General features: G+C 63.1%; 41 protein-coding genes, 1 tRNA gene and 1 pseudogene. 19 read left to right on the top strand and 24 right to left on the bottom strand.

Going from position 1 to position 57,671, the window contains the following annotated elements; all coding sequences use genetic code 11:
* Nucleotides 1-354: 354 nt before the first annotated feature.
* Both SKA58_RS19480 and SKA58_RS09545 read left to right on the top strand, forming a co-directional pair.
* Complete coding sequence (locus SKA58_RS19480) at nt 355-942, top strand: glycosyltransferase 61 family protein (RefSeq protein WP_232209406.1); 588 nt, start codon at nt 355-357, stop codon at nt 940-942.
* A 182-nt stretch (nt 943-1,124) separates the two neighbouring features.
* Nucleotides 1,125-1,919: a heparin lyase I family protein gene (locus SKA58_RS09545; protein WP_009822207.1), complete on the top strand. Its 795-nt coding sequence runs from the start codon at nt 1,125-1,127 to the stop codon at nt 1,917-1,919.
* A 132-nt stretch (nt 1,920-2,051) separates the two neighbouring features.
* Here the strand turns inward: SKA58_RS09545 and rpoC are convergent, their stop codons facing one another.
* The 6 genes from rpoC to SKA58_RS09515 all read right to left on the bottom strand — a co-directional run bounded on the left by rpoC (nt 2,052) and on the right by SKA58_RS09515 (nt 15,901).
* A complete protein-coding gene (rpoC, locus tag SKA58_RS09540) occupies nt 2,052-6,338 on the bottom strand; it encodes a DNA-directed RNA polymerase subunit beta' (protein WP_009822206.1) in 4,287 nt (1,428 codons plus the stop codon).
* A gap of 80 nt (nt 6,339-6,418) precedes the next feature.
* The gene (gene rpoB, locus SKA58_RS09535; protein ID WP_037543319.1) at nt 6,419-10,582 is read right to left on the bottom strand and encodes a DNA-directed RNA polymerase subunit beta; all 4,164 of its coding nucleotides are present in this window, start codon (nt 10,580-10,582) and stop codon (nt 6,419-6,421) included.
* Nucleotides 10,583-10,939: 357 nt separating this feature from the next.
* Nucleotides 10,940-12,268, bottom strand: coding sequence for an aminotransferase class V-fold PLP-dependent enzyme (locus SKA58_RS09530; RefSeq protein ID WP_037543316.1), 1,329 nt, complete (start codon nt 12,266-12,268; stop codon nt 10,940-10,942).
* A 72-nt stretch (nt 12,269-12,340) separates the two neighbouring features.
* Entirely contained in the window at nt 12,341-13,669 is a 1,329-nt protein-coding gene (locus tag SKA58_RS09525) for a cell wall hydrolase (RefSeq protein ID WP_009822203.1), read from the bottom strand.
* Nucleotides 13,670-13,679: 10 nt separating this feature from the next.
* On the bottom strand, nt 13,680-14,597 hold the full coding sequence (gene cysK / locus SKA58_RS09520; RefSeq protein WP_009822202.1) for a cysteine synthase A: 918 nt from the start codon (nt 14,595-14,597) through the stop codon (nt 13,680-13,682).
* Nucleotides 14,594-15,901: an MFS transporter gene (locus tag SKA58_RS09515; RefSeq protein WP_009822201.1), complete on the bottom strand. Its 1,308-nt coding sequence runs from the start codon at nt 15,899-15,901 to the stop codon at nt 14,594-14,596. The genes cysK and SKA58_RS09515 overlap by 4 nt, the downstream gene beginning before the upstream one ends.
* Before the next feature lie 286 nt (nt 15,902-16,187).
* On the opposite strand from SKA58_RS09515, the gene SKA58_RS09510 reads away from it, so the two are divergent.
* Nucleotides 16,188-18,329, top strand: a complete 2,142-nt coding sequence (locus SKA58_RS09510; protein ID WP_037543313.1) for a TonB-dependent siderophore receptor — start codon at nt 16,188-16,190, stop codon at nt 18,327-18,329.
* A gap of 33 nt (nt 18,330-18,362) precedes the next feature.
* On the opposite strand, the gene SKA58_RS09505 is transcribed toward SKA58_RS09510, so the two are convergent.
* The 6 genes from SKA58_RS09505 to hflK all read right to left on the bottom strand — a co-directional run bounded on the left by SKA58_RS09505 (nt 18,363) and on the right by hflK (nt 25,698).
* Nucleotides 18,363-18,833, bottom strand: coding sequence for a hypothetical protein (locus tag SKA58_RS09505; RefSeq protein ID WP_156784185.1), 471 nt, complete (start codon nt 18,831-18,833; stop codon nt 18,363-18,365).
* Nucleotides 18,834-18,850: 17 nt separating this feature from the next.
* Nucleotides 18,851-20,188, bottom strand: coding sequence for a LysM peptidoglycan-binding domain-containing protein (locus SKA58_RS09500; protein ID WP_009822198.1), 1,338 nt, complete (start codon nt 20,186-20,188; stop codon nt 18,851-18,853).
* A 189-nt stretch (nt 20,189-20,377) separates the two neighbouring features.
* Entirely contained in the window at nt 20,378-21,988 is a 1,611-nt protein-coding gene (locus SKA58_RS09495; protein WP_009822197.1) for a helicase HerA-like domain-containing protein, read from the bottom strand.
* A 100-nt stretch (nt 21,989-22,088) separates the two neighbouring features.
* Nucleotides 22,089-23,588 (bottom strand): Do family serine endopeptidase, encoded by a 1,500-nt coding sequence (locus tag SKA58_RS09490; protein ID WP_009822196.1) that lies wholly within the window; start codon nt 23,586-23,588, stop codon nt 22,089-22,091.
* Nucleotides 23,589-23,722: 134 nt separating this feature from the next.
* The gene (hflC, locus tag SKA58_RS09485) at nt 23,723-24,571 is read right to left on the bottom strand and encodes a protease modulator HflC (RefSeq protein ID WP_009822195.1); all 849 of its coding nucleotides are present in this window, start codon (nt 24,569-24,571) and stop codon (nt 23,723-23,725) included.
* Entirely contained in the window at nt 24,571-25,698 is a 1,128-nt protein-coding gene (hflK, locus tag SKA58_RS09480; protein WP_198005956.1) for an FtsH protease activity modulator HflK, read from the bottom strand. Before hflK ends, hflC begins: the two co-directional genes overlap by 1 nt.
* Nucleotides 25,699-25,772: 74 nt before the next feature.
* Between hflK and SKA58_RS09475 the strand changes: the two genes are divergently transcribed.
* From SKA58_RS09475 to SKA58_RS09435, 9 genes are all read left to right on the top strand, one after another.
* A complete protein-coding gene (locus SKA58_RS09475) occupies nt 25,773-26,738 on the top strand; it encodes an Mrp/NBP35 family ATP-binding protein (protein WP_009822193.1) in 966 nt (321 codons plus the stop codon).
* A 67-nt stretch (nt 26,739-26,805) separates the two neighbouring features.
* The gene (locus SKA58_RS09470) at nt 26,806-27,240 is read left to right on the top strand and encodes a CoA-binding protein (RefSeq protein ID WP_009822192.1); all 435 of its coding nucleotides are present in this window, start codon (nt 26,806-26,808) and stop codon (nt 27,238-27,240) included.
* A 39-nt stretch (nt 27,241-27,279) separates the two neighbouring features.
* Nucleotides 27,280-29,547, top strand: a complete 2,268-nt coding sequence (locus SKA58_RS09465) for a molybdopterin cofactor-binding domain-containing protein (RefSeq protein WP_009822191.1) — start codon at nt 27,280-27,282, stop codon at nt 29,545-29,547.
* Nucleotides 29,544-30,545 carry a ferrochelatase gene (gene hemH, locus SKA58_RS09460; RefSeq protein WP_009822190.1) on the top strand — a complete coding sequence of 334 codons (1,002 nt, stop codon included), beginning with the start codon at nt 29,544-29,546 and terminating at the stop codon, nt 30,543-30,545. The genes SKA58_RS09465 and hemH overlap by 4 nt, the downstream gene beginning before the upstream one ends.
* 24 nt (nt 30,546-30,569) lie before the next feature.
* Entirely contained in the window at nt 30,570-31,292 is a 723-nt protein-coding gene (gene phbB / locus SKA58_RS09455; protein WP_009822189.1) for an acetoacetyl-CoA reductase, read from the top strand.
* Nucleotides 31,292-31,567, top strand: a complete 276-nt coding sequence (locus SKA58_RS09450) for a ribbon-helix-helix domain-containing protein (protein ID WP_009822188.1) — start codon at nt 31,292-31,294, stop codon at nt 31,565-31,567. Before phbB ends, SKA58_RS09450 begins: the two co-directional genes overlap by 1 nt.
* A gap of 70 nt (nt 31,568-31,637) precedes the next feature.
* A complete protein-coding gene (locus SKA58_RS09445; RefSeq protein WP_009822187.1) occupies nt 31,638-33,941 on the top strand; it encodes a TonB-dependent receptor in 2,304 nt (767 codons plus the stop codon).
* A 137-nt stretch (nt 33,942-34,078) separates the two neighbouring features.
* The gene (locus tag SKA58_RS09440) at nt 34,079-34,846 is read left to right on the top strand and encodes an energy transducer TonB (protein ID WP_009822186.1); all 768 of its coding nucleotides are present in this window, start codon (nt 34,079-34,081) and stop codon (nt 34,844-34,846) included.
* Between the two features lie 18 nt (nt 34,847-34,864).
* Nucleotides 34,865-35,548 carry a Fe2+-dependent dioxygenase gene (locus SKA58_RS09435; RefSeq protein WP_009822185.1) on the top strand — a complete coding sequence of 228 codons (684 nt, stop codon included), beginning with the start codon at nt 34,865-34,867 and terminating at the stop codon, nt 35,546-35,548.
* Nucleotides 35,549-35,560: 12 nt separating this feature from the next.
* Here SKA58_RS09435 and aguB read toward each other — a convergent pair whose 3' ends face one another.
* Together aguB and SKA58_RS09425 are read right to left on the bottom strand one after the other, a co-directional pair.
* The gene (gene aguB / locus SKA58_RS09430; RefSeq protein WP_009822184.1) at nt 35,561-36,409 is read right to left on the bottom strand and encodes an N-carbamoylputrescine amidase; all 849 of its coding nucleotides are present in this window, start codon (nt 36,407-36,409) and stop codon (nt 35,561-35,563) included.
* 16 nt (nt 36,410-36,425) lie between these two features.
* Nucleotides 36,426-37,412 carry an agmatine deiminase family protein gene (locus SKA58_RS09425; RefSeq protein ID WP_009822183.1) on the bottom strand — a complete coding sequence of 329 codons (987 nt, stop codon included), beginning with the start codon at nt 37,410-37,412 and terminating at the stop codon, nt 36,426-36,428.
* A 99-nt stretch (nt 37,413-37,511) separates the two neighbouring features.
* Between SKA58_RS09425 and SKA58_RS09420 the strand changes: the two genes are divergently transcribed.
* Complete coding sequence (locus SKA58_RS09420; RefSeq protein ID WP_009822182.1) at nt 37,512-37,973, top strand: DUF6265 family protein; 462 nt, start codon at nt 37,512-37,514, stop codon at nt 37,971-37,973.
* Nucleotides 37,974-37,987: 14 nt separating this feature from the next.
* Here the strand turns inward: SKA58_RS09420 and SKA58_RS09415 are convergent, their stop codons facing one another.
* On the bottom strand, nt 37,988-39,670 hold the full coding sequence (locus tag SKA58_RS09415; protein ID WP_037542913.1) for a M28 family peptidase: 1,683 nt from the start codon (nt 39,668-39,670) through the stop codon (nt 37,988-37,990).
* A gap of 133 nt (nt 39,671-39,803) precedes the next feature.
* On the opposite strand from SKA58_RS09415, the gene SKA58_RS09410 reads away from it, so the two are divergent.
* On the top strand, nt 39,804-41,783 hold the full coding sequence (locus SKA58_RS09410) for an alpha/beta hydrolase family protein (protein ID WP_009822179.1): 1,980 nt from the start codon (nt 39,804-39,806) through the stop codon (nt 41,781-41,783).
* 11 nt (nt 41,784-41,794) lie between these two features.
* On the opposite strand, the gene SKA58_RS09405 is transcribed toward SKA58_RS09410, so the two are convergent.
* The 4 genes from SKA58_RS09405 to SKA58_RS09390 all read right to left on the bottom strand — a co-directional run bounded on the left by SKA58_RS09405 (nt 41,795) and on the right by SKA58_RS09390 (nt 44,812).
* Nucleotides 41,795-42,658: an FAD:protein FMN transferase gene (locus SKA58_RS09405; RefSeq protein WP_009822178.1), complete on the bottom strand. Its 864-nt coding sequence runs from the start codon at nt 42,656-42,658 to the stop codon at nt 41,795-41,797.
* 110 nt (nt 42,659-42,768) lie between these two features.
* Nucleotides 42,769-43,599 carry a DUF4198 domain-containing protein gene (locus SKA58_RS09400; protein ID WP_037543307.1) on the bottom strand — a complete coding sequence of 277 codons (831 nt, stop codon included), beginning with the start codon at nt 43,597-43,599 and terminating at the stop codon, nt 42,769-42,771.
* 8 nt (nt 43,600-43,607) lie between these two features.
* The gene (locus SKA58_RS09395) at nt 43,608-44,138 is read right to left on the bottom strand and encodes a DUF2271 domain-containing protein (RefSeq protein ID WP_009822176.1); all 531 of its coding nucleotides are present in this window, start codon (nt 44,136-44,138) and stop codon (nt 43,608-43,610) included.
* 14 nt (nt 44,139-44,152) lie between these two features.
* The gene (locus SKA58_RS09390) at nt 44,153-44,812 is read right to left on the bottom strand and encodes a PepSY-associated TM helix domain-containing protein (protein WP_009822175.1); all 660 of its coding nucleotides are present in this window, start codon (nt 44,810-44,812) and stop codon (nt 44,153-44,155) included.
* 282 nt (nt 44,813-45,094) lie between these two features.
* On the opposite strand from SKA58_RS09390, the gene SKA58_RS09385 reads away from it, so the two are divergent.
* Nucleotides 45,095-46,033: an MlaA family lipoprotein gene (locus SKA58_RS09385; RefSeq protein ID WP_009822174.1), complete on the top strand. Its 939-nt coding sequence runs from the start codon at nt 45,095-45,097 to the stop codon at nt 46,031-46,033.
* 49 nt (nt 46,034-46,082) lie between these two features.
* Here the strand turns inward: SKA58_RS09385 and SKA58_RS09380 are convergent, their stop codons facing one another.
* Together SKA58_RS09380 and SKA58_RS09375 are read right to left on the bottom strand one after the other, a co-directional pair.
* The gene (locus tag SKA58_RS09380; protein WP_009822173.1) at nt 46,083-50,744 is read right to left on the bottom strand and encodes an NAD-glutamate dehydrogenase; all 4,662 of its coding nucleotides are present in this window, start codon (nt 50,742-50,744) and stop codon (nt 46,083-46,085) included.
* A gap of 272 nt (nt 50,745-51,016) precedes the next feature.
* Entirely contained in the window at nt 51,017-52,315 is a 1,299-nt protein-coding gene (locus tag SKA58_RS09375) for a PAS domain-containing protein (protein WP_009822172.1), read from the bottom strand.
* A gap of 156 nt (nt 52,316-52,471) precedes the next feature.
* Between SKA58_RS09375 and SKA58_RS09370 the strand changes: the two genes are divergently transcribed.
* Together SKA58_RS09370 and SKA58_RS09365 are read left to right on the top strand one after the other, a co-directional pair.
* A tRNA-Thr gene (locus SKA58_RS09370) sits at nt 52,472-52,547 on the top strand.
* Nucleotides 52,548-52,745: 198 nt separating this feature from the next.
* Nucleotides 52,746-54,011: a tyrosine-type recombinase/integrase gene (locus tag SKA58_RS09365; protein ID WP_009822171.1), complete on the top strand. Its 1,266-nt coding sequence runs from the start codon at nt 52,746-52,748 to the stop codon at nt 54,009-54,011.
* A 298-nt stretch (nt 54,012-54,309) separates the two neighbouring features.
* Here SKA58_RS09365 and SKA58_RS09360 read toward each other — a convergent pair whose 3' ends face one another.
* On the bottom strand, nt 54,310-55,152 hold the full coding sequence (locus tag SKA58_RS09360) for an oxidoreductase (RefSeq protein ID WP_009822169.1): 843 nt from the start codon (nt 55,150-55,152) through the stop codon (nt 54,310-54,312).
* A 48-nt stretch (nt 55,153-55,200) separates the two neighbouring features.
* On the opposite strand from SKA58_RS09360, the gene SKA58_RS09355 reads away from it, so the two are divergent.
* Both SKA58_RS09355 and SKA58_RS09350 read left to right on the top strand, forming a co-directional pair.
* Nucleotides 55,201-55,800: a TetR/AcrR family transcriptional regulator gene (locus SKA58_RS09355; RefSeq protein ID WP_009822168.1), complete on the top strand. Its 600-nt coding sequence runs from the start codon at nt 55,201-55,203 to the stop codon at nt 55,798-55,800.
* A 334-nt stretch (nt 55,801-56,134) separates the two neighbouring features.
* Nucleotides 56,135-56,533: a VOC family protein gene (locus SKA58_RS09350; RefSeq protein WP_037542912.1), complete on the top strand. Its 399-nt coding sequence runs from the start codon at nt 56,135-56,137 to the stop codon at nt 56,531-56,533.
* 167 nt (nt 56,534-56,700) lie between these two features.
* Here SKA58_RS09350 and SKA58_RS19475 read toward each other — a convergent pair.
* Nucleotides 56,701-56,820 (bottom strand): annotated as a pseudogene (locus tag SKA58_RS19475) (IS3 family transposase); the annotation flags it as partial.
* Between the two features lie 101 nt (nt 56,821-56,921).
* The coding region (istB, locus tag SKA58_RS09345) for an IS21-like element helper ATPase IstB (protein WP_009822166.1) at nt 56,922-57,671 on the bottom strand (750 nt) is incomplete at its 5' end.

The raw sequence follows: 57,671 nt of genomic DNA, 5'->3' as shown, positions 1-57,671 counted from the left end.
CTCAATGTGCCCAGTTTGATGGAAATTTGATGACCCAATTTACCACGATATCTGACGCTACTTTGGTTCCGGTTCGGGTTAAGAAGGACGGGCCTCCGGGAGCAATGATAGGTGGCGCGTTCGACGGAAACGGCGACTATGTGGACCAAAGTGCATTTTTTAGAGGGGACAGGCGATTTGTATATCGCCCCCGTGCGCCCACGTCGGCCGCGGATGGCACGATTGGTGAGCAAGCCATATTCGCCGGGTATCTTTATAATCACTTTGGTCATTTTCTGTTGGAATCGTTATCCCGTCTGCATGTTCTGCCGCAATGTCCGGATGCCCCCCCTGCTGTGGGTCAAGGAGCGGGAAATGAAGCCGTGGCACCAAGATATCTTTCGAATTCTAGGTGTTCAAAATCGACATATCTTCGTAACTGAACCGGCTAGGGTGCGATCTTTGGTCGTAGGAAATTGTGGATTTTCCATAGGGAACTATTTCAGGCCCTATCATGAACGATTTCTCGGCAAGGTCGAATGGCAGCCGATAAGCGGCAGGTGGATTTGGTTATCGCGCTCCAAGTTGGCGGCCGATTTGGGAGGGATAGACAACGAAACAGATATTGAAGCAGTCTTGGCTTTGAATGGTTGGACTATTTTTCATGCACAAGAACATAGCCTTGATCAGCAGGTTAAAATATTATCTGATGCGGAACGAATAGCGGGCTTCGAAGGATCTGCATTTCATCTGTTGGTTTTGCTGGATCAAATCCATGCGCGAATTGACATATTCTCGCGGGGATCATCGATAAATCGCAATTTCGATCTGATCGCGCAAGCGAAGCGGCTTGATCAAAGAGTTCATGGTGTCGCGATGGAGCAAATTTCAGGTGCGCGGTCATTTTCACGATACAGGATCGGAGATCTGGATGAGGTGGTCGCAAAGTTAGCTGCAGCTTGAATCGGGTCTCTCCGGAGCAAACAGCCTCGTGCGCCGTTATCTGAGGGAATTGCATAAGGATGAACATTTTGCACCCTCTGCTTACATGCGTCAGTGTTGTAACAGCAGGCTGGCTGGCCGCTGCAAACGCTTCCGCGCAACCCCAACAACGCCTGTCGCTCGATTTCGATCAGCAACAGGCCATGAAAGCCAAAGGTGCGACCGCCATCCTCGACCCGCGCACCAATCAGGAATTTCGCGCCACCATCGACAAGGGCACGCGCGCGGCGGAGCGGCCTCAACTCGTTTCTCAAGCCTGTCATACGCCGCCTAGCTGCCTGCGCGTTTCGCTGGATCCCAGCGCCAAGGGCGCGGCGAAAAACAAGATCATGTACAGCTTCTGGTCCCATTATAAACCGCTGCCGGGTGGTGAGCAGGGGCGGATGGTCATTGGCGACGATCGGGTGACGCGCATCCGTTTCGCCATGAAGCTGGGCGAGGATTATGACACGCCCCCGCACCAAATGATCCATTTCCAGATTTTCCAGCCCAAGGAAAAGGGGAAGGTGAACAAGGTCAAGAGCGTCAACCCCGGCGGCCCGATCCTGTCGCTGCGCATCGTCCCGCAATCCCGGCGCAAGAATAAATCGTCCGGCGTCGAGGAGTTCATCATCGTCGCCCGCAGCCCCGACGCGCAGAACCTCAAATATTATGACAAACGGGACGCGGGCGTGCTGTTCCGCGGACAGGTGCGCAAGGGGCAGTGGAATGACTATTCCTTCGTCCTGCAATCGGATGACCGGAATGGCGAGATGATCGGGCGCGTCGGCTTCTGGCTGAACGACGTCAAGAAGTTCGACCGGCCCGTCGAATGGGGCTTTGATCCCGCGCGCTACGGCGTCAGTTCCAAACTTGGATTTGAGCTTGGCAGCTATCGCAGTGCTGATCCCAGCGGCCACCAGACCGTCTATTTCGACGACATCCGGCTCGACCGCTGACACTTGACTGAGGCGCATAAGAAAAGCCCGCCGGCGCATTGCTGCATCGGCGGGCTCTTTTTGCGCCTGTGACGGCGCGGGGGCTTGGGAGCCGCACCCTAGATAGGTGCGGCCCCGGCATTTTCAAAGGGCTCAGCCCTCGTCGCTCTGCTGCAGGTAATCGCCCGCATCGGCATCGGTGCCGTGGGCTTCCCCTTCGACCATCGCCAGCGGATCATTGCCGATCGCCGCTTCAGGACCCTGCGCCAGTTCGGCGGCATGTTCCTCGGCAGCGGTCTTGGGCGCGATCAGATGCGCTTCGTTCGACACCCGCAGCGCGGCCCGCAGCGCCGCGTCACGCGACGAGGCGGCGACCCGCATCCGGTTCATGCCAGCGCCCGTGCCCGCCGGGATCAGGCGGCCGACGATGACATTCTCCTTAAGGCCCACGAGCGTGTCCTTCTTGCCCTGGACCGCCGCTTCGGTAAGGACGCGGGTGGTTTCCTGGAAGGACGCGGCCGAGATGAAGGAGCGCGTCTGCAGCGACGCCTTGGTGATGCCCAGCAGCACCGGCTTGCCTTCGGCCGGCTGCATGCCAGCGCCCAGCTTGGCGTTCACTTCGTCCATCTCCTCGCGGTCGACCTGCTCGCCCACCAGCAAGGTGGTATCGCCCGACACGGTGATCTCGACCTTTTGCAGCATCTGACGAACGATCGTCTCGATATGCTTGTCGTTGATCTTCACGCCCTGCAAGCGATAGACTTCCTGGATTTCCGCGACCAGATATTCGGCCAGCGGCTCGATGCCGAGAACTTCCAGAATGTCATGCGGGTCGGGCGAACCGCCGATCAGGTTGTCGCCACGCTTGACATAGTCGCCTTCCTGAACGTCGATCACCTTGCTCTTGGGGATCAGATACTCGACCGGCTCGCCGCCATCCTCGGGATTGATGGCGATCTTGCGCTTCGCCTTGTAATCCTTGAGGAACTGGACGCGGCCCGACACCTTGGCGATGATGGCGTTGTCCTTGGGCTTGCGCGCTTCGAACAGCTCGGCGACGCGCGGCAGACCGCCGGTGATGTCGCGGGTCTTGGCCGCTTCACGGCTGACACGCGCCAGCACGTCACCGGCCTGCACCTGCGCCCCATCGTCGACCGACAGGGTCGCGCCGATCGCCAGCATGTAGCGGGCAGCTTCCCCGGACTGGTCGTCGAGCAGGGTCAGGCGCGGACGCAGATCCTCCTTCGACCGGGCCGATCCGCGATGTTCGGTGACGACGCGCTGGGCGATGCCCGTCGCTTCGTCGGTCTGTTCGGTCAGCGTCTTGCCGTCGATCAGGTCCTGATACTTCACGATGCCCGGCTTTTCGGTGATGACCGGCATGGTGAACGGATCCCATTCGGCAATCCGGTCGCCCTTGGCCACCGCGGCGCCATTTTCGAACAGGATGGTCGCGCCATAGGGCAGGCGATGGGTCGCGCGTTCGCGGCCCTCGCTGTCGATGATCGCGATCTCGCCGTTGCGGGCGAGGCTCAGGCGACGGCCATTCTTGTCGGTGATGGTCGGCATGTCGCGCAGCTCGATCGTGCCGTCCGCCACGCTTTCCAGGTTCGACGTTTCGTTGAAGTTCGCCGCGCCGCCGATGTGGAAGGTCCGCATGGTAAGCTGCGTGCCCGGTTCACCGATGGACTGCGCCGCGATGACGCCGACCGCTTCGCCGATATTGACCGGCGTACCACGGGCCAGGTCACGGCCGTAGCACTTGGCGCACACACCCATCTTGCTTTCGCAGATCAGGGGTGAGCGGATTTTCACCGCCTGCGTGCCGATCGCCTCGATCTGCGCGATCATCGCTTCGTCCAGCAGCGTGCCGATCGGGATCACCACGCTATTGTCCTTGGTATCAACGATATCCTCGGCCGTGGTGCGGCCCAGGATGCGCTCACCCAGCGACGCGATGACGCTGCCGCCCTGGACGATCGCCTTCATCTCCAGCGCCTTTTCGGTGCCGCAATCTTCCTCGACGACGGTGCAGTCCTGGCTGACATCGACCAGACGGCGGGTCAGATAGCCCGAATTCGCCGTCTTGAGCGCGGTGTCGGCCAGACCCTTGCGGGCGCCGTGGGTGGAATTGAAATATTCAAGGACGGTGAGGCCCTCCTTGAAGTTCGAGATGATCGGCGTTTCGATGATCTCGCCCGACGGCTTGGCCATCAGGCCGCGCATGCCCGCCAGCTGCTTCATCTGCGCCTGGCTGCCACGCGCACCGGAATGCGCCATCATGTAGATCGAGTTGATCGGCGCCATCCGGCCCGTCTTGGGGTCCTTGGGCTGGGCCTTGATCTCGTCCATCATTGCGTTGGCGACCTGATCACCGCAACGCGACCAGGCGTCGATCACCTTGTTGTACTTTTCCTGCTGGGTGATCAGGCCGTCCTGATATTGCTGCTCATAATCGGCCACCAGCGCCTTGGTCTCGTCGACCATCGTCACCTTGCTGTCGGGGATGACCATGTCGTCCTTGCCGAAGCTGATGCCGGCCTGGAACGCGTGACGGAAGCCCAGCGCCATGATGGCGTCGGCGAACAGCACCGTGTCCTTCTGGCCGGTGTGACGATAGACCTGGTCGATAACGTCGCCGATTTCCTTCTTGGTGAGGAGGCGGTTGACGACGTCGAAGGGCACGCGATGCGACTTGGGCAGGCATTCGCCCAGCAGCATGCGACCGGGCGTGGTCTCATACCGCTTCATATATTGATTGCCATCCTCGTCCGTCTGCGGAACGCGGCTGATGATCTTGGAATGCAGCGTCACCGCCTTGGCGTAGAGCGCCTGGTGGACTTCCTGCATGTCAGCCAGCAGCATGCCTTCGCCCGGCTCGCCTTCACGCTCCATCGACAGATAATAGATGCCCAGCACCATGTCCTGCGAGGGAACGATGATCGGCTTGCCGTTTGCGGGCGAAAGGATGTTGTTGGTCGACATCATCAGCACGCGCGCTTCCAGCTGCGCCTCAAGGCTCAGCGGAACGTGCACGGCCATCTGGTCGCCGTCAAAGTCGGCGTTGAAGGCCGAGCAGACGAGCGGGTGAAGCTGGATCGCCTTGCCTTCGATCAGTACGGGTTCGAACGCCTGAATGCCAAGACGGTGCAGCGTAGGCGCGCGGTTCAGCATGACGGGATGCTCGCGGATCACCTCGTCCAGGATGTCCCAGACTTCCTTGCGCTCCTTCTCGACCCATTTCTTCGCCTGCTTCAGGGTCATGGACAGACCCTTGGCGTCGAGGCGGGCGTAGATGAAGGGCTTGAACAGCTCGAGCGCCATCTTCTTGGGCAGGCCGCACTGGTGCAGCTTCAGCTCGGGACCGGTCACGATGACCGAACGACCCGAATAGTCGACGCGCTTGCCGAGCAGGTTCTGGCGGAAGCGGCCCTGCTTACCCTTGAGCATGTCGGACAGCGATTTCAGCGGACGCTTGTTCGCGCCGGTGATGACGCGGCCACGGCGGCCATTGTCGAACAGAGCGTCGACCGCTTCCTGCAGCATGCGCTTTTCGTTGCGGACAATGATGTCCGGCGCGCGCAGCTCCATCAGGCGCTTGAGGCGGTTGTTACGGTTGATGACGCGGCGATACAGGTCATTGAGGTCCGACGTCGCGAAACGGCCGCCGTCCAGGGGAACCAGCGGGCGCAATTCCGGCGGAATGACCGGCACGACGTCCAGGATCATCCATTCGGGGCGGTTGCCCGATTCCAGGAAGCTCTCGACGACCTTCAAACGCTTGATGATCTTCTTGGGCTTCAGCTCCGACTTGGTCGTCGCCAGTTCCTCAAGCAGGATCTGCTTCTCGCCTTCCAGGTCGAGGTCCATCAGCATCTGCTTGACCGCTTCGGCGCCGATCCCGGCGGAGAAGGCATCTTCGCCATATTCGTCCTGCGCGTCGAGCAGCTCGTCCTCGGTCAGCAGCTGGAACTTCTCCAGCGGCGTCAGGCCCGGCTCCGTGACGATGTAGCTCTCGAAATAGAGCACGCGCTCCAGCTGCTTGAGCTGCATGTCGAGCAGCAGGCCGATGCGGCTGGGCAGCGACTTCAGGAACCAGATGTGCGCGACGGGCGCCGCCAGCTCGATATGGCCCATCCGCTCACGGCGGACCTTCGACACGGTAACTTCGACACCGCACTTTTCGCAGACGATGCCCTTATACTTCATGCGCTTATACTTGCCGCACAGGCACTCATAGTCCTTGATCGGACCGAAGATGCGCGCGCAGAACAGGCCGTCGCGCTCGGGCTTGAACGTGCGATAGTTGATCGTTTCCGGCTTCTTGATCTCGCCAAAGGACCAGCTGCGGATGCGCTCGGGCGAGGCAAGGCCGATCTGGATCTGATCGAAGGTTTCCGGCTTGGCGACCGGGTTGGCGAAGTTGGTCAGTTCGTTCATTTTTTATCAGTCCCTCTAGAGGGTAAAATTCTGTGGCGAAGCAGGAGAGGGCGCTGCGACGTGCAACGCCCCGACCAACCTTACTCCGCCGCCTGCGCCATGCCGTCGTCGTCCTCGACCTCGTCCATTGCGGCGAGTTCGACGTTGAGGCCCAGCGAGCGCATTTCCTTGACGAGCACGTTGAAGCTTTCGGGAATGCCGGCCTCGAACGTGTCGTCGCCCTTGACGATCGCCTCATAGACCTTGGTGCGGCCGACCACGTCGTCGGACTTCACCGTCAGCATTTCCTGAAGCGTGTAGGCGGCGCCATAGGCCTGGAGCGCCCACACTTCCATTTCCCCGAAGCGCTGGCCACCGAACTGCGCCTTACCGCCCAGCGGCTGCTGGGTGACGAGACTGTAGGGGCCGATCGAGCGCGCGTGGATCTTGTCGTCGACCAGGTGGTGGAGTTTCAGCATATAGATGATGCCCACCGTGACCTTGCGGTCGAACTTGTCGCCCGTGCGGCCGTCATACAGGTCCGACTGGCCCGAAGAATCCAGCCCGGCAATTTCCAGCATCCGCGACACGTCGGCTTCCCGCGCACCGTCGAACACCGGCGTCGCCATCGGCACGCCGCGGCCCAGATGTTCGGCCAGGTCGATGATCTGCCCGGCGTCGCGCCGTTCGATCTGATCGACATATTGCTCGCCATAGGCGTCGAGCAGGCGCTGCTTGACCGCGTCCGGCATCGCGCCGGCTTCCGCGTTCGGATTGGCCTCGCGCCAGTCCTCCAGCGCATGCTTGATCTGCTCGCCGAGGCCGCGCGCGGCCCAGCCCAGATGCGTCTCGAAGATCTGCCCGACATTCATGCGGCTCGGCACGCCCAGCGGGTTGAGCACGATGTCGACATGCGTGCCATCCTCCAGGAATGGCATGTCCTCGATCGGCAGGATGCGGCTGATGACGCCCTTGTTGCCATGACGGCCGGCCATCTTGTCGCCCGGCTGCAGCTTGCGCTTCACCGCGACGAACACCTTGACCATCTTGAGCACGCCCGGCGGCAGCTCGTCGCCGCGCTGCAGCTTGTCGACGCGATCCTCGAACTTCTCGACGATCAGCTTCACCGCCTCGTCATACTGCGCCTTGACGGCTTCGATGCCGGCCTGGCGCTGATCGTCCTCGACCGCAAACTTCCACCATTCGTGGCGCTCGACTTCGCCCAGCAGGGCTTCGTCGATGACCACGCCCTTCTTGACGCCCTTGGGCGCGGCGGACGCGGTCTGGCCCAGCAGCATTTCCTGCAACCGGTTGAAGGTCGCGCGGTTGAGGATGCCGCGTTCGTCCTCGCGGTCCTTGGCCAGGCGGTCGATTTCCTCCCGCTCGATGGCCATGGCGCGTTCGTCCTTGTCGATGCCGTGGCGGTTGAACACGCGCACTTCAACGACCGTACCGGCAACACCCGGCGGCAGACGCAGCGACGTGTCTCGCACGTCGCTCGCCTTTTCACCGAAGATCGCGCGGAGCAGTTTTTCTTCCGGCGTCATCGGGCTTTCGCCCTTTGGCGTGATCTTGCCGACCAGGATGTCGCCCGGCTCCACTTCGGCGCCGATATAGACGATGCCCGCTTCGTCGAGGTTGCGCAGCGCTTCCTCGCCGACGTTCGGGATGTCGCGGGTGATGTCTTCCGGGCCCAGCTTGGTGTCGCGGGCCATGACCTCGAACTCCTCGATATGGATCGAGGTGAAGACGTCATCCTTCACGATCCGCTCGGAGATCAGGATGGAGTCTTCATAGTTGTAGCCATTCCAGGGCATGAACGCGACCAGCGTATTGCGGCCCAGCGCCAGCTCGCCAAACTCGGTCGACGGACCGTCGGCGATGACGTCGCCCGCGTCGATCAGGTCGCCGACATTCACCAGCGGACGCTGGTTGATGCAGGTGTCCTGGTTGGAACGCTGGAACTTCTGGAGCGTGTAGATGTCGACGCCCGACTGGCCGGGTTCGACATCGCCGGTGGCACGGATGACGATACGGGTCGCATCGACCTGATCGACGATGCCCGCGCGCTTGGCGGTGATCGCCGCACCCGAATCCCGTGCAACCGTGCCTTCCATGCCGGTGCCCACGAAAGGCGCTTCGGCGCGGACCAGCGGCACTGCCTGGCGCTGCATGTTCGATCCCATCAACGCGCGGTTGGCGTCGTCGTTTTCCAGGAAGGGAATGAGCGAGGCCGCGACCGACACCAGCTGCTTGGGGCTGACGTCCATCAGCGTGATGTGATCACGCGGCGCCATCAGGAACTCGCCCGCTTCACGCGCCGAGATCAGGTCTTCGGCAAAGCCGCCATCCTCGGTCAGTTCCGCGTTCGCCTGGGCGATCGTGTGCTTGGCCTCTTCCATGGCGGACAGATAGACGACGTCGCCCGACACCTTGCCATCGACCACCTTGCGATAGGGGGTTTCGATGAAGCCATATTTGTTGACGCGGCTGAACGTCGCCAGACTGTTGATCAGACCGATGTTCGGGCCTTCGGGCGTTTCGATCGGGCAGATACGGCCATAATGGGTCGGGTGAACGTCGCGGACTTCGAAACCAGCGCGCTCGCGAGTCAGACCACCTGGCCCAAGCGCCGACACACGGCGCTTGTGGGTGACTTCGGACAGCGGGTTGGTCTGGTCCATGAACTGCGACAGCTGCGAAGAGCCAAAGAACTCACGCACGGCGGCCACGGCGGGCTTGGCGTTGATGAGGTCGTTGGGCATCACGGTCGACACATCGACGCTCGACATGCGCTCCTTGACCGCGCGCTCCATGCGCAGCAGGCCGACACGATACTGGTTTTCCAGCAGTTCGCCGACCGAACGGACGCGGCGGTTGCCGAGATTGTCGATATCGTCAATCTCGCCCTTGCCGTCCTTCAGGTTCACCAGCTCCTTGACCACGGCCAAGATATCCTCGGTCCGCAGCGTGGTGACGGTGTCCTCGGCGTCGAGGTCCAGGCGCATGTTCATCTTGACGCGGCCGACCGCCGACAGGTCATAGCGTTCGGGGTCGAAGAAAAGGCCGGCGAACAGTGCCTCGGCGGTTTCCTTCGTCGGTGGCTCGCCGGGGCGCATCACGCGATAAATGTCGGACAGGGCCTGGTCGCGATCCTCGGCCTTGTCGGCCTTGAGCGTATTGCGGATCCAGGGACCGGTCGACACATGGTCGATGTCCAGCAGTTCCAGGCGGTCGATGCCCGCCTTGTCCAGCTTTTCCAGGTTCTCCGGGCTAACTTCGTCACCCGCCTCGATATAGATTTCGCCGGTGCTCTCGTTGATGAGATCATAGGCGCTGTAGCGGCCATAGACTTCGTCGGTCGGGATCAGCAGCGTTTCCAACCCATCCTTCTCCGCCTTGTTGGCGGCGCGCGGGCTGATCTTCTGGCCGGCGGCGAACACGACCTCGCCCGACTTGGCATCGACGATGTCGAAGGCCGGCTTCATGCCGCGCCAGGCTTCGGCGACATAGGGGATTTGCCAGCCGCCTTCGCCGCGCAGGAACACCACCTTGTTGTAGAATTGCGCCAGGATTTCCTCGGCATTGAGGCCCAGCGCATAGAGCAGCGCCGTCACCGGCAGCTTGCGCTTGCGGTCGATACGGACGTTGACGATGTCCTTGGCGTCGAATTCGAAGTCCAGCCACGACCCGCGATAGGGAATGACGCGCGCGGCGAACAGATATTTGCCCGACGAGTGGGTCTTGCCGCGATCATGGTCGAACAGGACGCCCGGCGACCGGTGCATCTGGCTGACGATCACGCGCTCGGTGCCGTTGACGATGAAGGTGCCGTTGCCCGTCATCAGCGGCATGTCGCCCATATAGACGTCCTGCTCCTTGATATCGAGCACGGAGCGGGTTTCGGTGTCCTGATCGACTTCGAACACGATCAGGCGCAGCGTGACGCGCATCGGGGCGGCGTAGGTGATGCCGCGCTGACGGCATTCCTCGACGTCATATTTCGGGTCTTCCAGTTCGTAATGAACGAAGTCCATTTCCGCCGTGCCGGCGAAATCGCGGATCGGGAATACGCTGCGCAGCGTCTTTTCCAGGCCCGAAACATAGCCGATCTTGGGGTCCGACCGCAGGAACTGTTCGTAGCTCTCCCTCTGAACCTCGATCAGGTTCGGCATCTGCACCACTTCGTGGATGTCGCCGAACACCTTGCGGATGCGCTTCTTCGCGCCGGTGTTGCTGATGGGGGGAAGAGCCTTGGTCGCCATGCGTGTCCTGCCTGTACCTGTCTGAGCGGTCGTCTGTTCGTCGCGTTTTTCCGCATCGCAGCGAAAATTCAGCCGATCGATGGGCGGGAAGGGAGCGATTCGCCCCATTCAGCCCACGCAAAAAAGTGCGGGCCGGGACTGTCCGATCCGCACTGTAGCGTCTGAGTAACCCGATGAAACCGCCCTATTCCTGCCGCCGATCGTGCGCAACGCGACCATGGCTCCCGAGCGATCCGGGCGCGGCGTATAATGCCCATGGGCCATCACTCGCCGACTTGCGAACCGCCCATATAGTCCGGGGCAGGGGACTTGTGAAGAGGGGGAACGCGCAATCGCTTTCCAGGTTTCGTCAGCGCTTCACGCAAACAGGCCGCGCTCCGCGATAATCGCCCCCACCAGCCGGTCCAGTTCCGCGCTGCTGTTGAACAGGGCGGGCGTCACCCGCAGCACCGGCCCGCTTGCCAGCCCCGCCTTCGCCACTACGAGCAAATGATATTTGTCGAGGAACAATTTGGCGGCCTTCTTCGCGTCGTCCGGCCCCGTCATCCCCGGCAGCCGGAATGCGCTCACCGCGCCATAGCTGCCCGGCTCGTCGGGCAGCATGATCTCCAGCCCCGGAACGTCGCGCACTCGCTCCACCCAATAATCGCGCAGGCGCAGCAGGTGGCGATGCTTGGCCTCCAGGTCGATGGCGTCCTGCATCGCGATGGCGGCGGGCACGGTCAGCCGGGCGGCGAAATCGACCGTTCCCGTCGGAATCCGCGCGCGAATATCGTCGGCGTCATGGATGCGGTTGCCCAGCCACGGGTTGATGTCCTTCAACCGATCCCTGGCGATATAGATGCCACCTGTGCCCAGCGGCGCGGCCAGCCATTTGTGAAGCGAAAAACCGATAAAGTCGGCGCCGGTGTCAGCGACGGTGAAGGGGATGTGGCCCACCGCCTGCGCGCTGTCCAGGATCACATCGACGCCGCGCGCCTTGGCCATCGCGACAATCGCCTTGACAGGCGGCACCAGCCCGTTGCGGTTCGACAAATGGGTCAGCAGCAACAACTTGGCACGCGGCGTATCCCGCAATATCTTGTCATAGGCGGCAAGGATATTGGCCTTGGTCTGCGGTTCGGGCAGGTCGAACCGCACCAGCCGCGCGCCGCGGCTTTGCGCCAGATAGTCGCAGGCGAACTGCATTTCGTCATAATCGACATCGGCGTAGATCACCGCATCCCCGGCCCGCAGCGGCGCATAATTGGCGATCAGCGCGTAGAGCGCCTCCGTGCCCCCGGCCGACAGGGCGATCTCGTCGGTCGCCGCGCCCAGCATCTGCGCCACCGCCGCGCGCGACGTATCCAGTTCGGCATCGCGCAGATGGCCCGGCGATCCGCCGCGAAGGAACAGGGCATGGTTGCGGTTCACCCAGTGCGACCGCGCGCGATAGGCGGCCTCTACCGGCCGGGTCATCGCGCCATAATAGGCCGCATCGAACGTCGCGAAGTCGCGCCGCACGTCGTAGAGCGCCGCCAGTGCCCTCTGCGCGGCGTCGAAATCATCCATGTCGCCGGTAAAGCGAAAGGGCGGGTCGATCGGCCACTCCTCTGCCGCGACCGCGCTCTGCGCCACTCCCGCCGCGCCCATGGCCAGTCCAACCGCGCCGGCTGATCCCCCCAGAAAATGCCGTCTCGTGACCATCATGTCCCCGCGTTATCGTGATGCTATACCGTAACGATATGGAATGTGCGATCCGCCATCGCGATCGCCGACTTATTCCTGCCGCGACTGCGGGGCGCGCGGCGGGTTCACCGGCGCGATCGTTACTGTTTCGAAGCGCTCCTTCTTGCGCACGCCGGCAAGGCCGGCATCGGTTGGTGGGGCAGGGGGCGCCGCCGCCACCCGCCGCCGCATGCACTGCTCCTTGGGCCGGGGCGTCTGTTCGCAATTCCACAGCGCTCGCTGCAATCCGCTGCCCGCATCGTGAATATAGGCAAAGCTCATCGCGTCGAGTTGCGGGTCGGTGAGCGGCAGCTTCCCCGGCGTTGCGCCCGCCTTCCACGCCATGATCCGGCATTCCAGCCGCCCGGCGCAGAATGTGCGGGCAAGCGCGGGCCAGCCGTCGGGCGATCCGCCGCCCGGCAATTCCACCAGGAAGCTCTTGCCGTCCGGCCCCAGCACCGCCAGCTTCACGCCCGCGACCGACTTGCCCAGCATATCCGCGCCGATGCTCTTGCGCGGCTGCGTCACCAGCGCCTCCAGCCCGCCCGCCGTCACGACCGGCGCGTCCTGCGCCATCACCGGAACCTCGCCGCCCACATGCGCGGGCGACAGCCTCGCGATCTTGCCGATCAGCGGCTCGCCGCCGTCGCGCGTGAAGCGAAAGGCGGGCGGCGTTCCCCACCATCCGCGCCAGCGGAAGAAAAGATGCGTGCCGACCACCGCGATCTTGTCCAGGCTGCCGCTCCAATAGGGCACGACCCAATCGGTATGATAATGGGTGGCGTATCCCACCGGCTTGTAGACCTTGCCCGCCAGCGCTTCCCTGGCGATCTCGCGCGCCCGGTCCCAGGCCGCAGCGCCCGGGGTGCGCGCTAGCGCGCCATCGCAGGTGAAGGTGAACTGGCAGCCGGTGCGCCGCTCTTGCCCCTGAAACACCACGCCGCACACCGTCTTGGGGAAGGCGGGATGGCGCACCCGATTAAGCACGACCTGTGCCACCGCCTGCTCGCCTGTGGCATCGTCGCCCGCCTCGTAGATTTGCGCCGCCGCCAGGCAATCGACCGCCCGCGCCAGATCCTCGGGCGATCCTGCAAAGACGAAGGGCCGCGCCGCCGGATTGGCCAGTTTGGAGAAGGGCACCGCCGCGTTGAAGCGGCGCGCCTCGTCCCGTTCCAGCGCATAGACCTCCACCGGCTCGACCGGCGGCGGCGGGCTGGGCGGTTGCTCGATGCGCGCGACGCGGCCGCGCACCGGTCCAGGGCCATGCGCCACGTCACGGCCGCGCGTCTCCCATCCGGCCACCGCCATGGGCAGCCCGATCAGGATCAGCGCCCAGGCGATCCATGCGAGGGGAGAGGGGGCGTCGGCGCGCGCGGCCATGCAGGGCGGCTTATTCCGGCAGGAAATCGGGCACGGACAGATAGCGCTCGCCCGTATCATAGTTGAAGCCCAGCACCCGGCTGCCCGGCGCCATGTCCTTCAGCTTTTGCGCGATGCCCGCCAGCGTGGCGCCGGACGATATGCCCACCAGCATGCCTTCCTCACGCGCGGCCCGGCGGGCATAGTCCTTGGCATCCGCCGGATCGACCTGCACCACGCCGTCGAGCAGCTGCGTATGCAAATTCGCCGGGATGAAGCCCGCGCCGATGCCCTGAATCGGGTGCGGGCGGGGCTGGCCGCCGCTGATGACCGGAGAAAGCGTCGGTTCGACGGCAAAGACCTTCATCGCGGGCCATTGCTTTTTCAGCACCTCGGCCACCCCGGTGATATGGCCGCCCGTGCCCACGCCCGTTACCAGCGCATCGATCGGCGCGTCGGCGAAATCGGCCAGGATTTCCTGCGCGGTGGTGCGCACATGCACGTCGATATTGGCGGGATTTTCGAACTGCTGCGGCATCCAGCTGCCCGGCGTCTGCCCGACCAGCTCCAGCGCGCGCTCGATCGCGCCCTTCATCCCCTTTTCGCGCGGGGTAAGGTCAAAGCTCGCGCCATAGGCCAGCATCAGCCGTCGCCGCTCGATCGACATGCTTTCGGGCATGACCAGCACCAGTTTGTAGCCCTTGACCGCCGCCACCATGGCCAGGCCCACGCCAGTATTGCCTGATGTCGGTTCAATGATGGTGCCGCCCGGCTTCAGCTCGCCCGACGCTTCGGCCGCCTCGATCATGGCGAGCGCGATCCGGTCCTTGATCGACCCGCCGGGGTTTGACCGTTCCGACTTGATCCACACTTCCGCGTCGCCGAACAGGCGCTGCATCCGGATATGCGGCGTGTTGCCGATGGTTTCGAGTATCGTGGCTGCTTTCATGATGCCTTCTCCTGGCTGATTTCCGCGCGCCCGATGTCGGGTGGATCAAAGCTACGTGCAAGGCGCAATTCTGGAAAGAGTCGCGACCATAATAAGGTAATGATGATTGCGCCGACGCCGCCTCCGATCACCGCCGCCACCGGGCCGACCAGCGCGGCCAGAAAACCCGATTCCGCCTCGCCCAGTTCGTTGGACGCCGAAATGGTGAGCTGCGACAGGCTCGACACGCGCCCGCGCATCGCGTCGGGCGTATGCAATTGCACCAGCGACTGGCGCACGAACACCGACACCATGTCCGCGCCGCCCAGCACGACCAGCGAACCCAGGCCAACGGGCATGGCGATGTCGCGCGACAGGAAGGCGGTGGACCCGAATATGATGGTGGCGATGCCGAACAGGATCACCGCGCCCAGCATCTTCAAACCCACCTCGCTTTTCATCGGGCGGAATGAAAACCACAAAGCCGTCACCGCCGCGCCGATGCCCGGCGCTGCCGCCAGATGGCCCAGGCCCGTCGATCCCACATGCAATATGTCGCGGGCATAGACCGGCAGCAGCGCGGTCGCGCCCGCCAACAGCACCGCGAACAGGTCCAGTGTGATCGTAGCCAGCACCAGCCGGTTGCCCTTCACATAGGCAAAGCCGTCGATCATCTGCCGGACTGGGTGGCGACCCGTCTGACGCGGCGGCTGGGGCACCGGACCGATCAGCAGCATGGCGCCCAGCGCGACGGTGAACAGGCCCGCCGCCAGGGCATAGGCGCCCCAAGGTGTCGCCGCATAGGCATAGCCGCCCAGCGCCGGCCCCGCGATCATGCCCGCCTGCCACGCGACTGAGGAAATGGCGATGGCATTGGGCAGCACCGCCAGTGGCACCAGATTGGGGGCCAGCGCGCCATAGGCCGGGCCGTTGAACGCGCGCGCCGTGCCAACAATCACCGCCATGCCGAATATCAGCGGCAGGCTGACCCAGCCTTCATAGGTCGCAAAGGCCAGCAGCCCCGACGACGCCGCCAGCACCGACAATGTGATGCGGGTGATGATTCGACGGTCAAAATGGTCGGCCACCCATCCCGTGATGGGCGTCAGGAAAAAAAGCGGCAAGAACTGCGCCAGCCCGATCAGCCCCAACTGCGCCGAGGCGCCGGCGGTCGTCATCGTTTCGCGCGCGATATTATAGGCCTGCCACCCCAGCACGATCATCATGCCATATTGCGCCAGCACCGCGCAAAGCCGGCCGACCAGATAGGCGCGGAAATCGGGAAAGCGCAGCGGATGGCGGGGCGGGGCGTCAGGCACGGTCATGGCCGCGCCTTAGCCGGGACGGGGGAGGCGGGCAACGGCCACGCGCGTGGCAGATGCCACCGGCGGCTTGAGGCTGTCGCTGGCGCTTATCCCCCCGCGCTCGACAGCTTCGATCGGCAGGGACGAACTAGCTTCCCGCTATTTTGCCTGCATCCTGAGCATCCCGGCTGCATCCGTATCAGCATTGGATTGCTCCTATTCAAAAACACAGACGTAAAAGCTATTGCAAATTATTCGCATTGTGATTAGCGGGCCGCAACGAACATATATGGGGGACAATCGCACCATGACACGCACTTTCGCCTGGCTTTCCACCGCCGCCCTGTGTGCCTTCGTTGCGCCGGCTTTCGCCCAGGCGCCCGACGCTGCAAGCGCGCCTGATGAAGAGACGATCGTCGTCACCGGCACCTATACGCTGCAAAACAAGATCGACACCGCGACCGGCCTTGGCCTCACCACGCTCGAAACGCCGCAATCGGTCAGCATCATGACCGCGCAGCGTATCCTCGATCAGAATCTCATTACGGTGAAGGACGTCATCACCAACGCGGTCGGCGTATCCGCCAATGAATTTGATGATGTGCGCAACAGCTTTTTCGCGCGTGGTTTTGAAATCCGTAACACGCAGGTCGATGGCGTGCCGGCGGCCTGGACGCTGGCGGGGGGCAATGGCGAAACCAGCATCGACGTGTCCATCTATGAACGGGTGGAAATCGTCCGCGGCGCGACTGGCCTGCTCTCGGGCGCGGGCGATCCATCCGCCTCCGTCAACCTTGTGCGCAAACATGCCGACGCGACCGAATTGACCGGCTATGCCAGCGCCAGCATCGGCAGCTGGGATACCTGGCGTCTGTCCGCAGATGTCGCAGGCCCGCTGACCGCCGACGGACGCGTGCGGGCCCGCCTGGTCGGCCGGTACGAGGAAGGGGACAGCTATATCGACATTCAGCACCGCAAGAAATGGGTGCTTTATGGCGTCGTCGACGCTGACCTCACGGATACCACGCTGGTCCGCGCTGGCATCAGTCATCAGGATACCAAGCCGCGCGGCATTACCTGGGGCGCGTTGCCCACCTTCTACAGCGACGGCTCGGTGACGGACCTGCCGCGATCGCAGACCACGGCGGCGGACTGGACCTATTGGAACACAACCAACCAGAACATCTTTGCCACCGTGCGCCAGGAATTTGGGGATCGCTGGAACCTCACGCTCAACTATAACCGTCTCAAGAACACCGGCGATACGCAGCTGCTCTATCTGTACGGCACCGTGGACAAGGACACGGGCACGATGGACGGCACCAATCCCTATAAATCGTCGGGGCAAAGCATCCAGAACAGCTTCGATGCGCAATTGAAGGGGCTGGTGCCTTTGTTCGGCCGCGACCATGAAGTGGTGCTCGGCGCGCTGCACAGCGTCCTCAAACGCCACACCGACAATTTCGAAGCGCCTTTGCCATGGCTCACCGACCTGCCCGTCATCGGGCAGGAAGGCGTGCCCTATCCCGAACCCATCTGGGGCACGACGCCGGTGCGCAACGAACAGGAACGGATCAAGCAGACTGGCTATTATGGCGCGATGCGCCTCAACATCGCCGATCCGCTCAAGGTCATATTGGGGGGCCGCATCGCCAGCTGGAAACAGACCGGCTATGCCTGGGGCGCGACCAGCGACTATGGCGACGACAATGTCTTCATCCCCTATGTCGGCGCGCTCTATGACCTGACGCCCAACCACCGGGTCTACGCCAGTTATACCAAGATTTTCCAGCCGCAGAATCTTTACGATCGCGAACGGCGGCTGCTCGATCCGCTGGACGGCAATGCCTATGAAATCGGCCTTAAGAGCAGCTTCTTTGGCGGCGCTTTGCAAACCTCGGTCGCGCTGTTCCGCATTGAACAGGATAATGTCGGGCAGATGGATGGGCCTCAGATCATCGTCGATGGGCTGTTGTTCCAGCCCTATCGCGCGGCCGCGGGCGTGGTCAGCAAGGGGTTCGAACTGGAAGCCACCGGGCAGCCGATGCCAGGCTGGAACGTCAATGCCAGCTACAGCCAGTTCAAGGCGGAGGATGCGGACGATGTTCCCGCCAACACCGACCAGCCGCGCAAGCTGCTCAAAATCTTTACCACCTATGATCTGGGCGGGGCGCTTGACGGCCTCACCGTTGGCGGTGGCATCAATTATCGCAGCAAGGCCTATTCGGACGGGGCCAATCCCGTCACCGGCGCGGCCTTCCGCTTCCAGCAGGACGGCTATACGCTGGTCGCGCTGATGGCACGCTATGCGGTGACGCCGCAATTGCAGCTACAAGCCAATGTCGACAATCTGTTCGACGAAAAATTCTACAGCAATATGGGCTCGTTCAGCCAGTATCGCTATGGCGCGCCGCGCAACTTCACCATTGGCGCGACCTACCGTTTCTGATGCGGCCGGGGGACGCGGCGTGCGCCGCGCCCCTCAATCCGCCACGGTCACTTCATAGGCCTCGCCGCTCGTCCCGACAGGATAGACTGACGCGCTGAAACGGCCCTCGACATAAAGGACGCGGCCGCCAGGCATCGCCTGCACGAACTTGCGAGCATGGTCGTCCAACCGCCGCCATTTGCCCCAGCCTTGAAGATCGCTCCTACCTGCCAGCCGCGCCGTGACGTCGGCGCAGGGCTCCTCCCAGAACAGCGTATCGGGCGCATGGCCGGCATAGGCATAGGCGATCTTGCAGGCGGGCTTGCCACGCAGGGTGAAATCGCTCTTGCCCAGCAGGCGCGACTGCGCGCTCGCACTGGTCGTTCGCGCCGTGATGGCCGCAGCGGCACGGGCAGGCGTGCCAGTCTCCTCCATCTGCCGCTGGGATGCGTCGCCCGCTGGCGCGCACCCTGCACTTGCCAGCAGCATCATCGCCCCGGCGGGGGCTAGCCTCCATCGCCGCATCTCGTCAGTCCCTCGGTTCAGTCCGGGTCGAACTCCACATGCAGGTGATTGTTGCTTGTATTGGCGAAGGTTTCAAACTCTACGTCGTAGCGTTCGCCCAATATCGCGCGCACTTCGTCCTGAAAGGCCTGGCCCTGCGCCGCGCTGATATTGTTGCCGCGGAAATCGAGCGCCTGGTCACTATAATGGAGCGACCCATTCATGTGGCGGCTGTCATTGCCGGACGTGATGACCGGAGTGGGCAGCCCCAGCCGCTGCGCCGCCTGCGCGACCGCGCGAATGGCCGGCTCCATTTCGGCATCCAGCCGGCTGATCTGCACAGCCTCGCTCTTGACGTGCACGCCATTAGCCGCCGCCGCCGCGCGCCCGTCGATCGAGCCGCTGACAGGAGTCTGGTCGGCCGGCGCAGTCTCAGCCGCAGCGGCGCCGGGCAGCTCCACGGCAAAATCATCGGGACGATAGCGGTCCAGTTCGGGCACCGTGCCATGATGGTGGACCGCATCGCCCCGGCCCAGCACTGGTCCGTCCAGCGCATTGATCCAGCCCAGATTGTTGGGGCTGCTATAATTGGGATTGGCGTAATTCAGGTGCGATCCCACGGACGATGGCGTGCCTGCCGCCCGCTCGGCCAGATAATCGTCCACCATCTGGTCGACGCGGGTGCTGATCTGGCTCTCAGGAATATCCTCCACGGCATTGCGGCCGTCGGCGCGGGCGATCGGCCCGTTGATGTCGGAAAACTGATTATAAGCATTCACCACGTCCGACACGCTGTCGCCCCAATGGCCCGACGCTGTGCGGTTCAGGATGGTGTCGATGATGCCATGCGCCTGCGCGTCGCCGGCTGATTGCACCCATTCGGTCTGCAGCGTCTTCTTGATGTTGGTGATGTCGGTTTCGCTGAGCGCCAGCGTGCCACCCTCGACGCGCGGCGCGCCCTCGACCGGCGCGACCTGCTGCGTTTCCGTCGCGGGCGCAGCCGTATCGTTGGCGGGGATCGACAGCTGGTCGCCCGGGAAGATGCGATTGGGGTCGGCGATCTGCGGATTGGCCGACAACAGCGCGTCCAGCCCGACGCCGTGGCGCGCCGCGATCTTGCCCAGTGTGTCGCCGAATGCGACCTCATAGCCCTGTGCGGCGCCCGCCGGCAGAGTCAGCTGGTCGCCGACATGGATCAGGTCGGGATTGCGAATGTCGTTGAGCGCCGCCAGCGTGCCGACATCGGTGCCGTAACGCTGCGCGATCTGCGACAACGTCTCTCCCGCGCGCACCTGATGGCTGCCGCCAGGCTCGTTCGTCGCTGTCTGCACATTGTTGGTCGCGTTGTTTTCAGCCGCTGAAACGCCACTCACCATCGACCCTGCTCCTGTCGTTGTGTCAGGGCAGTATAGTCTCAGGCGCCGGCCGCCTCGTCTCTAGTCGGACCGACTAGGTGACTGCGACCTATCGCGCGCCAGCCGCCATCCATCGATCCCATAACCATATGGTTATGAGTGCATGTTGAACATAGCCGCGCATGTGTCCTGTTCGCTGTCGGCTTGCGCCTATTTGAACAGGCTGCCCAAAATGCCGCGCACCAATTGACCCGCGATGCTGCCCGACGACTTTCGCCGCGACGCTCCGCCGAAAACCGCACGCCCCAGTTCATTGGCGACCTGCCGCCCGACAGAGGATGCCGCCGACCGCGTGGCCGATTGCACCGCCCGATCCAGATTGCTGGGCCGCGCAGCCTCGCGGGCCTGCCGCTTCAATTCTGCTTCGCGCTGCTTTGCCTCCAGCTTGGCCTGGGCCGCCGCTGCCTTTTCTGCTTCCGCTTCGGCTTTTTCGGCAGCCGCCGCCGCCGCCGCCGCATCCGCCCGCGCCGCTAATATCTCTTCGGCCGATTCGCGATCGATCGCCTCGTCATATCTGCCGGCGCACGGGGAAATGGACTGGATGATCGCACGCTCCTTGGCATCGATCGAACCCAACCGCGACCGGGGCGGGGCGATCAGCGTCCGCTGCACGACGCCCGGCGCGCCATCCTCCTGTAACAGCGAAACCAGCGCCTCCCCGACCTTGAGTTCCGTGATCGCAGTTTCGACGTTCAGGTCCGGGTTGATACGAAATGTTTCGGCCGCCGCCTTGATCGCCTTCTGATCGCGTGGCGTGAAGGCGCGAAGTGCATGCTGCACGCGGTTGCCCAGCTGCCCGGCCACATCCTCGGGAATGTCGATCGGGTTCTGCGTCACGAAATAGACGCCCACGCCTTTCGACCGAATGAGGCGCACCACCTGCTCGATCTTGTCGGTCAGCGCCTTGGGCGCATCTTCGAATAAAAGATGCGCTTCGTCGAAGAAGAAGACCAGCTTGGGTTTCTCCGGATCCCCGACTTCGGGTAGCGTCTCGAACAGTTCGGATAGCAGCCATAGAAGGAATGTTGCGTAGAGCTTGGGGCTTTGCATCAGCTTGTCGGCGGCCAGCACATTGATGTAGCCGCGCCCTTTCTCGTCCAGCTGAAGCATGTCGTGGATGTCGAGCGCAGGCTCGCCAAAGAAATGGTCGCCGCCCTGGGTCTCCAGTTGCAACAGCTGCCGCTGGATCGCGCCGACGCTGGCCTTGCTCACATTGCCGTAGCGCGCCGACAGCTCGCTGGCATGGTCGGCGCAATAGGCCAGCATCGCTTGCAGGTCGCCCAGGTCCAGCAGCAACAGCCCTTCGTCATCGGCATATTTGAAGGCGATCGACAGCACGCCTTCCTGCGTGTCGTTGAGGCCCATGAGCCGCGCCAGCAGCAGCGGCCCCATCTCGCTGACCGTCGTGCGCACGGGGTGGCCCTGCTGCCCATAAAGATCCCAGAAGATCGCCGGATTATCGGCATAGCTGTAGTCGGTGACGCCGACCTCCCGCGCGCGCGCCACCAGCTTGTCGGCATTCTTCGCGGTCGGCGATCCTGCCATCGCGATGCCGGAAAGGTCGCCCTTCACATCGGCCAGGAAAACGGGCACGCCGCGCGCTGAAAAACCTTCGGCGATGGTTTGAAGCGTCACCGTCTTGCCGGTTCCGGTCGCGCCTGCGATCAGGCCATGCCGGTTGGCCCGGTGCAGGTTCAGCGTCTGGGGAACGCCGCCGTCCTTGTCCGGTGAACCAAGGCCGATGAAAAGTCCGTCGCTCATCGCGATCCCCCACAAAAAAAACCGCCACCCCCGCGCCTGCGGGGATGACGGAATTAGCCGAACATCGCCCTCGCCCACAAGGGGAGAGGGCGTTTGTCCCTTACTTGTCGCGCATCCGCACCGGCAGGAAGATCGGCGGCTGGCCGCGACGCAGCACCTGCAGCAGGATGGCGTTGCGCCCCTGACCGGCGACCGCCTTCACCTGTGCGTCCAGCTCAGCCTGGCTGGTGACCGGGCGATTATTGGCGCTGATGATGACGTCGCCCCGGCGCAGCCCCTTGGCCCCCGCGTCGGTCGACCCGTCGACCCCCGTGATGACAATGCCGCGCGTGTCGGTCGGGATGCCGAGCTGGCGGATGATGCCGGGCGTCAACGGAATCGCTGCGATACCCAGCGACTGTTCGGCGGCCTTGCCGGGCGTCTGCTGCTGTTGCTGGCTGAAATCCTCATCATCCTGGCTCTGGGCGAAGCTGTTCAGCTCGTCTTCGGGCGGTCGTTCGCCCACGACGGCGGTCACCGTCATGCGCTGGCCGTTGCGAATGAGGACGATCGGCACCTTGGACCCGATCGGCTGATTGGCGACGATGGACGAGAGATTCTGGTCCGGATTCACTTCCTGGCCGTTGACGCTGACGATTACGTCACCCGCCTTGATCCCGGCCTTGTCCGCGCCCTTGCCTGGTTCGACGCCCTGGATGAACTCGCCGCTATTCTTGGCCAGTCCCAGCGATTCGGCGAGATCCTCGCCCAGCGGGCTGATCTGCACGCCCAGATAACCGCGCTTGACGGTCTGGCCCTTCATCAGTGTCCTGACGATCGGTTCTGCCTGTTCCGACGGGATCGCAAAGCCGATGCCGACATTGCCACCCGAAGGGGACAGGATCTGGCTGTTGATGCCGATCACATTGCCGCGCATGTCGAACATCGGGCCGCCGCTATTGCCCTGATTGATTGAGGCGTCAGTCTGGATGAACTTGTCGTAGGTGCCACCAGTGCCACGATGCAGCGCTGAGATGATGCCCGCTGTCACGGTGCCCGACAGCGCGAAGGGATTGCCGATCGCGACGACCCAGTCGCCCACGCGCGCCTTGCTGCTGTCGCCGAACTTGACGAAGGGCAGGGCCTTTTTCGGCTCGATCTTGAGCACCGCGATGTCGGTGGCGGCATCCCGCCCGACCAGCTTGGCGGTATATTCCTCGCGATTGGTCATCGTGACGGTGATCTGCTCGACACTCGCGCCTTCCGCGCCGGCCGACACCACATGGTTGTTGGTGACGATATAGCCATCGGCCGAAATGATGAAGCCGGAACCCAGCGATTGGGCCTGCCGGGTCTGCGGCTGGCCCTGGCCAAACAGGTTACCGAACGGCGTGCCGGCAAAGGGGTTCTGAACCTGGACGCGCTGCTTGGTAGAAATGTTGACGACGGCCGGTTGCAGTTTCTCAACCATGTCGGCCAGGCTAGCGGGAGCGCCGGCGGGCGCTGCGGCCTGCAAGCCTTCATTCTGCGCGACCTGCGCGCCGACATTGGAACTGGTTGTGACGGCGATGGCGGTGCCGCCGAGCAGCAGGGCGCCGGTGATGGCATAAGCGTAACGCACTCGTGAAGGTCCTCTTCTGGTCTTCAGGAAATGGAAGGCGGGACTCTGGGGAGAGCCGAGAAATGCGCCGCCTTGCCTTAACCCTCATTGAATGACACTGGTTCCGTAACAAAGCAGCCGCTTTGCCAGCGGGATTAACGTCGGCCCTGGAATTGCCGCAGGAATTCATTGTCCGGCGACAGGATGATGTTCGTCTCGCCGCTGCGTTCGGGCGCGAAGGTATAGCGATAGCTCTGCATGGCCCGGTAGAAATCGTAGAATTGCGGGTCCTTGCCATAGCTTTCGGCATAGATGCGGGCAGCGTTCGCGTCCGCTTCGGCGCGGATGATCTGCGCCTGCTTGGCGCCTTGCGCGCGGATGGTCAGCGCTTCCTGCGATCGGGCGGTACGCATCCGGTTGAACGCGCTTTCCAGCGGCGCGCCATCGGGCAGGTCGGCCCGCTTGATCCGCACGTCGACGATCTGCGCGCCATATTGCCGGGCGACGCGATTGAGGCCGGCCTCGATATTGTCCATCACCTGGCCCCGCTCAGGGCTGAGCAGGGCGGCAAAGGGGCGCTTGCCCAGTTCGTTGCGTAAGGCCGAACCCAGGATCGGCCGCAGCGCGTCGCTCACCCGTTCCTCATTGCCCGCCGCGATATACATGCGCAGCGGATCGACGATGCGGTATCGCGCGAACGCATCGACCTGCAACCGCAGCTGATCGGTCGACAGCACCTGCTGCCGCTCCATCTCGACCGACAGGACGCGCTTGTCGATCCACACGATCTGGTCGACGAAAGGCACGCGCAGGATGATGCCCGCGCCGGTCTTTCCAAAGGGTTCGCTCGCGCGATAGCTGTTGATGATATATTTGGGGTCGCCGAAGCGAACGACCACGCCCTGCTTGGTTTCAGGCACGATCGCGACCGTGCTGCCGACGATGATCAGCAGGACCAGCGCGATGATCGCCAGCGCGACGGGGTGACGCAGGAATCCGGGCATCACTGGCCCTCCGTGCTGGACGCTTCGGGCGTCGGGGTCGCCTGCGCGCGCCGCTTGATTTCGGGCAGCGGCAGATAGGGGGTCACGTTGCTCCCCTCGACGATGGTCTTATCGACATCCGACAGGACGCTCTCCATGGTTTCATAATACATGCGCCGGCGCGTCACTTCGGGTGCCAGCCGATATTGTTCATAGACCTTGTCGAAGGCGGCGGCCTCGCCCTGCGCCTTGGCCGTCACCTGCTGCGCGGCGGCGCGTGCTTCGTTAAGGTAGGTCTGCGCAGTCTGCTGTGCGGCCGACACTTCCTTGAACGCGTCATTGACGGCGGTCGGCGGGTCGGCCTGCTTGATCGCGACGCCCTGGATGCGGATGCCTGATTTATAGCCGTCCAATATCTCCTGCATCCGCTGTTCGACCTGCTGTTCGATCGTGGTGCGGCCCGCGCCCAGCGCGTCGTCCAGGCTGACGCTCGCCAGCACCGCCCGCATCGCGCTTTCCGCCACTTCGCGCACCGTGTCGTCAGGGTCGGAAAGTTGGAACAGGTAGAGTTCGGGATTACGGATGTTCCAGCGTACCGAATAAGCGAGGTCGATGATATTCTGGTCGCCGGTCAGTACCAGATTTTCGCTTTCCGCGCTCAACGATCCGATGTCGATGGTGCGGATTTCCTCCACGTCCACCGTCGTCACCGCCTCGAACGGGGCCGGCAGGGTCAGGCTGATCCCCGGGGACAGCGTGCGGCTATATTTGCCGACGAAGGTCACGACGCCGCGTTCCTGCGGGCCGATGCGATGCACGCTTGTGAGCAGCAGCCACAGCACCAGGATGATGCCGATTGCGATCGGCCACAGCGCCTTGCCGGCGGCCGAGGGCGGCATGCCGCCAAAGCCGCCATTGCGTCCGCCGCCACCCTGACCGAAGCTGTCGCGACCACGCCGCAACAGTTCTTCGATCGCGGAGGGACCCTTCTGCCCGCCGCCGGTCGGTTTGCCGGGTTGAGTCCAGGGGTTGCGCGGCCCGCCGTCGCCGTCCTTTGGTCCGTCCCCGCCGGGTCCGTCATTCTTGCCCCCCCAGGGGCCTTGGACCATCGCTGTGATCGCGGGCATCCACCCGAAAATTCTTCTCATGCCACCCTCTATAGGAAGGCTCTCGCCTGAAAAACAGTGCCAATGGGCGCGAAACTTGCCTACAGCGCATCGGCATGACCGATCTTGACGATTTCGCCGCCCGCCTGAAGACCCTGACCGATGGCCGCGCCAGCACGCCGCGGCTGCGCGACGGGGTGATGATGCTCTCTCTCGACGTGGGCGGCCTTGGTCCCGATCAGCGCGACGGGCTGATCGCGGCCATCCGGGAAGGCGGCCTGACCGTGCCCGGCGTCAGCGATGTGCGGATCGTCATGACTGCCGAGCGTCGTCCGCTGCGCATCCTGGTCGTTGCGTCGGGCAAGGGGGGCGTTGGCAAATCGACGCTGTCAGCGAACCTTGCCATCGCGCTGCACCGCCTTGGCCTGAAAGTCGGGTTGGTCGATGCCGATATTTACGGCCCGTCGCAGGCGCGGCTGATGGGCAGCGAGGATCAAAAGCCGGTCGCCCGCGACAAGAAACTGATCCCCGTCACCGGTGCGATGGGCGTGCCGATGCTGTCGATGGCGCATCTGGTCGAACCGGGCAAGGCGCTGGCCTGGCGCGGGCCGATGGTGAGCGGGGCGCTCGGCCAGCTGATCGACGCTGACTGGGGCGATACCGACCTGCTGATCGTAGACCTGCCGCCGGGCACCGGCGACATCCAGCTGTCGATGGTGCAAAAGCACAAGCCTGCCGGTGCGGTGATCGTGTCGACGCCCCAGGACCTCGCCCTCATCGACGCCACGCGCGCCGTCAGCCTGTTCGCGCAGGCCGGCGTGCCGATGGTGGGGCTGGTGGAGAATATGGCGGGCTATGCCTGCCCCCATTGCGGCGAAATTTCCGACCCGTTCGGTCAGGGTGGCGCGGAACGGGAAGCGGCGGCGCTGTCCATGCCGTTCCTGGGCCGCGTGCCGCTCGCCATCGATATTCGCCGCCAGTCCGACGCAGGCGATCCGCCGGCGGCAGGCGAAGGCCCCCATGCCGACGCCTTCCGCGCGATCGGGCAAAAGGTGGCGGCGTGGCTGGACCAGCCCGCCTGATCGGGGCTGACGGGGAACGTCTGGCCGCCTCGTGCATCTTCTGTCTTGACCAGATAAGGAGAAAGCCGTGCCGCTTACCCACCCGCAGGATATTGCCGCGCTGCTGGAGCGCACCCGCACCATTGCGCTGGTTGGCATATCGGATCGGCCGGATCGGCCGAGCTATGGCGTCATGGCCTTCCTTCAGGATCATGGCTATCGCGTGCTCCCGGTCAACCCGCAGTTGGCGGGCGAGCATGTCCATGGCGAATTTGTCTGGGGGCGCCTGTCAGACATCGGCGTGCCGATCGACATGGTGGATATTTTCCGCCGCAGCGAAGCGGCTGGCGAGGCGGTGGATGACGCCATCGCCGTGGGTGCCAAGGCGGTCTGGATGCAGATCGGCGTCGTGAACGAAGCTGCGGCGGCACGTGCGGAGGCGGCTGGCCTGGATGTGGTGATGGACCGCTGCCCCGCCATCGAAATTCCCCGTCTGGGCGTCGCGCCGATCCGCGCCGAATAGCTCTAGGCAGCAGCATTGCGCGCCAGTATCAGGCAGCTCATGGGGCGCGCACCGCGGAAGCAATTGGACAGAGGAAAGGGCCTCGATAGGCGGACGCTGCTGATCGGCGGCGGGGCGGCGGCAGGGCTTTTGCTCGCGTGGGGCGCCTGGCCGCGCACCTACGCGCCCAACCTCGCTGCCGGCCCTACGGAAACCATCGTCAACGCCTTCCTGAAGATCGACCGATCGGGCCAGATCATCGTTGTCGTCCCCCAGACCGAAATGGGGCAAGGGGTAACGACGGTTCTGCCGCAGATATTGGCGGACGAACTGGGCGCGGATTGGCGCACCGTCGCCGTGCAAAGCGCGCCGATAAGCCCACTTTACGCCAATGAGCTGTTAGCGCGCGAATGGCTGGCCAGCGATTGGACCCGGCTGCTGGGCGACGCCGGACGCTGGGCGATCGACCAATATGCGACCCGCAGCGCGCTGATGCTGACAGGCGGCGGCACGTCGATCCCGATGTTCCATGACGCCTATCGCGATGCGGGCGCTGCGGCCCGCGTTCTGCTGTGCAAGGCGGCGGCTGCGCGCTGGAGCATTCCCTGGGAAAGCTGCGACATACAGGAAGGCCTCATTTCCGATGGGGCGCAGCGGCGGATGAAGATCGGCGATGTGGCCGGCGAGGCGATGGCGTTCGACCTGCCGCCGATCCTGCCTTACCGGCAGGGACAGGATGGCCGGCTGGCGGGGCAGGATCTTGCGCGTCTGGACACGCCATCAAAGATCGACGGCACGCATAATTTTGCCGCCGACGTCCGCCTCCCTGACATGGTGTTCGCATCCATCCGACAGGGACCAATTGGCGATGCGACCCTTGCCGGGCTGGACGATCGTGCTGCGAGTAGCGTCACGGGTTTCCTCAAGCTGGTGAAGCAGGATCGCTGGGTCGCCGCGGTGGCAAGCAACTGGTGGGCGGCGAACAAGGCGCTGGACCTTGCGGACCCTGTTTTCACCCTGCGCGGGACAGCGGTCAGCAGCGAAGGCATCGACGCTGCGCTGGAGGCGGCATTTTCCAAATCATCGGGCCGCCGTCTCTATGCGCAAGGCGATCTGGAGCCGGTCTTCGACGGCGCGACCATATTGGCGAGCGAATATCAGGTCGATGCCGCCCTTCATCTCGCGATCGAGCCGCCCTGCGCCACCGCGCGCGTGACCCAAGGCGGCGCGGAAATTTGGATGGCTACCCAGGCCCCCGGTCTGGCCCGCGATGCCATAGCCGATGCGCTTGGCCTTTCCCGGGAGGCGGTAACACTTTATCCGCTCCATGCAGGCGGGTCCTTCGGCCGGGCGATGGACTGGGATGTGGGCGTTCAGGCCGCAATGATCGCCCGTGACATGGGGCGACCGGTGCAACTCCTATGGTCGCGGCTGGAGGATGTCATCCAGGATCGACCGAGCGCGCCGGCGCGCGCGCGCATGGCCGCCAAGGTCGGGCGCAATGGCGCGATCGAAGGCTGGCTGGCAAAGGTTGCCGCGCCCTGCGCGATGACACAGACATGGGCGCGCATCGCCGACGGCAAGCTGCCGCATGAAGCCGCGCAGGACGGGGCCGAAAGTGCGAACCGGCTCGCCGTCGCGGGCATGGTGCCGCCCTACGCCATTCCCAATTGGGCGATCGATCATTATCCGGCCGGTGTCGGCCTGCCGCTTGGCTTCATGCGCGGCAATGCGCGTCTGCATGGCACCTTCTTCACCGAAAGTTTCATCGACGAACTGGCGCATCTTGCCAATATCGAGCCCATGTCCTTCCGCATCCAGATGCTGGGCGGCAATCCCCGCCTGGCGCACTGCCTCACCACCGCGGCCGCGATGGGGGGCTGGCAGGGCGGCGTGGCCGGCAGCGGGCAGGGGATGGCGGCGCACATGATCAACGGGGCCTATGCTGCCGTCATGGTGGAAGCGTCCATGTCGGGTGACCGGCTTTCGGTCGGCCGGATCATCGCCGCCGTCGACGCTGGCGATCCGGTGCATCCCGATATCGCCCGCCAGCACATCGAAAGCGGCCTTGTCTTCGGCCTCGCCTTCGCAACCGGCGCATCAGTTTCTTATGCGCACGGCCTCCCGACCCGCGCTATCCTGGGCCGCATGAACCTGCCACGATTGGCCGACATAGGAGAGGTATCCGTCGAGATGATCCGCAGCACGGCCGATCCCGCCGGCACCAGCGATCTCGTCGCGCCGCTTATGGCTCCCGCCATCGCCAACGCCCTTTATACATGGACTGGCCAGCGCATCCGCAGCCTGCCCCTTGTAGGAACGCCATGACCCTGCCAGCCGATCATCCCGTCATCCCCGCGCCAATGGTGGGTGTGCTGCTTATCAATTTAGGCACGCCGGATGCGCCAGACCCTGTTTCGGTCCGCCGCTATCTGGCCGAATTTCTCTCCGACCGGCGTGTCGTGGAAATCCCGCCATTCCTGTGGCAACCGATCCTGCGCGGCGCGATCCTGACGACTCGGCCGAAAAAATCGGCCCACGCCTATCAACAGGTATGGATGACGGAAGGGTCGCCGCTCGCCGTCCACACGCGCGCCACTGCGCAGGCGCTTCAGGATGCTATGGGGGGCGGAGTGCTTGTCGACTGGGCAATGCGCTATGGCAATCCCGCCATCGGCGAGCGGCTGAAGGCGATGAAGCAAGCCGGGTGCGATCGCATATTGCTCGCGCCGCTCTATCCGCAATATAGCGGCGCGACTACGGCCACCGCCAATGATGCCGCTTTCGCGGCCCTGGCGAAGATGCGCTGGCAACCGGCGGTGCGCACCCTGCCGCCTTATCATGACGATCCTGCCTATATCGGCGCCCTGCGCCGCTCGATCGAAGGGGCCATCACCGCCTTGTCCTTCCGCCCCGATGCGCTGCTCGCCAGCTTTCATGGCATGCCCGAACGGACGCTGAAACTGGGCGACCCCTACCACTGTCATTCGGTCAAGACCGCGCGCCTGCTGGGGGAGGCCTTGTCAATACCGGTCCATATGAGTTTCCAGTCGCGCTTCGGGCGGGCCAAATGGCTTGAGCCTGAGACCGAAGCAACACTGGCCAAATTGGTGCGTGAAGGTGTCCGCAACATTGCCGTGGCAACACCAGGCTTTTCAGCGGACTGCCTTGAGACGCTCGAAGAGATTGCCATGCGCGCAAAACAGGCTTTTTTGGCCGCTGGCGGGGAAAATTTCGCCTATTTGCCCTGTCTAAACGCATCCGCGGAGGCTATCACCCTTTACCAGAGGCTTATAGGCCGCGAACTTTCGGGTTGGATGGACTGACCCTGTTTGGAAGAGGACGCTGATATGTCGAGAGTGGCGATCGTAACCGGCGGTACGCGGGGCATCGGGGAGGCGATCAGTCTCGCGCTCAAGGAAATGGGTTATGCCGTCGCCGCCAACTATGCCGGCAACGACGAAAAGGCCAAGGCGTTCACGGACAAGACCGGCATTGCCGCTTTCAAATGGGACGTGGGCGATCACCAGGCCTGCCTCGACGGCTGCGCGCAGGTTGCCGAAGTGCTTGGGCCTGTCGATATCGTCGTCAACAATGCCGGCATCACCCGCGACGGCGTTCTGGCGAAGATGAGCTTCGACGACTGGAACGAGGTCATGCGCATCAACCTGGGCGGCTGCTTCAACATGGCGAAAGCCTGTTTCGGCGGCATGCGCGAAAGGGGGTGGGGCCGCATCGTCAATATCGGTTCGATCAATGGCCAGGCGGGGCAATATGGCCAGGTCAATTATGCGGCCGCCAAGTCGGGCATCCATGGCTTTACCAAGGCGTTGGCGCAGGAAGGCGCCAAATATGGCGTGACGGTCAATGCCATCGCGCCCGGCTATATCGACACCGACATGGTCGCGGCCGTACCTGCCCCTGTGCTGGAAAAGATCGTCGCCAAGATTCCGGTCGGCCGGCTGGGGCAGGCCCATGAAATCGCGCGCGGCGTCGCCTTTTTCTGTAGCGAGGATGGCGGCTTCGTGACCGGCAGCACGCTGTCGATCAACGGCGGCCAGCATATGTATTGATGGACATGGGCGACCTTGACGATCCTGACGGGTCGCCCTTCGCCCCGCCGGTGAAGCGGAGCGTCACCATCGCCGGCCACCAGACCGCCATCAGTCTGGAACCAATATTCTGGGACGCGCTACGCCGCGCGGCCGGCGACCGATCCATTCCCGTCAACGCCCTGATCGCACGGATCGACCTTGCGCGCATGGCGGCCGACCCAGCGCCCAATCTGGCGAGCGCAATCCGCTGCTGGCTGTTTCTGCGGCTGGCGGCAATTGGTGATAAGAATTAGTTGCAATAGCATTTGACTATAAGAACGATTCGCAATAGCAGCCTCCTCGACAATATGGGGGAGACTATCCATGTCCAAAATCGCATCCACCTCTTTTCTTGCGCTCGGCTGCGTCGGCGCTCTGGCCTTTTCCGGTGCCGCGCAGGCGCAGACGCAGGGGGATGAAACCGCCCGCAAACTGGGCGGAATGACTGTCACCGACACCGCTATCGACGAGCCTGCGATCAAGGTCGACAAGCCGGAATCACCCAAATATGTGCGCCCGCTGCTGGACATGCCGCAGACGATTACCATCGTTGGCAACCAGACCATCCAAAAGCAGAATTTGCTGACCCTGCGCGACGTTTTGTCGACGATCCCCGGCATCACCTTCGGCGCGGGTGAAGGCGGCGGCGGCTATGGCGACAATATCAATCTGCGCGGTCAGAGTGCCAATACCGATATCAGCATTGATGGGGTGCGCGACAGCGCGCAATATAGCCGCACTGACCCGTTCAATATCGAACAGATCGAAGTCACCAACGGCGCCAATTCCGTTTATGGCGGGTCCGGAGCGATTGGCGGCAACATCAATATCGTCACCAAGCGGCCCAAGGGCTATGATGAGACGCTGGTTCAGGGCGGTATCGGCACGTCGGACTATTATCGCGCGACGATCGACAGCAATGTGCGCGTGTCCGACTTCGCGGCCGTGCGGCTCAATGCCATGTATCATGAAAATGACGTGCCGCGCCGCGACGTCGATCGCTACGAACGTTGGGGCGTTGCGCCCTCTGTGAAGCTTGGACTTGAAGGGCCAACCTCGCTGACGCTGCTCTACACCCATCAGGAAGATCAGAACACGCCGCTATACGGTGTGCCCTATTACAAGAATGCCTTTCACGACGGTATTCTGCCCGGCGTGCCCTACAGCGGCTATTATGGCTATCGCAATCTGGACAAGCAGGACCAGACGATCGATCAGGCCACCGCGATCTTCGATCATCGCTTCAGCGACGTCTTTTCCATCCGTAATCTGTCGCGCTGGCAGCGGGTTGAACAGGAGCTGATCGTCAATCCGCCACAGGGCGATTATTGCCTGGCCAGCGGTTTGCTGGCGAATGGCGATCCCTGCTCGGATACGCAGGTGCCCGGCACCTATTATCCTCGCGGACCACGGGGCGGTTTCCGCAATACCGAGAACCAGACCCTCTACAATCAGCTTGACCTGACCTTTGCCATTCCAGGTGGTCATAGCCTGGTGATCGGCACGTCCGCGCTGCAGGAAGATTACACGCTCGACAGCGGCAACGTGCTGCGCAATGTCGGTGGTGCCTTGCCCAACCCGACGCTCGATCCGATCGACATTAGCAATCCCGATGCCATTTATACCGGGCCCGTCAATCCGATCCGCACCCGGCGCGATGACGGCGACCTGTTCAACGTCGCCGCCTATGCCTTCGCAGCGGTCAAGATCGTGGAGCAGGTCGAACTCAATGGCGGTATCCGCTGGGAGCATAATCGCGCCCGTTTCCGGTCAGACAGCATCGCGACACCGGCGCTTGGCGGCGCATATAGCGCCGGCGCGCGGCAGCAGTCCACGGACGACCTCTTTTCCTACCGCGTAGGTCTGGTGTTCAAGCCTGTCGACTATGCCAGCCTGTATGTCGCTTACGGCAATTCGAAGAACCCGGTGAGCACCACCGTGCGATCGGGCTGCGGACTTGCCGATGAAGGCAACAACTTCACCGACCCCTGCAACATCAAGCCTGAACAGGCAGTCAATTACGAAATTGGCGGCAAGATCGATTTGTTCGACCGCCAGTTGCAATTGAGCGCGGCGTTGTTCCGTAATGAGCGCACCAACTACCGGGTCACCTCCAATGACCCGTTGGTCGGCGATCTGGCCGTCAATGACGGACGCAACCGGGTCAATGGGGTGACGCTGGGCGCCACTGGCAACATAACGCCCGCCTGGACGATCTTCGCCAATTATACCTATCTGGACACCAAGGTGATCCAGAGCATTTCCGATTATCAGAAATCGCAGGGTGTGGTCGATCTTCAGGCCGGCAACTCCATGACGAACAATCCGAAGCATTCGGGCAGTCTGTTCACGACCTACACGCTGCCGTTTGGGCTGCAACTGGGCTATGGCCTGACCTATCAGGGCAGCTGGTATCTTTCCAATGCGACTGGTGCGCCGATGTACAAGACGGACGATTATCTGGTCCATCGGGCGATGCTCTCCTATCCGGTCACGGAAAGTCTGACTGCGCAGCTCAATGTCCAGAATTTCACCAATGAGAAATATTTCACCAGCGTACGCAACAATGGCTGGGCCAATCCAGGGGAGGGGCGGTCCTGGGTCCTGACGCTCAATTACAAGATTTGACGTAGGTTTGGGCCGCGAGCGGCGGATCAATTGGCCTTGGCTCGATCCGCCGCCCCATTTTGTTGGCTTGCAAACGCCGCAATTGATTCGCATTAGTCTTCGCGCTATCGCGGGCTGACGGAAAGGGAGGCGCTGTCATGCTGCAAGCGGCAAGCGAGCCGAGCGATACGGACGATGTGGCGATCATCTTCGAGCCAGTGGTGAACGTCGCCAGCGTTCGGACCATGTCGCAACGGTCTGTGCCGGGTGAACGCTACGGAGTCCGTTCTCGTCCGAATGTGCCCGTGATCATTGCGATCCTGTTGATCCACATCCTGCTGATCGGCGCGCTGGTGCAGATTCGCAGCCATGTTACCAAGGCGCAGGATGCGTCACTGACTGTCGTCAATCTTAGTCCGCCACCCCCGCCGCCCGCTGAGGAAGCGCCGCCCCCGCCGCCGTCGCGGCCCGAAGTGGTCGCGCCGCCGCCGATCGTGCAGACACCGGTGCCGCCGGCACCCCAGATACGCACGACACCGGACGTATCGCCTCCGCAATCTCCAACACCGGTCGCGATCGCCGTTCCTGCTCCTTCGCCGGTCGTCGCCGCGCCGGTCGCGGCGCCCAGCCTGGTCCAGGGGGGCGACCTTGGCGCGCAGATGATTGCCGGCAAGCCGCCCCGTTATCCGGTTGAAAGCCGTCGCAAGCGGGAGCAAGGCACTGTTGTCTTGACCCTGACATTGGGTCTGGACGGTGCGGTTGAAAATCTGGTCGTTACGCAGAGCAGCGGCTTTTCCCGGCTCGACAAGGCTGCCAGCGAAGCGGTGCGCGGCTGGCGCTGGAAGCCGGTGCTGCGCAGCGGCCAACCGGTGCGCGTGCGTGGCGTCGTGGAAATCCCCTTCATCCTGCGGACCGACGCCGCCTGACGGACAGCCCTTCACCCCATGCTCATCCCCATTCCCGACCTACTCGACGCTGCCGGCGTCGCCGCCATTCGCGACTTGATCGACGCCGCCGATTGGGTCGATGGCAACATCACCTCCGGCCACCAGTCGGCCCTCGCCAAGCATAATCTGCAATTGCCCGAAGACAGCCTGGCCGCGAAGCGAGCCGGCCAGATGATCCTCGACGCACTCGGACAATCGCCACTGTTCATCGCGGCGGCGCTGCCGCTGCGCATCTTTCCGCCGCTGTTCAACAGCTATGCGGGTGGGCAATCCTTTGGCGTCCATGTCGACAATGCCGTGCGCATTCAGGCCGGTACGGGCTTTCGCGTGCGGTCTGACCTGTCCGTTACCGTGTTTCTGGAACCGCCCGAAGCCTATGAGGGTGGCGAGTTGACGATCGAAACCCAGTTTGGCGTGCAGCAGGTGAAGCTGCCGGCCGGGCACGCCGTCCTCTACCCTTCATCCTCGCTCCATCGTGTGGAGCCGGTGACAAGCGGGCGACGGGTTGCCAGTTTCTTCTGGCTCCAGTCGATGATCCGCGACGATGCGGCGCGGCAGATGCTGTTCGACCTGGATCGCAGCGTCCAGGGTATCGCCGCGCAGCTGGGGCAGGATCATGTGGAAGTCATCCGCCTGACCGGCGTCTACCATAATCTGCTGCGGCGCTGGGCCGACGTCTAGGCCGCGCGCGGCTCAGATGTCCTGCGCGATGCGGCCATACAGGTCCGGCCGGCGATCGCGAAAGAAGCCCATGCCCGCGCGATGGATGCGCGCGCGTTCCAGGTCGAGCGTTGCGACCAGCGCACCATGGTCCTTTGCATCCGCTTCCGACACATAGTCGCCCCATTCGTCGCTGATGAAGCTGTGGCCGTAGAAGCTCTGGCCGTCTTCCTCACCAATGCGATTTGCGGCGATCACCGGCATGCAATTGGACACGGCATGACCGATCATCGCCCGCCGCCACATGCGGCTGGTGTCAAGGTCCGCATCATAGGGTTCGGAGCCAATGGCGGTAGGGTAGAAGAGCATTTCGGCCCCCATCAACGCCATGCACCGTGCGGTTTCGGGATACCATTGGTCCCAGCAGATGCCGACGCCGATCGTGCCATATCGCGTCTTCCACACCTTGAAGCCGCTATTGCCAGGCCGGAAATAATATTTCTCCTCATAGCCCGGCCCGTCGGGGATATGGCTCTTGCGATAGACACCCATGATCTCCCCTTGATCATCGATCATGGCGAGCGAGTTATAATGATGGTGGCCGTCGCGCTCGAAATAGCTGGTGGGGATATAGACGCCTAGCTCTTTCGCCAGCTTGCGCATGTCCTGCACGGCGGTGTGCTCGTCCGTCGGCAGCGCGTTGGCGAACAGCGCTTCGTCCTCTAGGCGGCAGAAATAGGGGCCTTCGAACAATTCCGGCGGCAGGATGATCTTGGCCCCGCGCATCGCCGCCTTGCGCACATGATCGGCGACCAGAGCGATATTGTCAGCCCTGTCGTCGGAAAAGGAAAGCTGAAGTGCGGCGACGGTAACCTTGGTCATTCTGTTTCCCGATAGATCAGAGCGATGGCATTTGCTGGCTGCAGCAATGAAAGCTGCCGCCTCCCGACAATATGGCGTCGCTGCGCAATCCTACAATCTCCCGACCCGGAAAGAAGGCGCGGAAGGCGTCGAGCGCCGCTTGGTCGTTGGGCTGGCCATAAATGGGCACGATGACAGCGGCGTTTCCGATATAGAAATTCATGTAGCTTGCCGGAATCGGCTCGCCATCGACCAGCACAAGCCCGGGCGAGGGGACATCCACTACCTCCAGCCCGTAAGCCTGTGCGCGGGCGCGCGCGTCGGCGTAGATGGCGGCATTGGGATCGTCCGGGGTCGTGGCGACGGGAAGCGCCAGAACGCCCGGCGCAACGAAGCGCGCCAGATTGTCGACATGCCCGTCGGTATGATCGTTGCGCAATCCGTCGCCCAGCCACAGCATGTCCGACAGGCCCAGGCTTCCCGCCAGCAATGTTTCGATCTTCCCGCGATCAAGGTCGGGATTGCGATTGGGGTTGAGCAGGCATTGCTCGGTCGTCACGAACAGGCCCGTGCCGTCGGTGTCGATCGCCCCGCCTTCGAACACCCAATTTTGTGTTGACGTGGGAAGGCCGGTGGTCGCCGCCAGCCGCGCGCCGATATCCTCATCGCCCGGCATTTGATATTTGCCGCCCCAGCCGTTGAAGCCGAAATCGACCAGCGCGCGTCCGCCTGTGCCGTTCAGGACGGCGATCGGCGCGGTGTCGCGCAGCCATACGTCGCCGAGGTTCGCGACAACGATGCGGACAGATGCATCGACCATTGCGCGGGCGGCCTTTGCGTCCTCTTCATGGGCAACGACCAGCCGCACCTGCTCGCCCTTGCCGCCGCAATGCAGGGCGTTGGCAAAGGCGGCGATCTGCTGGCGTGCGCCATCGAATGCGCCGGGCCATTCGGCAGGGTTGGTCGGAAAGCCGATCCACGTCCAGTCGTGCGGCGCCCATTCGGCGGGCATGCGGAAGGTCATGTGCAATATCCTTGCCCGGCCTGACGCGCCGGATCATGATGGGTCGGAAAGGGTGCGCGCTCCATAACGCGCGATCACGGATCTGGACAGAGGGTTGCGATGATGAAGGCGGGTATCCCGACAGTGGCGATGGCCTTGCTGCTGTCGCTTTCGCTGTCGGGCAAGGCATGGGCGGACGAACTGCCCGAATGGCTGACTGGCGAATGGGTCCAGCAGCGCGGCGATCGCTGGGCGGAGGAAGTGTGGACGCTGCCGCGCGGCGGCACGATGATTGGCGTTGGCCGCAACGGGCGCGGCGAAAGCCTGCTGGGCTGGGAGGTCATCCGCATCGTCCGCGATGGGGCGGGCGATGTGATGCTCTATGCCGCGCCCGATGGTGGACCGGCGACGCCATTCAAGCTGGCCGAGCAGGGGGTGCGCGACATCAGTTTCGCCAACCCCGATCATGAGTATCCGCAACGCATCCGCTATTGGCGCGAAGGACGCCTGTTGATGGCGGAAACGTCGCGGATGGATGGGTCGCAAACCCAGAGCTGGACCTATTCCCCGGCCGGGAAATAGGTCCTTGCGCTGACTCATTGTCCGGCGCGATCCTTGTCGCGGATGGCGCGGAATTCATCGCCTTCAACCCAATTGGGCCATTCGGTGGTTTCGGCAAGCGCGCGACCCACGTCATAATAGAGTTTGAGGTCAGCCGCGACACCGCTCCAGTCCCAATTGGGATCATATTCGTCCTTGGGACCATGATAGCGGTTCTTGGTATAATCCTCGGCCGCCGCCATGCCGGCGGCGGTGCCGCCATTCACCAGATCCTCGCCGCCTTCGAAATAGAGCATCGGCAGACCATGCTTGGCGAAGCTGAAATGGTCCGAGCGATAATAATAGCCCTTCTCTGGCGTCGGCTCCACCGTCGCGACCCGGCCCTGCGCGGCCAGAGCGCGGTCCAGATAGGCGTCTAGCTGCGACTTGCCCTTGCCAATCACGACGACATTCTTTGCCAGACCGGCGACACTGAGCGCGTCCATGTTTACGCCGCCGACGGTCCTGGAAAAGGGGAAGACGGGGTTTTCGCCATAATAGGCCGACCCCAGCAGCCCCGATTCCTCCGCCGTCACCGCGAGGAAGACCTGGCTCCGGTCGGTCGGGCCAGCCTTCATATTTGCCTCCGCCAGGGCGACGAGCGCAGCCGTGCCGGTGGCGTTATCGACCGCGCCGTTGCAGATGTCGTCGCCGTCGGGCGCGGCCTGGCATCGGCCCAGATGATCCCAATGGGCGCTGTAGAGCACATATTCGTCCGGGCGCGTCTTGCCGGGCAGCAGCGCCACGACATTCTTGGAACTATGCTTGCGCAGGTCATTGTCGAAGGAGACGTTCGCCTTGACGCCCGCCAGCGGCACTGCCTTGAATCCGGGCTGCTTGGCGGCACGCATCTGCGCGTCCAGATCCATGCCCGCGCTGGCGAACAAGGCCTGCGCCTTGTCCTTCTGGATCCAGCCGATCGCGGCGGACTGGTCGGCATTGCCGTTGGCGCTGTCGGCGACATGCTGCGCACCGGTCCAACTGGACTGAACGACGTTCCAGCCATAGGCGGCAGGCACCGTGTCGTGCACGATGATCGCGGCGGCGGCGCCCTGTCGGGCCGCTTCCTCATATTTGTAAGTCCAGCGGCCATAATAGGTCATTGCCCGCCCGTTAAAGGTGCCATCGAGGCCCGACGTCTCATAGTCGGGATCATTGACCAGGATGATGACCGTCTTGCCCTTCACATCGACGCCGGCATAATCGTTCCAGCCCTTTTCGGGCGCGTTGATGCCATAACCCACGAACACGACCGGGCTGTCCTTCACCGCGATATGCGGCTGGGCCGTGCGATAGGTGCCGATCACCATTTCCGGGCCATAGGCGGCGGTGACGGGGGTATTCCCGTCACTAAAGCGCAGCGGCGACACATTTTTTGCGGTGATTTCGACCAGCGGGACATCCTGAAACCAGCTGCCATTGTTACCGGGCTTGAGCCCCAGCCTGGCGAATTCCGACGACAGCAGCGCCAGCGTCTTCTCCTCCCCGGCCGATCCGGGCGCGCGGCCTTCATAGGCGTCCGAGGACAATTGCTGGACCAGCCGTTTCATCATGTCGATGGATGGCGTCACGCCGGAAGCAGCAGGCTGAGCCGACGCGCCTTCTGGCGGCGCGTCGGACATGGTGGTGCAGGCCGGAAGAGCCAATATGGCGGCGATCGCCAGAATGGAACTGCGCAAGACTATGTCCCCTTTTCTTATCGGTAGAGGGGTGATGCCACTGGGCAGCGGGGAGAGCAAGCAAGCCGTTGCCAATATGTCCGCCTTGGCTTAGCCACCGGACTCGAAGGGACTTTGTGGGGGAATATTGGAGATGAGGGGAATCGCGAAAGCTGCGTGCATCGCGCTCTGGTTGGCGGGATCGGCGGCCACGGCTTTGGCGCAGGGGCAACCCGATGCCTTGGCCAAGGCCTTTGGCGCGCGTGAAACCATTTCGTCGGCCAGCCTGTCGCCTGATGGCCGAACGATCGCGCTGATCGCTTCGGGACCCGGACGGACAAGTCGCGCCTATGTTCTTGAGGCGCGCGAAGGCGCTGACATAAAGGTCGTGGCCTCGACCAGCGGTCGGCCCGAATATCTCCAGCGCTGTGACTGGGTATCGGCCGACCGTCTTGCCTGCCAGATATTTGGCGAGCAGCGCTATGGCGATGATGTCTATGGCTTTTCCAATGTCTTTGCCGTCAGCGCAAATGGCGCAGACACCAAATTGCTGAGCCAGCGGCGCGGTGCGAATGCGCTGAGCTATGATTTCAGGGGCGGCGATGTGATCGATCTGCTGCCCGGCGATGAGGACGCCGTTCTCATGACACGATCCTATGTGCCCGAAGCCACGGCTGGCAGCCTCATTGAAAAGAAGCTGGAAGGGTTGGGCGTTGACCGGATCGACACCCGCAGTGGCTCGGCCAAGCGGATCGAATCTCCTGATAAACTGGCGGTCGATTACGTCTCTGACGGGCAGGGCCAGGTCCGCATCATGGCGCTTCAGGAAAACCGCACGTCCGGTTATGCCAAAGGCACCTATAAATTTCTCTATCGGCCGGTGGGAAAGTCGGGATGGAGCAATTTGTCCCTATACGATACGCGGGACAATAGCGGTTTCTACCCGGTTGCCGTCGATCCGACAAAGAACGTCGCTTATGGGTTTGAAAAGATGAATGGTCGCGATGCGTTGGTCACGGTCGCGCTGGATCCTGGTCGTGCCAAGACGGTCATATTCTCGCGCCCAGACGTGGATGTGAGCGCGCTAATCCGGGTGGGTCGCGACCGGCGCGTCGTCGGCGCCAGCTACGTCACCGACCATCGCCAGGCAGTCTATTTCGACGAACAGGCAAAGGCGCTGGTGTCGTCGCTGGGCAAGGCATTGGGCGGCAAGGCCATCAACATCAGCGACATGAGCAGCGACGGCAACCGCGTCCTGATCTGGGCCGGCAGCGATGTCGATCCCGGGCAATATTATCTGTTCGATCGCGCAGCGCGAAAATTGTCTCCGGTCATGCCTGATCGCCCAGAACTTGCCGGACGCACGCTCGCCGTCATGCAGTCGATCCAGTATCAGGCGGGCGACGGTACGATGATCCCGGCCTATCTCACGCTTCCGCCCGGCAAAGAGACGGCAAAGGGCCTGCCGGCTATCGTCCTGCCCCATGGCGGCCCGGAAGCGCGGGACGAATGGGGTTTCGACTGGATGGTCCAATATTATGCGGCACGCGGTTTCGCCGTGCTGCAACCGCAGTTCCGTGGTTCGGCTGGCTTTGGCGAGGCATGGCTGATGCGCAACGGCTATCGTTCGTGGCGGACGGCGATCAGTGACGTTGTCGATGCCGGGCGCTGGCTGGTGGCGCAAGGCATTGCCAACCCCGATAAGCTGACGATCGCGGGCTGGTCTTATGGCGGGTACGCAGCATTGCAGGCGCAGACGGTCGATCCTGCGCTGTTCAAGGCAGTGGTGGCGATCGCGCCGGTGACGGATTTTGCCGATCGGATGCGGCGCAGCCAATATAGCGCCGACTATCTGCTGCAACAGCAGCGCATGGGAACCGGGCCGGAGGCTGCGGAGGCGTCCCCGTCCAATCATGCCGCCGCATTTCGCGCACCTGTGCTGATGTTCCACGGCACCGACGACAGCAATGTCGACATAAGCCAGGCGCGGATCATGCAAGCCAAATTGCAGGGAGCCGGCAAGCGCAGCCAGTTGATCACCTATGACGGATTGACTCACAGCCTGACGGACAGCGATGCCCGCGCGGACATGTTGCAGAGGAGCGCAGATTTCCTGATGGCCGCTGGAAAATAGCGCCTGTTTTTCTACGCCAGCATCATTTCAAGCGCCGGGGTCAGATGTTCGCGCGGTCCGTTATCGGTGCGCACGATCATACGGGCGGCGAGGCCATGTTCGCGCGCGAGGCTCAGACCTTTTCCGGGGCCGGCGACAGTGATCGCCGTAGCCCAGGCGTCCGCCATCATGGCGCTGTCGTGCAGCACGGTGACGCAAGCGACGCCATTTTGGATCGGCGCGCCTGTCCCGGGGTCGATGCTGTGGGACAGTCGCTTGCCCGCGACCATATGAAAACGCCGATAGTCGCCTGAGGTGGCGATCGCCAGTCCGCTTAGGGCCACGCGCATCGGTGGCAACGCCATGCCGGGTGGCGTTTCCATATCCACCCACCATGGCTGGATATCCGGCTTGACGCCTGCCCCCCGCAATTCGCCGCCAATCTCGATCAGGAAATTGGCTGCCCCCAGTGCTCGCAGGGCGTCGGCCACGGCATCGACGGCAAAGCCCTTGGCGATGCCCGAAAAATCCAGCGCCACATCGGCAAGGCGGCGAGCGCCATGATCGCCCAATTCAACAGAAGTGGCGGCGCTACCGCATGCGGGCGCTTCGTCGGCGACGTGCGGGCCGAAGCCCCATTGACCGACCAGTTGGCCAAGGGCGGGATCGAACGCGCCGCCCGACAATCGCGAAATGTCCATTCCGGTGCGAAGCACTGTCATCATTTCGACAGGCAAGGTCATCCAGGCGCCGATCGGCTGCCGGTTGAAGCGGCTGATGACCGAATCTGCGTCCCAATTGCTCATCTGGGCGATGACCATGTCCAGCTTCGCTCTTATGGTCATTTCCGCATCTGCCGGCGGATCGACGACCGATGCGGACCATGTCGTACCCATCGTCGGGCCGGAAAACCCCGTGATCGCACCCCGCCTTTGCCTGCCGCGGAAAATTTCGGGCGACAGGCCTGGCGCGATCGCGATGCGAGGGGCGGTCGTGCCAGTGACGGTCAGGGCGCCTGCACCTCAAGCGTCGTGACGTAGGAGGCCCGCCGCTGGCTTGGCGGTGCATCGGCTTCGCCAGCGCCTTCGCGCCGGCCGCCCACAGTGGCATTCAGCCAGAACATGCCAGGTTCCGGCCAGGTAACGGCAATCTTGCCGTCCTGGTCGGCGGTCAGGTCCATCTGCCCCAGGCTGTCGCGGTAGCGAATGCCGCCAGGGATCACTGTGACGCTCAGGCCCGATGCCGGCTTCCCGTCTAGCAGGAACTGAAAGGTCGCCGCTTCGCCCGCAACAAGATCATTGGGATGCGTGACCGGCACCATTTCGATGCCGTCGCCCGTCGGTGTGAACAGATTGGTGGTGGGCGCACCCAAGGTCACGAAAATTTCGTTGCGGTTGATGGAGTCATTGGCCTGCACGTCGGTCGCGCCTGCGGGAAGGGCACTGGCCAGCTTGTCCCTGGTGATGCCACGGGGCAAGCGTTCCCGCTTCCCGTTCAGCATATAGCTGCCCATCAGGCGGTTCGCCACCGAGGCGATGCGGTAGGTTCCAGGCTTGGTCAAATGGACGTCGAACGTCGAGCGGTAGCGGCCCTTGGCGGCGTTTTCGATCGTCCCAGCGGCACCATCCGGCTCGGTAACGACGATGCCATCTATCGGTAGCGGGAAATGCTCGAAATAGAACAGGTCGTTGGAGATGGCGGCGTCGACCGTGACCCAGCTTTCCGTGCCCGAAAGCGATGTCGCCGAAGGCAGCATCCATTGGCGATGCGCCTGCGCCAGGCCCGGTGTCAGCAGCAACGCAGCAATTGCTGCGGTCCATAAAGTCCTTTTCATCATCGCCCCCTTCATTTGCCGAATGTCAATGTGATAGCGCCCAGTTCGCTTGCGCCCTTTGCCCGGACGGTCGTCCCGGGCTTTGGCGGCCAGGCGAAAGGCAGGCGCAGCACTTCACGTCCGCCCACTTCACGCGCCGCTTCAACGATCATCGTGTAATTGCCGGGTGTCAGAGACCCGAGCGGCCCCTTGCCCGAAGTGAAGGCGAGCTTCTGTTCGCCAGGTGCCCGGGTCGCGCCAGTCACGCCATCGGCCGGGAACGTCATCGTTCGACCCGAGGCCCGCCACCATTGCCGCACATCGCGCAGCCATTTGGCGCCTTCGCCATTGCGCATGTCATAATCATACCAGACCGACAGGGTGCGTGGTGTAGCGCCCTGCTTTTCGATCCACACGGCGACATAGGGTCGGTGATATTCGGCGACGGTGAGGCGCGGGATGGTGATGGACATGGTCAGCGTTTGAGCGTGGGCGGGCAAAGCGGCGGCACTGGCCGCCCCGGCGGCCGCACCGGTCAAAAGCAAGGAGTGACGAAGCTGCATGGGTGATGATCCCTTCAATGAATGAAGATGATGGCGACGATGGCCGGGATGGCGAGGCCGGCAGCCACCAGCGGCCATGTGCTGGGACGCCTGCGGGCATGGAGTTGCAGCAGCAGCAGTCCGGTGAGCGCGAACAGGAAGCAGGCCACAGCGAAAATATCGATAAACCATTTCCACGCCGATCCCGCGTTGCGGCCCTTGTGGAGGTCATTGAGGTAACTGATCCAGCCGCGGCTCGTGCTTTCGCTTGTCACCTTGCCGCTATGGCGGTCGATTGCGACCCAGCCGTCTCCACCGGGGCGAGGCAAGGCCAGGTAGACTTCGTCCGCCGACCATTCGGCATCGGCCCCGCTGCTTTGGCCCATTTCCTTATCCAGCCACAGCCGCACGCCGTCGGGCAACGGCTTTTTGGCGTCCGGCGCGTCACTGACGGCGATCTGCGCCAGCAAGGGGGCGGGCAGGGTGCCGCTCCGCTCAACAATAGTGGGCGCGCCTTCGACGTCGGCGGCGTGGTTGAGAGTGATGCCAGTGAAGGCGAACAACAGGAGCCCGATCAGGCTGACGGCCGAACTGATCCAATGCCAGCTGTGCAGTTGCTTCATCCAGAAGGCCTTGGCGCCGCGTCTGGTCTTTTCCCCTTTGCCTCTGCTTGGGGTGTGGGAAGTGCCATGCATCGAGATAAGTCGCCCCGTATCAACACCGTCGCAATAACGCGAACGACTCGCAGTTGCAACGGATTCTCGCCGGCAGGAACGTCATAGCGGGAAATGCCGCTCATCGCGCCGTGGAAAGCCGATGATCCACCGCGTCGCACCAAGTCGTTTTCTTGACGTTATGATGTTGTCGGTCTAGCGCCGACACGCCGGATGCCGGAAAGCTACGATAGGCGCACGCATTGCGGTGCCATCTTACCGGCGCGCTTTTGCGAACAGAAGCGGTGCCTTTCTGGGAATATTATGATGCTGATACCGGCCGTTGCTGCGGGAATGATGATGATGGGGACTGCCGCGCAGCAGCCCGATCCGCAAGGGACGGGCGCTTTGTCGCGGGCGGACCAGACCGCGCCAATGGCCGTCCATCCGGCACCGGCCGGTCCGACAGTCCAGCCGACAGAGGGTCAGCCCGCGGATGAAGACGTGGTCCAGGATATCGTCGTGACCGGAGAGAAGGGCGCGCCGCCGGGCGATCCGATGGAAAAGCTCAATGCCAAAAGCTTCCAAGCCGTGCAATCGGTCGACAAAGCGGTCGTGGAGCCAGTGGCCAAGGCGTATAATAAGGGCCTGCCGCGACCGGTGCGCAAAGGGCTGCGCAACTTCTTTTCCAACATTGGCGAGCCGATCGTCTTTGCCGCCTATCTGCTGCAATTGAAGCCGGGCAAGGCCGCCGAAACAGCGGGGCGCTTTGGCGTCAATTCGACGCTGGGTTTCCTGGGCCTGTTTGACGTGGCGAAGCGCAAGCCGTTCCATTTGCCCCATCGCAACAATGGCTTGGCCAATACGCTGGGCTATTATGGTGTCGGTCCCGGCCCTTATATGTATTTGCCGATCGTGGGCCCGACCACATTGCGGGATATTGTGGGGGATACGGTCGACAAGATGATCCTGCCCTTGTCCATCGGCGAGCCGTTCAATCAGCCGACCTACGTCATTCCGGCCACGGTGCTGAACCAACTAGGCGAACGCGCAGCATTTGACGAGACGATCCAGAAATTGCGCAAGGACGATGATCCCTATGCCGCCTATCGCGATTTATATCTGAAACAGCGGCAGGCGGAGATCGACGCGTTGCATGGACGCGCTCCGGATGAACCCGTCGTGCCTGTCTATGGGCCGGGGATCCCGACGCCGAAAGACAATGGCGCATCGTCCGGGGTGGCCACGCCTGCCGTAGATTGAGGAGGTTGGCCCGGGAGGCAGGCGCGCCTGCCTCCCGGCGTTCGGGACCTCAGCGCCCCAGAAGGCCGCGCGCCTGGCCCGCAATCTCCGCCAACATCGCCACATTGGGGTTGGCCGCCGCCTTGGCGCGCTGCACCAGGCTGCGGAACTGGCGAATGCGGGCTGCCTTGGCTTTCAGCCATTGTTCGACATGGTCCGACACGTCCATGGCGGATGTCTGCGCCAGAAAGTCCAGTCGCACCTGCTGCATGTCGCGTGCGACGCCGAAATCAGCAGCTTTCCCATGGATCGGACGGCTCCATCCGAGCCGCGGTGGACTGGACCAGTCGATGCCGACCGCTTCGCCCAGATGCGTGAAGGCACGGGTGAGGGCGACTTCATTCATGTCCATGCGGGACGCCAGAGACGCAATGCCGACCGCGCCGTCCAGCTTGAACAGACCCGCCGCGCGCCGCGCCAGAGGTTCGGGCGCGCCCAGTCCAAGCAGCCGGTCGGAGACACTAGCGGTGCGACGCTGCGCCTCACTGGTCAGCAGCTCATCGACCTGTTCGGCCAGTTTTTGCACGCCAGGCGCCAACCGTGCATGACCCTGCGCCGGCAAGGTTCCCGTCGGGAGGGCGCGCAGGATATCCGCGATCTGGGCGCGCATCCCGCTGGCAATGGTCGCAAACAGACCCAACCGTGCGTCCTCACCCATGTCCGCGCTGTCGATATCGGCCCAGAGATCACGAATGCCGTATAGCCGTTCGGCGATCAGGAAGGCATTGGCCAGATCCGCAAGTGAGCAACCTTCTTCTTCGGCCAGTTCGAACGGATGGATGAGGCCCAGGCGGTTGACGATGCGGTTTGCCACCTTGGTCGCGATAATCTCCTTGCGCAGTGCGTGCGCGGCGATGGCGTCGGCTTCCTTTTCCTGCATGGCCGGGGGGAAAGCGGCCATGAGTTCGTCGATCATGCTGTCGTCATTGGCTAGATCGCCATGTTCGATCGCATCTTGCAACGACAGTTTCGCGGTCGAAAGGAGGACCGCCAGTTCGGGCCGGGTAAGCCCCTGACCATCCTGCCCGCGCCGCAGCAACTGGTCGTTGGCGGCAAGCCCTTCGACCTGGCGGTCCAGCCGGCCGGATTCCTCAAAGGTTTCGATCAGGCGGACATAGCTGGCAAGATCGTCATTACCGCCCGCTTCGGCGATGGAAAGGCCAAGAGCCTGGAGCCGGTTATCCTCCAGCACCAGGTCGGCGACCGCATCCGTCATGCTTTCCAGCAACGCGTTGCGCGCATCAAAGGGAAGGCGGCCTTCCGCCATTTCCTTGTTCAGGGCGATCTTGATATTGACCTCATTATCCGAGCAATCGACGCCAGCGCTGTTGTCGATGAAGTCGGTATTGATGCGCCCGCTCCTGAGCGAGAAGGCGATGCGTCCCGCCTGGGTGACGCCCAGATTGGCGCCTTCGCCGATTACGCGGACCCGCAGTTCCTCAGCGTTGATGCGCAGGCGATCATTGGCTGGATCGCCCACGTCGCTGTGGCTTTGCGTACTCGATTTCACATAGGTGCCAATGCCGCCAAACCAGAGCAGGTCGGCCGGCGCTTTCAAGATCGCGGAGATGAGCGCGGACGGCTCCATTTCCGTGTCCGTGACGTCGAGAATGGCCTGCATCTCCGGGGTGAGGGCAATGCGCTTGAGGCTGCGCGAAAATACGCCGCCACCCTTGGAGATCAAAGACTTGTCATAATCTTCCCAACTGGACCGGGGAAGCTGGAACATCCGGTTGCGCTCCTCCCAGCTGCGCGCGGGATCGGGCGTCGGATCGAAGAAGATGTGGCGATGGTCAAAGGCAGCGACCAGCTTGATCGCCTTGCTCAGCAGCATGCCATTGCCGAACACGTCGCCCGACATATCGCCGCAACCGACCACGCTGACCGGTTCGTTCTGAACATCGATGCCCATTTCGGCAAAATGGCGCTGCACGGAAATCCATGCGCCACGGGCCGTGATGCCCATCGCCTTATGGTCGTATCCGTTGGAGCCGCCGCTGGCGAAAGCGTCGCCCAGCCAGAAGTCCCGATCCTGCGCGATGGCGTTGGCGACATCGCTGAAGGTCGCGGTGCCCTTGTCAGCGGCGACCACGAAATAGGGGTCATCTCCGTCCCGCACTACCACCTCGGTGGGATGCTTGACCTCTCCCTTGACGATATTGTCTGTGACCGACAGCAAGGCGCGGATGAAGATGCGATAGCTTTCGGTGCCTTCGGCGAGCCACGCGTCGCGATCGGCCTGGGGATTGGGCAGCTGCTTGGGATAGAATCCGCCCTTGGCCCCCGTTGGCACGATCACGGCATTCTTGACGCGCTGCGCCTTCATCAGGCCCAGGATTTCCGTGCGGAAATCATCGCGCCGATCGGACCAGCGCAGGCCACCGCGCGCAACCGGGCCGGCGCGCAGGTGGATGCCCTCGACGCGCGGGCTGTAGACCCAGATTTCGCGCCAGGGCAGGGGAGCGGGCAAGCCGGGAATCTGCGCGCTGTCGAGCTTGAACGCCAGCGCTTCGGAAGCGGCCGACCCATAGAAATTGGTGCGCAACGTCGCGCCGATGACAGCGCGCAGCAGGCGCAGGACCCGGTCTTCATCAATCGCCGTGACTTGCTCCAGCCCCGCGTCGATGGCGGCGTTGGCTGCGGCGATGCGATCGTCGGAATCCGCCTGTGCTGCGGGCTCATGGAGCGCTTCGAACAGGGCGACGAGGTTCATCGTGACATCGCGCGCCCGACGCAGCGTTTCAGCGAAGGTCGCCATGCCATAGGCGACTCCGGTCTGGCGCAGATAGCGATAGAGCGCGCGGAACAGCACGACCGATCGCGGCGACAGGCCGGCTGTGACGATCAGTTCGTTGAAACGGTCGTTTTCTGCACGCCCTTCCAGCACCTGGGCGATCGCCTCAGTCACGATTTCGGCGCGATCGACCACCAGCTGCGCGTCGCCGCCCGAGGGCAATTCCAGCACAAAGCGCTGAACATGGCCAAGTGCGCCGCCGTCGATAGGCGTGGTCATTTCCTCAATGACGCGGAACCCGAAATTCTCGAACGCGGGCACGACTTCGGACAGGGCTGTCGTATCGTGGCTGTAGAGTTTGAGACGTAGCCGCTCGGCGCAGTCTTCCGGATTGCGGTAGACGCGGATGGATTTGTCGCCAGGTCCGGAAAGACCATGGATCAGCCGAATGTCGACCGCCGCCTCGGCCGGACCGGCGCCATTGCGATAGGCCAGCGGGAAGCCGGCGGCATAACGCTGCGCCATCGCGGCGGCGCGGCCGGGTTCTTCGGTTAGCGCCAGCGATTCCTCGACCGCGGGCACCCATCCGCGCACCATCTGCTGCAATTGATGATCGAGTGTCGGTGCGTCCGGGACGGTGCCGCCATCGCGCAGGTCGAGCGTGATGCGCAGCAACGCCAAGCCGCCCTCTTCAAGCGCAATCGACCAGCTGAGCACCGGACCATTGGCGGCGCTGGCGAGCATATTCTGAATGGCGACGCGGCGCGCGGTCGACAATTCATCGCGCGGCAGCCAGACGAAGGCATAGAGATGGCGCGCCAGCGCACTGGTCGCGAGCGCCAGCTTGGGACGCGGGCGATCCGTCAGCGACATGAACGTCAGGGCCAGCCGCTCCAGCGTGTCGCGATCAAAACCGATGGTGATGTCGTGGGGCAGCGCCGTCAGCGCGTGGGCAAGCGTCTTGCCTGCATGGCTCATCGGCTCGAAGCCGAATTTGTCCATCAGCGTCGAAAGCGCCGAGCGCAGCAGCGGCACCTTGTCCGGCGTCGCGGCAAGACCCGAACTGGTCCACATGCCCGCATGAATGGACAGCGCGGTTACGTCCTTGCCGGAACGTACGGGCACGATGACGAGATCCAGCAGCACGTGCCGATGCACACGCGAAAGCCGGCTGGACTTGATGATCAGTGGCGTGCGCTTGCCTTCCTCAAACCAGGAAAAGGCGGCGTCCAGAGACGCTGGCGCAACCAGGGCGCGGTCGTGGCGGGTGCATATGCCCAGTGCCGCGTTGCTGCTGCCGTCACGTGCGACGACCTCATGCCCGGTCTGGGTAAAGTGGCGGGCAAGGAACCAGCGCAGCAGCGCCGCCCCCTCCTCATCGGCGACAGCGTCCGCGTCGGCCGTCATGGCGGCTTGCATTTGCGCCCAGTCCGCAACGGCCGCGCGCACGTCCGCCAATGTTTCCGTAAGCGCTTTCTCCAGCGCCCGGCGCGCCTTCGCATCCGCCCGATCCGCTTCGATGTAGATCATGGATTCGCGCCGGGCGCCCGGCGCATCATCGTCCAATATGGCGGTCAGAGCACCGCCGGCATCGCGCTCGACCGAGAGGATGGGATGAAGCAGGCGATGGATGGTGATGTCGGCGGCGGCAAGCGCGTTGGCGATGGAGTCCACCAGGAAAGGCATGTCATCATTGATGATGGCCAGCCGCATGAACCGGCCGGTCGCGCCTTCGCCCAGTGTTTCGATGACGATTGCCGGCTCGCCGGGGCGCCGCCCGTTGGCGACGCGGCCCAGGAAGGCCCCAGCCGCAGCGAGCGCCGCCTGATCCAGTCCCTCGCTTTCACCCGGGAGCGCGCCCTTGCTCAGCGCGCCTTGCAACGCCTCCAGGATGTTCTGGTCAACGTCCTTATTCTTCGCTTCCACCAGCGCCGTCATTCGCTCACCTCTCAACAGCGGTCTTCACCCGCTCTAGTCTGAACGGAGGAGGCGCTGGATGGCCGCCATGCGACTCCTCGGCTCGGGATCGCTTATATGCGCTGCACGGCAGAAACGCTCAAGTATCGAACGAAATAAAATTTCGGAATTGTGAAATAATATGATGCAGCGCAGCATGCGGCACCAACTGGCGCCGCGCGATGCCCGGCCTCTATTACGTGACTAAGTTACGATGTCGAGAGGCGGGGCCTGGCGTGCGCCGATGTGAGCTGTCAACGCGATGCGGCGACGATGACCCGCTGGCCCAGATCCGAACCTTCCGGCAGCGCGGCGACGATCGACAAGCTGCCGTCTTCTTCGCGGCGGGCGACAACAACGGCCAACCCATCTGGATCGGTACTGACCGCAACAGGGTCCAGCGCCGCAGCCGACTTGATGACATCGCGCGCGGTCTGGCGGCGATCGGGACGCATGGGCGAGGCGGCGCGTCGCTTGGCGCGCTCGTCACGCACCACGGCCTTGAGGCCGCCGACATAGGCCGTCAGATAGTCCGCCAGCATCCCGACGCCCAGTCCGCTGCCCAGCGCATGCTCCAGCGCTGTCGCATATTCGGTGATGCGTGTCTTGTCATAGGTGGCGCCGAAGACGAGCTTGATGACCGCCGTCATCGGGCTGCGCGCCTGCGCCTTGACGCCATAGTCGGCAAGCAGTTCTGCATAGTCGTCGGGCCGGGCGCGGGCGACCAGGGCGAAATCATAGCAAAGGCTGACGGCGCGGTAGAGCGCGGCATGACTGCGTGCTTCGCTGATGCGCACACGAGCCGCGCCGTCGCGGGCGAGGGCGAGCCAGTCGGCCAGGGAGGCATCGTCGGCCGGACATTCCATGCCGGCCAGGTCGAGCGTATCTTCGTCAATTTCATCGGGGGCCGTGGCCATCGCATCGCTTGCGGGACCATCGGCCCAGATCGGCGTGGCGGCTCGCGGCGTTGGAGCGCTCCGCAACGCATCGCCCACTTCCCGCTCCAGCCCGTGCAGCATGTCACTGCTGACGGTTTCCTTCCAGTTGATGACGCCGAACACAAAGTCGATTGTGTCACCGTCAGAAGAGAAGGGCATCAAAATGCCGCGATAAAGGATTTCGGCGTCGCGCTGGTTGATGAATTCCGCTTCGAAGCCGATCGGCGCGGCGTTGGCGATGATCTGGAGATAATGGTCGGTCAGCCGAGAGAGCAAGGACCGGGCAGGCACATCCTGGATATAGTCGATGGTGCCTTCGATCGCACATTCCTGGCGCAGCGCTGAGCCAAGATAGACGATGGCGGGGTTTTCCAGGCCCGTGCTGAAATCCAGCAACACGCTGTAAGGCCCGAAATCCTCAAGCTGGTCCGGCGCCAGATCCTCGATCGAGGGCAGCGCGCGGTCGCCCAGCAGCGATGCCCAGTAATTATAGGCCCGCACCTGCATCCGGCGCTCATCCGATCCGACAGCGGGCGGGCTTTCGATCGCGGCGTCGTCGCCATCGTCGAAATCATCCTGATCATGGGCGACGTCCTGTCCCCGCAGAGTGTCCATCCAGTCGGTTCCTGTCCTACCGCAAAGCCTTGGCCGGACCGCGATTGTCGCAGGGGATGGTAAAGAGGGGGTAAATGGAGAGCGCAAGAAAAGCGGATGAGAGGATGATTTGCCCGCTTGTCCAATCGCCCAACCGCTGTTATCTGCCCCGCCATCGCCGCTTTAGCTCAGTTGGTAGAGCACATCATTCGTAATGATGGGGTCACGTGTTCGAGTCACGTAAGCGGCACCAGTACCCCCTCCGCCAGCATCCGTTCAGGGTTGAAAAAACGGCGGAAATCTGCTAAAAATTCCATCTTTCAGGTCGGGTGCGTTCGCCGCCGTCCACCCCCATCCGTGCCCCGCTGGGGGTATTTTGTGGGGGTATGACCCCAAGGCGCGAATCTCGATACCCCCTGAAGCGATTTGTAGCAGATGGGATGACATCGCGATGGCGCTTTCGGATGCGAAAATCAGGGCTTTGAAGCCTAAGCCCAAGCCGTTCAAGGTGGCGGACGAACGCGGGTTGTTCCTGCTGGTCAGCCCTGGCGGCAGTCGACTGTGGCGTGTGAAGTTCCGGATCGACGGCCTGGACGCCAAGGGCAAGTTCAAGAAGATAGAAAAGCTGCTGTCCTTGGGCGCTTATCCGGACATCTCGCTGAAGCGCGCGCGGCAGCTTCGGGATGAGGCCCGCGAAACGCATGCGGCGGGCCTTGACCCCAGATTTGAGAAGCAGAAGGCGAAGGCTGCCGCTCGGATAAGCGCCGAGAACAGCTTTTCCAGGGTAGCCGAGATGCTGTTGGAGAAGCAGGAGCGCGAAGGGCTTGCCGAGGCGACATTGGTGAAGCGACGTTGGTTCATCAAGCTTGTCTTCCCGGTCCTGGGCAAGCGCCCCATTGCCGAAATACAGCCTCTGGAAATTCTGCTTGCCCTGCGGCCCATCGAGAAGAAGGGCCGGCATGAAAGTGCCAAGCGCGCGCTCAACTTCGTCGGGCAGGTTTTTCGCTATGCCGTGGCCTCGCAGCTGGCGCCTGCCGACCCGACGCGCGATCTGCGCGGCGCGCTGACGACGCCGAAGGTCAAGCACCATGCCGCCATTCTCGACCCCGATCAGGCGGGCGAGTTGCTCAGGGCGATCGACGGCTACGAAGGACAACCGATCACCCGCTGGGCACTCCAACTCTCGGCGTTGCTGTTCGTACGGCCCGGCGAGCTAAGGAAGGCCGAATGGGCCGAGGTGGACGCCGTGAAGGCCGTTTGGCGCATCCCGCCATCGAAGATGAAGGGACGTGTCGAACATCAGGTTCCGCTATCGTCACAAGCGCTGGCTGTCTTCGAGGAGGTTAGGGGGCTGACAGGGCGGGGCAGATATGTCTTCCCCTCGATCCGGAGCACAGCCAATCCCATGTCCGAGAATACGATCAATGCCGCCTTGCGGCGGCTCGGCTATTCCGGCGACGAGATGACCGCGCATGGGTTTCGATCCATGGCTTCCACCCTGCTGAACGAAAGCGGCAAATGGCACCCGGACGCTATCGAACGCGCGCTGGCGCACAAGGACACAGATTCGGTTCGGGCGGCTTATGCACGCGGTGCCTTCTGGAATGAGCGTGTCGAAATGGCGCAGTGGTGGAGCGATTATCTCGATAGTCTCAAGGGCGAGCGAAAGGTTTTAAGGCCTGATTTCGGGCAACGGACGTCTGCGTCTTCCTCCTGACCTTGGCTTGACGGGCTGTCGCATCTATCCGGGCGTACCCGTTGGCACCGAATGTCGCCCTCCGATATCGACCCTTTGTCGTCATTCAGCCGCCAATTCTCGTTCCTAGGTGCAGTCCGTCCGCTAACCGGCAGGTCGCGACCAAAACACGCCATACCGAACTGGACGCGAGAATGGCTTTTTCCGCCTGAACCGGCCCTCTCACACGCCTGTCGGCGCGCTTTCGGCGTTTCGCCAGAATCGCGCCGATAGCGAGGCTATGCGTTCGATCTTGCCCGCGCCCAATCACACGCGTCGCTCACGCCGAAAAACTGGTCGACCGAGACAGCGCGTTCCACGCCGTCATCTCGGCCCGCATCGCGTCGAGCTTGTGATCAACTAGCCCAAGCGCATCCTCGCCAAGGAACAGGCGTACCGGCGGGGTATCGGCCTCGACCAGCCGCAGCACGGCTTGCGCCGCCTTCGCCGGATCGCCTGGTTGATTGCCGCTCTTGGCCTGACGCGCCGAGCGGATCGGGTCCATCACCGCATCATAATCGCCGATGCTGCGCGGCGTGCGATCCATCGACCGGCCCGCCCAATCTGTGCGGAACTGGCCGGGAGCGAGCGCCGTAACACGGATGCCTAGGCCGGCAACCTCTTTGCCCAGCGCCTCCGAAATGCCCTCTAGTGCAAACTTGCTGCCGCAGTAGAAGGTGATGCCGGGCATGGTGATGAAGCCCCCCATTGAGGTGACGTTGATGATGTGCCCGGCACGGCGCGCACGCATGCCCGGCAGCACCGCCTGCATCATCGCGACAGGACCGAAGACGTTAGCGGCGAACTGGCGCTGGAGATCGTCCATCGAGGATTCTTCCAGGACGCCCTCGTGGCCATAGCCGGCATTGTTGACGAGCACGTCGATCGGCCCGGTCGCCGTCTCGGCACCGCGTACGGCGTCTGGGATTGCCGCAAAGTCGGTAACGTCGAGCAACAGCGGATGTGCGCGATCGGGCTTAAGGGCTGCAAAGGGGTCGGCATCTTCGGCGCGGCGCACCGTTCCAATCACCTTGTGGCCCGCAGCGAGCGCGCCTTCGGCGAACGCGCGGCCAAGGCCTGAGCTGACGCCGGTGATGAGGAAGGTCTTGGGGGCGATGGTCATGGGCGACTCCTGGTTGCATACAAACTATATCATGATATAGATATGAGAATGACCCAGAACAAGTGCAACCCACCCACTGGCCTCCAACGCGGCGCACCCGTCCGCACCCGCATCCTCGATGCAGCCGAACATCTGATGCGACAGGGCAAGGCTGACTTCTCGATGCGCGACCTCGCTTCTGAGGCTGGGGTAAGCTTCGCAACGCCGTTCAATCACTTCGGCAGCAAGGCCGGAATCATGCAGGCCCTGTCAGGCCGACGGATCGATGCGATGGAGGCGCGCTACCGTGCCGCATCGCCCCCCGGCGACGCGGCGGCGCGTGTCGGCGCGGCGGTGGACATTGCCGCCGCCGTGATGCTTGAAGAACCGCTGGTCAGTCGCGGCGTCATGGGCTGGCTGGGCACCCCGGCGCCCGATCCCGGCTTGGTCGCGGCGCGGTCGGCCGCCTTGTGGGCTCTCGCCCTGGATGACGGCGACGGCCTCAACGCAGCGCGGCGTTCGGAAGCCCTCACCGAATTGCCGCAGCAGCTCGCCTTCGCTTTTCGCGGAGTCCTGTCCTTTTGGACCGCTGGCGAGCTGGCCGACGCCGCGCTCGCGCCGCAGGCGCGCGCGTTGGCGATGACGCTACTTGGCAGCTATGGTGGATGAGCGGCAGACCGGCTCTTTCAGGAACGCGAAGGGCTACCCCAGCGAATGTCGTGTTTCGGGAGGACCCGACGTTCGGGCGGCCCAGGCAGATCGGCCGCTTTGTCCCAAAATCCGGCGGTAGCACCCGGCGGCAGTCCAGATTTCGCCGTTCGCTAAACGGGACGCGAACGTCCGGATTTGACGGGAGCTGCCGATCGATCCTCATGAAACCGACGGTCGGCAGCCGCCCCAGTAGCGGACATTCCGAGGGCTCGGGGGTGACTGCGGATCATGTGCCTGTTAGGTGAGATCGCTAATGGCGATCGGAAGTCGATCAGCCTTCAGGAGAGTATGCGTGCTTTTTCACACCATGGTCGGATCGAACGACATTGAACGGTCCAAGCGCTTCTACGACACGGTGCTCGCCACCTTGGGTGCAGGGGAAGGGACGAAGAACATCGCCGACAGCGGCCATACACGTCTGATCTACAATAACGGCAACGGGACCAACTTCATCGTCAGCCAGCCGATCAATGACGAACCGGCAAGCGTCGCCAACGGCAGCACCGTCGCCTTTTCCTGCGACTCGCCCGAGCAGGTGAAGCAGCTTCACGATACCGCCGTTGCTGCTGGCGGGACCTCGATCGAAGCTCCGCCCGGACCGCGCGAAACTGCCTCCATGGGCACCATCGAACTGGCCTATTTTCGTGACCCCGACGGTAACAAATTGTGCGGAATTCATTTTCCTGCCTGATCCGTCCGGCACCAGCCCGCCTCTGACCCCTAGCGGACCTCGATCATGCGATCCAGCGAACGTCCGTGTTCCCGACCCCAAAAGCCAGCGCACTTTCCCGATAGCTGCCCGGTTGGTGGCGAGGTAAAGGGTCTGATCTGCCCCCACCGAGTGGACCGATTGGTTTGTTAGTTCATTAAGCTCATCGCCGCCATATCCGGACGGAGGTGGAGCGAAGCGGAACCGGAGGCCGGATATGGCGGTGTCGCCGTTTCCGGTGCCGGCGGCCGGTAGCCCAGGCTGCTATGGTATAGCGCGACGATCTGGATGAGAGGCGGGCGTCAATCAGGATGAGAACAGATTGTCGCGACTGTTCCTGTTTGGCTGTGTTGATTGACGCTGGCAAGAGCTATTGGGCGGGTTGATTGTCGCGGAGCGACATTTCGTCGACGGCTTTGATTGTCGCGTAGGTTGGTGGTCTGCCGGCCTTTGATTGTCGCTGGATGGCAGCTCGGCGGCGGTAGCTCTCGACGTTCATCTCGAAGATGGTGGCGTGGTGGACAAGGCGATCGACAGCTGCCAGCGTCATGGCAGGATCGGGGAAGATCCTGTTCCATTCGCCGAAGGGCTGGTTTGCCGTGATAAGCATGGACTTGCGTTCGTAGCGGGCACTGATCAGTTCGAACAGAACAGAGGTCTCGGCCTGATCCTTGGCGACGTAGGCCAGATCGTCGAGGATCAGCAGATGATATTTGTCGAGCTTGGTGATGGCAGCTTCGAGCGCGAGTTCGCGACGTGCGACCTGGAGCTTTTGGACAAGGTCAGAAGTGCGGGCGAACAGGACGCGCCAGCCATTTTCGATGAGGGCAAGGCCGATGGCGGCGGCGAGATGGCTCTTTCCTCCGCCCGGCGGCCCGAACAGGATGAGGTTGGCGCCCTGTTCGAGCCATCCATCGCCAGAGCACATCGCGGTCACCTGAGCGCGCGAGATCATCGGCACAGCATCGAAGGCGAAGCTGTCGAGGGTTTTGCCCGCAGGCAACCGGGCATCGCTCAGATGCCGTTCGATCCGACGTCGATCGCGCTCAGCCATTTCATGCTCAGCGATGGCAGCAAGCAGGCGTGCACCAGGCCAGCCCTCCTTGTCAGCCCGTGCGGA

This window comes from Sphingomonas sp. SKA58 (assembly GCF_000153545.1).
GTDB lineage: Bacteria > Pseudomonadota > Alphaproteobacteria > Sphingomonadales > Sphingomonadaceae > Sphingobium > Sphingobium soli.
Note: the sequence above shows the minus strand (reverse complement) of the source record. Positions and strands in the feature narration are given on the sequence as shown.

What these genes read in the sequence shown, in the direction of transcription:
- SKA58_RS09465 (WP_009822191.1), top strand. Translation starts at nt 27,280, where the DNA reads ATGGGGCGCGCACCGCGGAAGCAATTGGACAGAGGAAAGGGCCTCGAT.
- rpoC (WP_009822206.1), bottom strand. Translation starts at nt 6,338, where the DNA reads ATGAACGAACTGACCAACTTCGCCAACCCGGTCGCCAAGCCGGAAACC.
- SKA58_RS09410 (WP_009822179.1), top strand. Translation starts at nt 39,804, where the DNA reads ATGAGGGGAATCGCGAAAGCTGCGTGCATCGCGCTCTGGTTGGCGGGA.
- SKA58_RS09355 (WP_009822168.1), top strand. Translation starts at nt 55,201, where the DNA reads ATGACCCAGAACAAGTGCAACCCACCCACTGGCCTCCAACGCGGCGCA.
- SKA58_RS09525 (WP_009822203.1), bottom strand. Translation starts at nt 13,669, where the DNA reads ATGGCCGCGCGCGCCGACGCCCCCTCTCCCCTCGCATGGATCGCCTGG.
- SKA58_RS09405 (WP_009822178.1), bottom strand. Translation starts at nt 42,658, where the DNA reads ATGGGTACGACATGGTCCGCATCGGTCGTCGATCCGCCGGCAGATGCG.
- SKA58_RS09545 (WP_009822207.1), top strand. Translation starts at nt 1,125, where the DNA reads ATGAAAGCCAAAGGTGCGACCGCCATCCTCGACCCGCGCACCAATCAG.
- SKA58_RS09515 (WP_009822201.1), bottom strand. Translation starts at nt 15,901, where the DNA reads ATGACCGTGCCTGACGCCCCGCCCCGCCATCCGCTGCGCTTTCCCGAT.
- SKA58_RS09435 (WP_009822185.1), top strand. Translation starts at nt 34,865, where the DNA reads ATGCTCATCCCCATTCCCGACCTACTCGACGCTGCCGGCGTCGCCGCC.
- SKA58_RS09440 (WP_009822186.1), top strand. Translation starts at nt 34,079, where the DNA reads ATGCTGCAAGCGGCAAGCGAGCCGAGCGATACGGACGATGTGGCGATC.
- SKA58_RS09505 (WP_156784185.1), bottom strand. Translation starts at nt 18,833, where the DNA reads ATGCGGCGATGGAGGCTAGCCCCCGCCGGGGCGATGATGCTGCTGGCA.
- SKA58_RS09385 (WP_009822174.1), top strand. Translation starts at nt 45,095, where the DNA reads ATGATGCTGATACCGGCCGTTGCTGCGGGAATGATGATGATGGGGACT.
- SKA58_RS09475 (WP_009822193.1), top strand. Translation starts at nt 25,773, where the DNA reads ATGACCGATCTTGACGATTTCGCCGCCCGCCTGAAGACCCTGACCGAT.
- aguB (WP_009822184.1), bottom strand. Translation starts at nt 36,409, where the DNA reads ATGACCAAGGTTACCGTCGCCGCACTTCAGCTTTCCTTTTCCGACGAC.
- SKA58_RS09530 (WP_037543316.1), bottom strand. Translation starts at nt 12,268, where the DNA reads ATGGTCACGAGACGGCATTTTCTGGGGGGATCAGCCGGCGCGGTTGGA.
- SKA58_RS09445 (WP_009822187.1), top strand. Translation starts at nt 31,638, where the DNA reads ATGTCCAAAATCGCATCCACCTCTTTTCTTGCGCTCGGCTGCGTCGGC.
- cysK (WP_009822202.1), bottom strand. Translation starts at nt 14,597, where the DNA reads ATGAAAGCAGCCACGATACTCGAAACCATCGGCAACACGCCGCATATC.
- hflC (WP_009822195.1), bottom strand. Translation starts at nt 24,571, where the DNA reads ATGCCCGGATTCCTGCGTCACCCCGTCGCGCTGGCGATCATCGCGCTG.
- SKA58_RS09360 (WP_009822169.1), bottom strand. Translation starts at nt 55,152, where the DNA reads ATGACCATCGCCCCCAAGACCTTCCTCATCACCGGCGTCAGCTCAGGC.
- SKA58_RS09500 (WP_009822198.1), bottom strand. Translation starts at nt 20,188, where the DNA reads ATGGTGAGTGGCGTTTCAGCGGCTGAAAACAACGCGACCAACAATGTG.
- SKA58_RS09395 (WP_009822176.1), bottom strand. Translation starts at nt 44,138, where the DNA reads ATGCAGCTTCGTCACTCCTTGCTTTTGACCGGTGCGGCCGCCGGGGCG.
- phbB (WP_009822189.1), top strand. Translation starts at nt 30,570, where the DNA reads ATGTCGAGAGTGGCGATCGTAACCGGCGGTACGCGGGGCATCGGGGAG.
- SKA58_RS09375 (WP_009822172.1), bottom strand. Translation starts at nt 52,315, where the DNA reads ATGGACACTCTGCGGGGACAGGACGTCGCCCATGATCAGGATGATTTC.
- SKA58_RS09380 (WP_009822173.1), bottom strand. Translation starts at nt 50,744, where the DNA reads ATGACGGCGCTGGTGGAAGCGAAGAATAAGGACGTTGACCAGAACATC.
- hemH (WP_009822190.1), top strand. Translation starts at nt 29,544, where the DNA reads ATGACCCTGCCAGCCGATCATCCCGTCATCCCCGCGCCAATGGTGGGT.
- SKA58_RS09390 (WP_009822175.1), bottom strand. Translation starts at nt 44,812, where the DNA reads ATGCATGGCACTTCCCACACCCCAAGCAGAGGCAAAGGGGAAAAGACC.
- SKA58_RS19480 (WP_232209406.1), top strand. Translation starts at nt 355, where the DNA reads ATGAAGCCGTGGCACCAAGATATCTTTCGAATTCTAGGTGTTCAAAAT.
- SKA58_RS09365 (WP_009822171.1), top strand. Translation starts at nt 52,746, where the DNA reads ATGGCGCTTTCGGATGCGAAAATCAGGGCTTTGAAGCCTAAGCCCAAG.
- SKA58_RS09425 (WP_009822183.1), bottom strand. Translation starts at nt 37,412, where the DNA reads ATGACCTTCCGCATGCCCGCCGAATGGGCGCCGCACGACTGGACGTGG.
- SKA58_RS09510 (WP_037543313.1), top strand. Translation starts at nt 16,188, where the DNA reads ATGACACGCACTTTCGCCTGGCTTTCCACCGCCGCCCTGTGTGCCTTC.
- rpoB (WP_037543319.1), bottom strand. Translation starts at nt 10,582, where the DNA reads ATGGCGACCAAGGCTCTTCCCCCCATCAGCAACACCGGCGCGAAGAAG.
- SKA58_RS09450 (WP_009822188.1), top strand. Translation starts at nt 31,292, where the DNA reads ATGGACATGGGCGACCTTGACGATCCTGACGGGTCGCCCTTCGCCCCG.
- hflK (WP_198005956.1), bottom strand. Translation starts at nt 25,698, where the DNA reads ATGAGAAGAATTTTCGGGTGGATGCCCGCGATCACAGCGATGGTCCAA.
- SKA58_RS09420 (WP_009822182.1), top strand. Translation starts at nt 37,512, where the DNA reads ATGATGAAGGCGGGTATCCCGACAGTGGCGATGGCCTTGCTGCTGTCG.
- SKA58_RS09400 (WP_037543307.1), bottom strand. Translation starts at nt 43,599, where the DNA reads ATGATGAAAAGGACTTTATGGACCGCAGCAATTGCTGCGTTGCTGCTG.
- SKA58_RS09495 (WP_009822197.1), bottom strand. Translation starts at nt 21,988, where the DNA reads ATGAGCGACGGACTTTTCATCGGCCTTGGTTCACCGGACAAGGACGGC.